The organism is Pelagimonas varians, from assembly GCF_003208435.1.
Lineage (GTDB): Bacteria > Pseudomonadota > Alphaproteobacteria > Rhodobacterales > Rhodobacteraceae > Pelagimonas > Pelagimonas varians.
In genome coordinates this window covers 228,321-283,268 of record NZ_QKMF01000005.1, presented here as the reverse complement: position 1 = coordinate 283,268, position 54,948 = coordinate 228,321, and the positions used below count along the sequence as shown (strand labels likewise).

Below are 54,948 nucleotides of genomic sequence, written 5' to 3'. Positions count from 1 at the left end.
CCACAGCGTCCGCTGACAAAATTCCAATTCCGCGAGCCTCGATCAAACCGTGAATTGACTTTGGGGCGGACATAACAACAGTGCCATTGCGCGTTTCTAAAACTGTTCGGTCATCAGCGACCAGCTGCGCACCCAAAGCCATCAGCTGCAACGACAAGCCGGATTTACCGCGCCCGGAGTCGCCCTTGATCAACACACCTTGCCCTTGAAAAACCACCGCATTGGCGTGGAGGATTAACGGCTGAGTTGACATGGCTTAGATCGGCAAGCCAACAACAAAACGTGCGCCCAATGGCTCAGAGGTAACATCTGCCTCGGTTGGACGGATGTTTTCGGCCCAGATCACACCGCCATGCGCTTCAATGATCTGTTTCGAAATCGCAAGTCCGAGTCCGGAATTATTGCCAAAATCAGACTGTGGCCGGGATGTGTAAAAGCGTTTGAAGATTTTGGACAGTGCTTCGTCCGGAATACCGGGGCCGGTGTCTTCGACCACGACAAGAACACGATTGTCCCGCCGGCGCGCCCAAACCCGAATGGCATCGCCATCTTCACAAAAACTAATAGCGTTGGTGATCAAATTGACAAAAACCTGCGCAAGTCGCGGTTCGAGACCATGAATACTGATGTCGCGCGGAGGCAGATCAGTGATGAACTCGATTCCCTTTTTGCCAGCATCTTGACCTAGGAACTCAGTGATATTTCCCAGCATTTCAAGAAGGTTGAATTCTTGCTCTTCTTCTTTGACCAGTTCGGAATCCAAACGCGAAGCGTTGGAAATGTCGCTCACCAACCGGTCAAGGCGGCGTACATCATGCTCAATCACATCCAGCAGCTTTTGCCGGTGTTCTTCCTTTTTGACCATCCGAAGCGAGCCAACCGCAGAGCGCAGGCTCGCGAGCGGGTTCTTGATCTCATGCGCAACATCAGCTGCAAATTGTTCATTGCTGTCTATCCGGTCATAAAGCGCGCTAACCATGCCGCGAAGTGCGCCGGACAGGCGCCCAATTTCGTCGGGCCGTGCGGTCAAATCCGGAATTCGAATACGGCCCGGAGCCACGTTGCGGCGATGCCGGTCCCGACCAATTTCCGCAGCATCCGCCAAGTCCGAAATCGGATTGGCAATCGTGGATGCCAACACAAGGCTCAGCCCGATGGAAACCAAGGTCGCGATGACGAACATCTGTAAAACCCGTTCCCGTTCCGCACTAACCGCAGCATCGATTTCCCGTGCAGTTGAGACCAAAGCGATTGACCCAACAATCAAGTCACTTTGACGAATGGGCGACAGCGCATAAAAAAGCGTAGCCCCGCCCGGCGCATTGCCTGCAACCACGCGGGTTTGTGCGACATCTCCGGCCTCAATCATGCGGCGCAGCTTGTCCTCCAGCACCAGTTCCGGCTCTGCGGCGAAATAGGTGAACATCCCGGCAACATTGCGCCAGATTGTCCCAAGGAAATCCGTGATTAGTGTAGGTTTTTCGTCCTCGCCCGCAGGCTCGATAGCCGGCGGCATTTGCCCCGCCGCCTCGCCCACAAGAAAGTTTCCGGCGTCAAACACCAGTAAATCCACGCCTTCACGCAGATCGATGCCTTCGACGGTACGCGCCACGTCAATACCGTCTGACGTTGCCAAACTGACAGGTGCGCCCGCAGGCAATTGCGCCTCAAAGATGTCCGCGATCAGCTCGACTTCGGACTGCAGGGCATTTGCCCGCTGAACGGCCAATGTATCACGGGACGAGTTGAGCCACAAAACACCCGCCACCAACACATTCAACGCAATCAGGTTGAATGTAATGATCTTGCGAGTCAGGGGTGAACGGTTAAGTGAAAAAACACTACGTCGTGCCCGGCTGTCACGCAGCTCTTTCTCAACTGTACTGTCTGGCGCGACCCAATCGTCGCCCAGCACCACATCAGCATCGCGGCGATTTTCTTCATCGCCGCCGCCAGAGTTCATCTGATCGGCCAAAGCCATCACTTACTCTTCGTTGTACCGGTAACCGATGCCATACAGCGTTTCGATCGCCGAAAAATCATTGTCAGCTGTTCGCATCTTTTTACGCAAACGTTTGATGTGACTGTCAATTGTACGGTCATCAACATAGACTTGGTCATCATAGGCCACGTCCATCAGTTGATCGCGCGATTTTACAAAACCGGGGCGCTGCGCCAAGGCTTGCAGAAGTAAAAATTCTGTCACGGTCAGCGATACATCGTTGTCTTTCCAAGACACGGCGTGGCGCAGAGGGTCCATTGTCAACGACCCGCGAGTCATCAGCTTGGTTTCTTCGGTGTCGCCAACAATGTCACTTGCGACCGCTTCTTGGCGGCGCAGCAAAGCACGGATGCGTTCCACCAAAAGGCGCTGCGAAAAAGGCTTTTTGACATAGTCGTCGGCCCCCATACGCAGACCCAGAACTTCGTCGATTTCATCGTCTTTTGATGTCAGAAAAATCACTGGCATCTTGGAGGTCTGGCGCACGCGCTGTAACAGATCCATACCGTCCATACGGGGCATCTTGATGTCAAAGACGGCCATATCTGGCATCTTTTTGGTAAACGCATCAAGCGCGGCTTGACCGTCATGATATGTCTCTACTTCGAAACCCTCAGCCTCAAGAGTCATAGAAACGGACGTCAGGATATTCCTGTCATCGTCCACAAGGGCGATTTTTGACATGGGGCATTCCTTATACTGCTCTGGTTGCCTGTTTTTTGCACGACTATGGGCCATTTGCGACTTTCCAACAATCCCCATCCGCGAATCAGGCAGTGCCACCGCCACATTTCGAACGAAATTTTATAAGGAATGACTAAAAAGCCTCACCTTTGTTTCCAATGTGGGCGCAAACATCGCACATCCGGCTGGCAACCTTTCGCCATGGTATCGCTAAACATCAAAATGGTTGCGCTAACTGCGTGTTTGCGTCCTGTTCACGCCGGAAAACGACGTGTTAAAGGAAGTTCCACAGGCGGCACCCTAGCCGCATGAATCTTACCAAGACAGCGCTGCGACAGGAGCATGCTATGACATTCGGACGGGTAAACCCGCAATTCCGGCTAGAAGATCAAGGGATCGAAGGCCTGGGCAATGTCTATTACAACCTCATGGAGCCCGCCTTGATAGAAGCGGCCCTGAAACGGGGTGAAGGTAGCTTGGGAAAGGGCGGATCCTTCCTTGTGACCACCGGTAAATTCACTGGCCGGTCCCCAAAGGACAAATTCATCGTCAAAACAGACAGCGTTGCTGACAGCATCTGGTGGGAAAACAACTCCCCTATGACGCCCGAAGGCTTTGATGCGCTGCATGCAGATATGCTCGAGCATATGAAGGACAAAGATTACTACGTTCAAGATCTGGTAGGCGGGGCGGACCCGACCAATGCCATCGATGTACGTGTTGTCTCGGAACTGGCATGGCACAGCTTGTTCATCCGCCACATGCTGCGCCGCCCCGATCGCGAAGATCTGGACAGCTTTGTTGCCGACTGGACAATCATCAACTGCCCGACGTTCCAAGCGGATCCCGCGAAACACGGTTGCCGCACCGACACCGTGATCGCGATGAACTTTGACAAAAAGACCATCTTGATCGCCAACACCGAATATGCGGGCGAGAATAAGAAGTCTGTGTTCACGCTGCTGAACTACCTTCTGCCCGGCAAAGACATCATGGCAATGCATTGCTCTGCCAACCACGCTGTCGGCAACCCTGTTGATACGGCCATCTTCTTTGGCCTGTCCGGCACAGGTAAGACCACCTTGTCAGCCGACCCTGAGCGCGTGCTGATCGGTGACGACGAACATGGCTGGTCGGATCGTGGCACCTTCAACTTCGAAGGCGGCTGCTACGCCAAAACCATCAACCTGTCGCCCGAAGCAGAACCTGAAATCTACGCCACCACCGAAATGTTCGGCACGGTGATCGAGAACATGGTCTACGACGAAGAGACCCGTGATCTTGATTTCAAAGACGACAGCCTGACAGCCAACATGCGTTGCGCCTACCCGCTGCACTACATCGACAATGCGTCGAAGACCGCGCTCGGCGGCCACCCCAAGAACATCATCATGTTGACATGTGATGCCTTTGGCGTCCTGCCTCCTATCGCACGACTGACACCTGCGCAGGCGATGTATCACTTCTTGTCCGGCTTCACGTCGAAGGTTGCGGGCACAGAACGCGGTGTGACCGAGCCAGAGCCAACATTCTCGACATGCTTTGGTGCGCCCTTCATGCCGCGCCGTCCAGAAGCCTATGGCAATCTGCTGCGCGACAAGATCGCCAAGCATGGTGCAACCTGCTGGTTGGTCAACACCGGTTGGACCGGTGGCGCTTATGGTGAAGGTTCCCGTATGCCGATTCGCGCAACACGCGCCTTGCTGCACGCAGCACTGAACGGGTCGCTGAACAATGCCGAATACCGCAAAGATCCGAACTTCGGCTTCGAAGTTCCGGTCAGTGTTGAAGGCGTTGCCGAGCTGCTGCTCGACCCGCGCAAGACTTGGGACGACAAAGCGGCCTATGACGCGCAAGCCGAAAAGCTGGTGCAAATGTTCGCCGACAACTTTGAACAGTACGTGCCCTTCATTGACGAAGACGTAAAAGCTGTGGCTATTGGCTAACGCCCTACATCTTGATGCATGTTCTTATCGGCCCTCACTGTGCAATCAGTGGGGGCCGATTTCATTTATCGGGGTCGGAGCCAAAATGGGCGTGCCCAAACCAAGGACAAACCTATCAATCCGCGGGCTGCAATCGGCCGCGTGACGCACTATATATGCGGCAATCCGGCTACAAAGGTCCCGCCATGCTTCGAACCGCCCTCGCCTTCCTCATTCTTGCGACCACACCGGTTTTCGCGCAGGAGCGCTCTCCTATTGCGTCTCAGCAATACGGGGTGATTTGTGCGCTTGAACTGCAAGGTCAGCAAACCGCGACCACAACGGAATCCGGGGTGATTAACCTGATCGACCAAGCCCGCAATCTCGATGTCACCACACATCAAGTACCCGCCGAATTGGGGCTAAGCTTTGGCATTCGGGCTTTGGTGGCCGATGGTGCCTCGTTAGAAGGGGCGCGAATGTCCGTGACCCACCCGCCTATGGGGCCACGCAAAATCACCCATCAAAGTTGGTCCGTCCCCCTGCATAGCGGCGCACCCGCACTCAATATGTTCACCTTTGAATCCCCCCATGAATTGGTTCAAGGCACTTGGGTTTTTCAATTGATATTCGCGGATAAAGTACTGACGGAGAAGGTGTTTCAGGTTCTGCCCGCCGGCAGCGTTCCTGTGGTTCAAAAGACCTGCGGCGGCGTTCAGCTCACCTCCTGACTCCAAACCCCCACCAGAGATTGTGGATAACTCTACATTCTGTGGAGAACCCCGAATCATCCACAACTTAATGTGTGGGTCAGGAAAATATTCCTTTACTTAGCCCCCCAAGCACAGGCACCATATCTTGTATGGGCTACAGACCTTTCCGCTGAGCCTTGAGCAGTTAGCAAGCGTTGACCGACATTGATCCAAACAACGCAATAAACAAAGAGGTGACGAATGTCCCTGTCCGAGCATTACCTTGAGGATGACCTGCATCCCATCGACATCGTCGAACATCTTGCGGCGCATAACGAATGGGAATTTGAGCGGCTGGCGGATGACCAGATTTCCATGGCGGTCGAAGGTCAATGGCGCACGTATTCCATCACTTTGGCCTGGTCGGGCGGCGACGAGACGCTGCGCATGATCTGCTCCTTTGATATGGACCCGCCATCTGACAAGATTTCAGCACTTCACGAAGGTCTGAATTTGGTCAATGATCAATGCTGGGCTGGATCGTTCAGCTTTTGGGACGCGCAAAAGCTGATGGTGTACAAGTACGGACTGGTTCTGGCCGGTGGCAACATCGCTTCGCCCGAACAGATCGATACGATGATCAATGCAGCAGTGATGAGCGCCGAACGCTACTACCCCGCCTTCCAGCTGATGGTCTGGACCGACAAGACCGCCAAACAGTCCATGCAGATTGCCATCGCCGAGGCCTATGGCCGCGCTTGACCATACGTAGATCAAGCCAGACTTAGATCAAGAACGAAGAATCTACCGGGCACCATTGCGGTGCCCTTTTTCTTTGCGTAGCTGTTGGGGACTTTATTTAGGGGAACGTCATGCAAGACAGTGAAATCGCCCGACGCGGGCTGGTTCTTTTGGGATGTGGCAAGATGGGGTCGGCCATGCTCGAAGGGTGGTTGGCACGTGGATTGCCTTCCTCCTCTGTTTGGGTCACAGATCCCTTCCCCTCCGATTGGCTTAAGGCGCAGGGTGTGAACCTGAACGCAGGTTTGCCCGACAGCCCCGCGATTGTGTTGATCGCTGTAAAACCCCAAATGATGCAAGATGCGCTTCCATCGCTTCAGGCTTTGGGCAATGGGGACACCGTGTTTTTATCGGTGGCAGCAGGCGTGACAATCGCCAGCTACGAAACCATCTTGGGGGCGCAAACACCGATCATTCGGGCCATGCCCAACACACCCGCAGCTATCAGCCAAGGGATCACCGCCATTGCTGGAAATGCACTGGCGACCCTCACCCAAATGGATATGGCCGATGACTTGCTGTCCGCCGTTGGTGATGTCGTCCGGCTGGACAACGAAGCCCAGATCGACGCAGTTACCGGCGTCAGCGGGTCTGGGCCAGCCTATGTATTTCACCTGATCGAATGCATGGCCGCCGCCGGCGAAGCCCAAGGTCTGCCTGCGGATATGGCCATGAAACTGGCGCAGGCCACCGTTGCCGGTGCCGGAGCATTGGCTTTGCACAGCGACGAAGGGGCAGCACAACTCCGCCGCAACGTGACATCGCCCAATGGAACCACCCAAGCAGGGCTTGAGGTGTTGATGGATGAAAACAAAGGCCTGCCACCATTGGTCAAGGCCACAGTTGCTGCCGCAGCGGATCGATCAAGGGAGCTGGCCAATGGGTGAAATCAGTTTTGACGATTTTCTGAATGTGGACATCCGCGTGGGCACCGTTACCCGGGCCGAACCCTTTCCCGAAGCCCGCAAGCCTGCGATCAAGCTTTGGATCGATTTCGGAGGCGAGCTGGGCGTTAAGAAAAGCTCGGCCCAGATCACCGTTCATTATACACCCGAAGGTCTGATTGGGCGGCAGGTCATGGCCGTGGTTAATTTCCCGCCACGCCAAATCGGCCCGATGCGATCCGAAGTACTGGTCCTTGGGTTTTCCGACGCGGATGGTGCCATTGTGCTCGCACGGCCGGATCAGCCGGTTCCTGCCGGTTCCCGGATGCACTGAAAGGGCTGACCTTGCGCCAACCTTGACCTTCTGCAGCGCAATGCAGATTGTGATGTCAGAGGGAGATTTTCGATGTTTCAGCCTGCGATTACCGGACATGGCGTTTTCACCCCGTCCGAAAACATCAGTAATGAAGAATTGGTGGTTGCCTTCAATGCCTACGCGGATCGCTGGAATGCGGCAAACGCAGCCGAAATTGAATCGGGTGCCCTTGAAGCCATCGGGCCCTCAAGCTCGGATTTCATATTCTCGGCCTCTGGCATCGAACAGCGCTACGTGATGAACAAATCAGGCGTGCTTGATCCAGATCGCATGTACCCTGCCCTGCCCGGACGCCCCGACGAAGAACCCGGTATCATGGCGGAAATGGCGGTTGATGCCTGCCAAAAAGCCCTGACAATGGCTGGTCTTGAAGGTGCCGATATAGATCTGGTGATCTGCGCCGCCTCGAACCACGAACGCGCTTATCCCGCCGTGGCGATCGAAATTCAGGACCTGCTAGGCGCAGGCGGTTTTGCCTTTGACATGAACGTCGCATGCTCTTCGGCGACTTTTGGCATACAAGCCGCTGCAGACATGGTGCGCTCTGGTTCGATACGCCGCGCTTTGGTGGTGAATCCCGAAATTTGTTCGGGCCATTTGGAATGGCGCGACCGTGATTGCCATTTCATCTTTGGTGACGTTGCGACCGCGGTAGTGATCCAGCGAGCCGAAGAAGCCGTTGGGCCACATTTCGTCATCAGGTCCACCCGCTGTGCCACCAAGTTTTCCAACAACATCCGCAATAATAGCGGTTTTTTACGTCGGGCGCATGACCAGATGGAAGACCGCCGCGATATGCAGTTCATGCAAAACGGTCGTAAAGTTTTCAAAGAAGTGCTGCCAATGGTTTCAGCGCATATCAGCGCGCACTTGAACGACTTGGACTGGGAGGCAAACAGCCTGCACCGTCTTTGGTTGCATCAGGCCAACAAAACCATGAATGATTTTATTGGCAAGAAGGTGTTGGGCCGCGTTCCAGAAGACGGAGAACAGCCCAACATTCTTCAGGACTACGCCAACACATCCTCTGCGGGATCAATCATCGCATTTTCCCAACATTCCGTGGATATGAAACCCGGAGATCGGGGTGTGATCTGCTCCTTCGGGGCAGGCTATTCCGTCGGTTCAGTGCTTGTCGAACGCGCTTGAGGCGGGGCCGAATTTTCGACGAAAATTCGATCAGCGCAGGTGTTACATCTTGCGCTTGATCAAATGGACAACGCATCCAATCAGCAAGCCCCAAACGGCCCCGCCCAGCCCTAGAATGCTTACTCCTGAGGATGTAGCAACAAAAGTGAGAGCCGCGGCCTCGCGTGTGTCTTCGTCTTTCAACGCAGCTGATGCCGATCCCGCGAAGACATTGAACAAGGCGACCCCCGCCAGACAGGCCATCGCCATCGGTGGGGCCAAACCCGCGATATGTGTGACCACCGCGGCCATGACGCCAAACACGCAATAAAACACCCCGCCCCAAACCGCCGCCATATATCGCTGTGCGGGGTCTGGATGGGCATGTTCATCGCAACACATCGCCGCCGTGATCGCCGCAACGCAGGTCGCAACCGCTCCGAACGGTGCACTCAATATGCTGAACAGGCCAACAGTCGCAAACATTTTCCCTGTCGGCGGTTGATAGTTGTTCGCTTTGAGCACCGACACACCGGGAATATTTTGCGTGGCCATCGTTACGATGAAAAGCGGCAATCCCAAGCCCAAAACCGCTGAGACTGAAAACACCGGAACCACAAGCACCGGATGCGTCAGCACATGGTCCGGTGCAGCCAGCCCGCCGCCATTGTGGACGACCACCAAAACCAGCGTTGCCAACACTGCCGCAGGAACCGCGAACAAGCGTGAAAACCGCCCCACGACGTACCAAGTCAACATGATTGGTAAGGCCACCTGTGGCGCTTCACCCAAGGCCCGAAATGGTACAAAACAAATCGACAACAAAACCCCGGCCAGCATCGCCATTGTGATCGCGGCAGGGATTGATGCCGCCAGTCGCGCCAAGGGCTTCCAAAAGCCCGCGATGACGCACAAGACACCAGCGACAACAAAGGCTCCAACCGCCCCTGCAAATCCCGCACTATCCGGGGCCGATACAGCCAGAAACGCCACACCAGGGGTGGACCATGCCACGCTTGCGGGCACTTTTAGCCAAAGGCTAAGGACGATCCCAGCCAACCCCATAGACACCGCTCCGGCCATCAATGCCGAAGACGCTTGCTCCGGGGTCGCCTGCATGGCCAATACACCTTGCAAAAAGATCGGGAAGGAACTGAAAAAACCGACGACGGCAACAACAAGACCGGTCCAAAATGTTTGCGCATTCAAAGGCATGTTGTTGAGGCCAATTGTTGGCGCGTCTTAATCGCCAACCGCGTCGCGCCAATGACGGCGACACAGGCTAACATAGGTCTCGTTGCCACCAATTTGCACCTGCTCACCATCTACCAACACCCGCCCGTTTTCATCTTGCCGAATGACCATAGTGGCCTTGCGTCCGCAATGGCAAATGGTCCGCACTTCGCGCATTTCATCCGCCAATGCCAAAAGCGCGGCCGATCCCGGAAACAGTTCGCCGCGAAAATCCACACGCAATCCGTAGGCCATTATCGGCACGTTGAGATCATCAACAACACGGGCCAACTGCCAGACTTGATCACGTGTTAAAAACTGCGCTTCGTCGATGAAAATACAGGCGACTGCCCCCTTGCCGAGACGCATTTCGATTTTTGAAAACAGATCGGCAGTGCTTTCAAACAAATCCGCCTCACGTGACAAGCCAATACGTGACCCAATCTGGCCGATACCAGCGCGATTGTCGAAAGAGGCCGTCAACAGATAGGTCTGCATGCCACGTTCATTGTAGTTGTGCGCAGCTTGCAACAACAAAGTCGATTTGCCGGCGTTCATGGTTGAGTATTGAAAGTGCAATTTGGCCATGATCCGAGCATGTGCCGCAACTGGCCTAAATGGGCAAGTATGTTGTCATGCGAACCTATCAGCTTGGGTCAGAATCCTGAGGGATATCCCCGGGGGTCGCGGGATTCTGACGCCAAGCCAACAAGTTTTAACGAGAAGGGGCGGATTACCAAAGCACCCCCAGAAGACCATTCACAGCCTTCCCTTCTCAACACCAAGTCCGGTCTGGGAACCGGAAACTCGTATCCCCCACAACATGTGGGCGTGTTTTATACATGACATTTCCAACTGATAGCGATAATGGGAATGGAGTTAAGAAGTTCCCCGGAAAATGACACCGGGCACGAGGGTAAGACATGGCACCTGTCGGACGGTATCTGAAAAAGCACATTGAAGCCCTAGTCAAAGACGTGGGCATCGAAGCGGCCTGCGAATTGACAGGAAAATCCAAGGCGACCCTTGGGCGCTATTATTCGGATTATCCCGAACATGGCGACCGGTTCATGCCTGTTGATGCCGTTGCGGCATTGGAAGAAGCGGCCTCTTATCCGCATGTCACCGCGGCTTTGGCAGAACTCAAGGGGATTACCCTTCATTTCGATGATTCGCGCCGGAATTCAAAATCCGAAAGTGGCGGCGTTAACTCCGATGTAATCGTTCTTTCGCAGCGCTTTGGCATGTTGATGGCGGAATACCACCAATCCATTGAGGACGGTATCATCACCGCAAACGAAGCCAAACGCCTGTTGAAAGAAACCTTGCAGATCCAAAAGGTGCTTATCGATATGAAAATGCACCTCGAAGACGAACAAAGCTAAACTTTCAGCCTTACCAAGTCGGGGCCAATTGCACCTCGACCGATGCCATAAGCGCTGCTTTTTGGGCCTCGTTGCTTTGCGCCAAACAGGCAGCGGCAACATCGCGTAGGCGATTGGGCCGGTCATTTTTTGTTGCCTTGGCTGCATCTTCTATCCGGTCGACCCGCCGCATCGAGTTTCGAAACGACTCAAACGCAGCACGGGTCTTGACCTCAGCCAACGTCTTTGGCGTTTGAAAACTGCGATAGATCCGCCAATGGCTTGGATTGTTGATCTCGATCCCGAAAGACATCAACCGCAACATCAGGTCTGTTTGTTTGTTCAGCGCGCTGGGGTCTCGTAACAAGGAAATTCCAACCGCTTTGACGACGTTTGACGTCGAGTTGAACAAGTACGGGGTCATTTTGTGCAGCTTGAGTCCCTCAACTTCTTCAAAAGTTGCCTTTGAATATGCCCCCAACCGGTGTCCGCCTGCCAGAAGGTCCAAATTCATCGCAACATTCAACAGGGAAAATACCAGATGTGTCCGGTCTTTGCGCAGACCAAAAGAATATGGCATGTCGCGGGCCACAGCCAACGCATCTTCAAGACGCATCGACCATTTTTCCGCCTCGTCAGTCTGGACTAGCTCACACACCTTATGCGATCCGGCGATCAAGGCGTAAATCTTGTCAATGCTTTGTAAACCAGCGTCCTGAGACAACTGCTCAAGCAAAAGAGTCTGCTCAGTCAGATCAACTGGGCGCTGGCCCTTTTTATAAATAAGTTTTTGGACTGCAGTGTTTCGCTGGCGTTTTGGCATTTCATCCAAGGCACGAAAAACAGCCTCCGCTGACATATTTGAATACAAAGCAACCTCTTACTTGGTGGTCAGTTTACCCCAAAGATCATATTCGCCCGCTTCGTCGACCAAAACTGACACGATTTGTCCGGGCTTTAGATGGGCGGCATCTTCGTCAATGAATAGATTGCCGTCAATTTCCGGAGCATCCGCCTTTGTCCGGCAGGTTGCAATACCGTCTTCATCTACGTCGTCAACGATCACATCCATGACCTGACCAACCTTGGCCTCTAGTTTGGCCTCGGAAATCGCCTGTGCCTTTTCCATGAAGCGGTCCCAGCGATCTTGCTTGATCTCTTCTGGGACATGATCCGGCAAATCATTAGACCGGGCACCAGCCACGTTCTCATATTGAAAACAACCGACACGATCCAATTGGGCTTCGTCCATCCAATCCAGAAGCGTCTGAAATTCGTCTTCGGTTTCGCCGGGATAGCCAACAATAAAAGTTGACCGCAGTGTAATATCCGGGCAAATCCCGCGCCATTCCGCGATCCGGTCCAGCGTGCGTTCCGCCGCTGCAGGTCGCGCCATACGTTTCAGGGTATCAGGGTGTGCGTGTTGAAACGGTACATCCAGATAGGGCAAAATCAATCCTTCGGCCATCAAGGGAATCAACTCGCGGACATGGGGGTAGGGATAGATGTAGTGCAGACGCACCCATGCCCCGAGGCTCCCCAAATCCCGCGCCAAAGCCGTAATGTGTTTTTCGGCTCCGCGCTCACCGTCTTTCCAATCGACACCATAGGCGCTGGTATCTTGGGAAATCACCAACAATTCTTGAACACCCGCTTCGACCAGTTTCTCAGCCTCACGCAGCACAGCTTTGTGTGGCCGCGAAACGAGTTTGCCGCGCATGTCGGGGATGATGCAGAATTTGCACTTGTGATTGCAGCCCTCGGAAATTTTGAGATAGCTGAAATGGCGTGGAGTCAGGCTGATCCCACGTGCGGGCAGCAAATCGATAAACGGATCTGGGCTGGGCGGCACGACATCGTGCACGGCGTCCAACACCTGTTCGTATTGATGCGGGCCGGTGACAGCCATGACTTTGGGATGCACACCGGTGATGTATTCGGGGTCCGCGCCCAGACAACCGGTCACGATCACCTTGCCGTTTTCTGCCAATGCCTCGCCAATTGCCTCAAGGCTTTCGGCCTTGGCACTGTCGAGAAACCCGCAGGTGTTCACAATCACCGCATCCGCGCCGCTATAGTCGGGCGAGATGCCATAGCCTTCGGCCCGCAGCCGCGTCAGGATGCGTTCGCTGTCTACCAATGCCTTGGGGCAGCCAAGAGACACCATGCCGATAGACGGCTGGCCTTCGCGGCGCGTATCACCAAGTTGCGCACGCGGCGCGAGATCGGGGCGGAGATTGGGCGGATTCTGAACCATGCGCGCCTATAGCCCAGCGCAGCCCCTGTGGAAAGGGCTCAGATGGGCTGCGCCCCGCCAAGGCAAAGCTCCGCCACAAAAAGAAAAGCCCCACCGGAATGGCAGGGCTTCTTCAAGATTCTATCTAACCGGTGCTACCGGCGACGATCACGCCGCGCGCTCATCGGTTGAAAGGCAACGCCGACATGGGCTTCGCAATAGGGTTTACCCTGCTGAACAGGAAGGCCGCAGAACCAGAAATCATCGGTTGCAGGGTCACCAACCGGCCATTTGCATGTCCGCTCGGTCAGTTCCATCAAGGTCAGCTTTTTGGCTTTTTTCTCGATCTCGGATACACGAGCCAAAGCCTCGGGTGAGATTTCATTGGCCGAAGGCTGCGGAGGCAGCGGTTGGCCAGCCGGAATGATCTGCTTGCGCGCAGGCAAAACCGCGGGCGTCGAGGCAACCGGCTTTGGCTCGGGGGCCGGTTTCGGCTTGGGTGCGGCTTCTGCGGCAGGTGCCGCTGCGGGTTTAGGAGGAGCGGCCTTGGGCTTTGGCTCCGCCTTCGCTTTTGGCTTGGCATCAGCTCCGGCAGTCGCACCTGCACGGTTGGACAACCCCAAACGGTGCACTTTGCCGATCACGGCATTGCGCGTCACGCCGCCCAATTCTTTGGCGATCTGGCTTGCGGATTGCCCCTCACCCCACATCTTTTTGAGCAGCTCGACGCGTTCATCGGTCCAGGACATGGCATTTTCCCACTGAAAAAGCGGCCCCACGGGACCGCCTGTCGTTTATTGAGTTGAGCCCTATTCTAATCATTGCAAAGCAAGTTACAAGTCAGCGGGCGAAACAAGGAACTTCTAATGCCACAGACCAAGCAAATTACCCCGAATTTTGGACACGGAGATCGCCGTTTTGGCGCGGTCAATTGGCTGGGACTGCAAACTTTGGCCAAGCGAGAGATCCTGCGCTTTGCCAATGTCTGGACGCAAACCTTGTTGGCCCCACTGGTGACCGCAGGGCTGTTTATGCTGATCTTTACCATCGCCATCGGGTCCAAACGTGGTGATGTGATGGGCGTATCTTTTTCGACTTTTATCGCCCCGGGCATATTGATGATGACGGTCATTCAGAACGCGTTCGCCAATACTTCTAGTTCGCTTGTGATCTCAAAGGTGCAAGGAAATATCGTTGATACATTGATGCCGCCGCTGTCGGCCTTTGAATTGGTGCTTGGCTATTTGGCCGGCGGCGTTGCGCGCGGTCTGGTTGTCGCCATGGCAATCGGTCTGGGGCTTTGGGCGGTTTTGGGCATCGTACCTGCGCACCCGTTTGTGGCCTTGGCCTTTGTGATCTTGGGCGCGACTTTCATGTCGGCCGTCGGCATATTGGCGGGTATCATTGCCAACAAATTTGATCAGATGGCGGCGATCACCAACTTTATCGTCACACCTTTGGCTTTTCTGTCCGGCACCTTCTACTCGGTCGAAGCATTACCCCCTGTCTTGTACCAAATCACCCATCTGAATCCGGTATTCTACCTGATTGACGGCGCGCGTTGGGGAATCATCGGTGTGTCGGACAGCAATCCGATGTTCGGCTTTGGCTTTGCATTGGTCTCAACACTTGCCATCTGTACTTTGGCTTGGGCATGGTTTCATCGCGGCTACCGGCTCAAGGCATAAAGCGGGTGGCTGAGGCCATGCGCAACCAATCCCTGAACGCCACAAGCGCCGGATACTCTCCGGCGTTTTCCGGCCAAACCAGATAGTAGGCCCCGATGCTGACCGGCTTTGCGCCCGGTAGCGCCAATAGCGATCCGTTCCCGATTTCTTGAGCAACCAAATAGTCGGGCATCAAGGCCAGACCCAACCCTGCCTGCGCCGCCCGCAACATGGTACCGAATTGATCGACCACCATCGCAGGCCGCCCCGGCTCTGGCAGGCCCTGTGCAGCAAACCAGTCTGCCCAAGCCTGCGGACGGGTTTCAAGCTGCAACCGTGGCAACGTGGCCGCATCACCCGTTTGCAACAAATCGGGGGCCGCCACGGCCAACATCTGCTCGTCCCACAACTTCATCGTTCCGACGCGCGGCCAATCCCCCTGTCCGTGTTGTATCGCGGCATGGGCGGTTTCCTCCGAAAAATCGACAGGTACAAACCGCGTTGACATGTTCAAAGTGATGCCCGGGTGTGCGCGCAAAAACGCCGGCAGTCGCGGGGCCAGCCAATGAGTGCCAATGCTAGGCAGACTGGCAAGGTTCAATACGCCGCCATCTGGATTGGTTTGCAGCGCAATCGTCGCATTTTGGATTTGCGCCAAAGCCATGCGTATTTCACGGGCATAGGTTTCCCCCTGCGCAGTCACATGCAGCCGCTTGCGATCCCTCTCAAACAGCAAGCCGCCGACTTGCGATTCCAGCTTTTGTATCTGACGGCTGACCGCGCTTTGCGTCAGGTCCAGTTCGCGGGCGGCATCAGTGACAGATCCGTGCCGCGCCACCGCTTCAAAGGCAGTGAGACAGGACAATGGAGGCGTAAATCGCCGTGAAGCTGACATATCATTCCCTTTCGGAATGATTTCATGCCGGAAATTCGCTTTGCGGGCAAGGTTCTTGCGATTATGTCATAATCAAACCTCATTTCAAAAGGCTATGCCCCATGTCATCGCACCTGTCGCCCCAATCCCAGCCCGGCCTGTCCAGTTTTTCATGGGAAGATCCGTTTTTGCTGGAAAGCCAGCTTGAGGAAGACGAGCGGATGATCCGCGACAGCGCCCGCGCCTATGCACAGGACAAGCTGATGCCGCGGGTCACCGACGCCTTTGCCAATGAACAGACCGACCCCGACATTTTCCGCGAAATGGGCGAAATGGGCCTGCTTGGCACCACAATCCCCGAAGAATACGGCGGGCTTGGCGGCGGCTATGTGACCTACGGCTTGGTCGCGCGCGAAGTTGAACGCGTTGACAGCGGCTATCGGTCGATGATGTCGGTGCAATCATCCTTGGTGATGTATCCGATCTACGCCTATGGCACCGCCGAGCAGCGTCAGAAATACCTGCCCAAACTGGCCAGTGGCGCATTCATAGGTTGCTTTGGTCTAACCGAACCCGATGCGGGTTCAGACCCCGGCAGCATGAAAACCACTGCCAAAAAGGTGGATGGCGGCTATGTGCTCAACGGGTCCAAAATGTGGATTTCCAACGCGCCCATCGCCGATGTCTTTGTTGTTTGGGCGAAATCGGACGCACATGACGGCAAGATCAAAGGCTTTGCTCTGGATAAGGGCACCAAGGGGCTCAGCGCACCAAAGATCGAGGGCAAACAATCCCTGCGCGCCTCGATCACCGGCGAAATCGTCATGGACAACGTCGAGGTTGGCGAAGACGCGCTCTTGCCCAACGTCTCGGGGCTCAAGGGGCCCTTCGGCTGTTTGAACCGTGCTCGCTATGGAATTAGCTGGGGCGCTATGGGCGCGGCCGAGGCGTGCTGGCATGCCGCCCTCCAGTACGGGTTGGATCGCAAACAGTTCGGCAAACCATTGGCGCAGACACAATTGTTCCAACTGAAGCTTGCGAACATGCAAACAGAAATTACGCTTGGGCTACAGGCGTCTTTGCGCGTTGGGCGCTTGATGGACGAAGCCAAGGCGGCCCCTGAAATGATTTCGATGATCAAACGCAACAATTGCGGCAAAGCTTTGGACATCGCGCGCCACGCCCGCGACATGCATGGTGGCAATGGAATCAGTCAGGACTTCCACGTCATTCGTCACATGGTGAACCTCGAGACTGTGAACACCTACGAAGGCACGCATGATGTTCACGCGCTGATCCTTGGGCGGGCGCAAACTGGCCTACAGGCGTTCTTCTAAACTTAGACCATGTAGCAAAACGCCCGCGCCTTCCCCAAGGCGCGGGCGTTTTTGTATTCGCGGGTGTCTGCGCCAGCCCTGCAATCGTGCATCAAATGCGTGCTTAAGAAATAGGCTCGGGCCCGGAAACGCCAAAGGGCTCAGTCAATTAAGACCAAGCCCTTGGGGTGTAAGTGGTGAGCCGTGCAGGATTCGAACCTGCGGCCAACTGATTAAAAGTCAGTTGCTCTACCAACTGAGCTAACGGCCCACACTGTGTGGCGCTTCTAGAAATTAGGGGGGGTAGGGTCAACCCCGAAAACAATCCTTTTTGAAGGTTTTTTGATTTTCTTTGAAACAGCCGCTGCGGCGCAGCTTTCTTTTGCCACGTGATCCGCCTATATGCGCGGGTATGATACAGCCAAATCCCCATACCAGCTTGCCTTTCATGAAGATGCACGGCCTCGGAAACGACTTTGTCGTGATCGACTCGCGCAAACGCACGCATGAGTTGTCGCCAAAGCTAGTGACCGCGATTGGGGATCGCCATTGCGGCGTGGGATTCGACCAGCTGGCCGAAATCTCTTTGCGAGACGGCAATCCGCATCTGACTTTTTACAATTCCGACGGATCGACCTCGGCGGCCTGCGGAAACGCCACACGTTGCATTGCCCGCTATTTGATGGATGAAACCAAAGAAGTCGATCTGACCCTGACAACGGATCGCGGTACCCTGCGGGCCGTCGATGCGGGCAATGGCTTGGTGTCGGTCAACATGGGCCATCCACAACTGAGTTGGGATGAGATCCCGCTGGCAAGCGCAATAGACACGCTTGAGCTGCCCATTGACGGTGCGCCCACAGCCACTGGCATGGGCAACCCGCATTGTACGTTTTTCGTCCCCGACGCAGATGCCGTTGATCTGGCCGCACGCGGTTCTGAAATCGAACATCACCCGCTGTATCCCGAACGCACCAATGTGCAATTCGCCAGCCTTGAGGGCGACAACCACCTGAAAATGCGGGTCTGGGAACGCGGTGTCGGGGTTACCTTGGCCTCTGGCTCCTCATCTTGTGCAACTGCGGTTGCAGCGGCGCGGCGTGGCCTGACGGGGCGCTCTGTCCGTGTTGACCTGATGGGCGGCACCTTGCACATCGATTGGCGCGACGATGGCGTTTGGATGACAGGCGGCACCGCATACGTGTTTGACGGTGCCTTCACCGCCCGCTGGCTGGAGGCAAATTCATGACGTCCGACTATTCAGGTCCCAAATTCACCACATTAGGCTGCCGCCTCAACGCCTATGAAACCGAAGCCATGAAGGATTTGGCGCAGCAAGCTGGTGTCAGCAATGCCGTCGTGGTCAACACCTGTGCCGTGACCCAAGAAGCTGTGCGCAAGGCCCGTCAGGAAATCCGGCGGCTGCGCCGTGAAAATCCGGATGCGACAGTGATCGTCACCGGCTGCGCCGCACAAATTGATCCAGACAGCTTTGCCGCTATGGAAGAAGTCGACACCGTCATCGGCAACACCGAAAAAATGTCGCCGGAAACATGGGCTGGTCTAGGCCCGAATTTCATCGGCGAGACCGAAAAGGTTCAGGTCAACGACATCATGTCGGTTACAGAAACCGCCGGACACCTGATTGACGGGTTTGGCAGCCGAAGCCGCGCCTATGTGCAGGTTCAAAACGGCTGCGATCACCGCTGTACGTTTTGTATCATTCCCTACGGACGCGGCAATTCGCGATCTGTTCCTGCCGGTGTTGTCGTCGATCAAATCAAACGATTGGTGCAGCAAGGCTATAACGAGGTGGTCCTTACCGGCGTTGATTTGACGTCTTGGGGGGCCGACCTTCCCGGAGAGCCACGCTTGGGCGATCTGGTTATGCGTATATTGCGTCTGACCGATGTGCCTCGTCTTCGCATCAGTTCGATCGATTCGATTGAGGCGGACGACAATCTCATGCAGGCGATCGCCACTGAACCGCGCCTGATGCCGCATTTACACCTGAGCCTTCAGCACGGTGATGATCTAATCCTGAAACGGATGAAACGGCGGCACTTGCGCGATGACGCCATTGAGTTTTGCCAAGAAGCGCGGAAATTGCGGCCTGAAATGACTTTTGGGGCGGATATTATTGCGGGATTCCCGACTGAGACCGAAGCGCATTTCGAAAATTCGCTCAAACTGGTCGAAGAATGCGATCTGACTTGGCTGCATGTCTTTCCTTATTCGTCGCGGCCCGGCACCCCTGCCGCGAAAATCCCGAATAAGGTCAACGGTTCAGTGATTAAACAACGCGCCGCTAGTTTGCGTTCGGCCGGTGATGCCCAAGTGATCAAACATCTGGCAGCCCAAGTGGGGCAAACCCATAGTGTCTTGATGGAATCGCCGGACATGGGCAGGACCGAGCAATTCACCGAAGTCCGCTTTGACAACCCGCAGCCTGTTGGCCAAATCATAACAGCTGTCATTGGCGGAGTTTCCGGTACGCAATTGACCGCACAAGGCCCGCGCTAAAGCCTCACCAATCGCTATGGAAACATGCGCCAACCCCAAGCTGAAAGCCCTAACCATGCACCCCAACCCGAGTTTTCGCAAAACCGAAGCTGCGCTTAGTCTCGATTTTGCACGCAAACGGGCGTTTGGCGCGCTGACCCTTTCTGCCGATCCGGTCCCGTTGATTGCGCATATTCCGTTTTTGCTGTCCCAAGACGGGTCCGAAGCCCTGCTGCACCTCGTGCGATCAAACCCGATTGTACGCGAAGCGGAGGACCGACCGGCACGGCTGATCGTGACGGGCCCTGACGGCTATGTGTCGCCGGACTGGTACGGGATCGATGACCAGGTTCCGACATGGAACTACGTGTCGGTGCATCTGACCGGCACGCTTCAACGCCTTCCTCAAGACGCGCTGATCCCGCTGCTCGCGGCCCAATCAGCCGCCTACGAGGCCCGATTGCCCAAAACCCCTTGGACGATGGACAAAACCAGCGATGATGTTCAAGCTCGTTTTTTGCGTATGATTGTGCCGTTCCGCTTGAAGATCGACACCCTCGACAGCACTTGGAAGTTGAACCAAAATAAAGACGACGCACCACGCAGGGCAGCAGCGGCGGCAATCGAAAGCGGGTTTGGCTCTGAATTATTGGAGCTGGCGCAGCTTATGACTTCCCCACCCAAAACCGATTGACCATTTGCCGCAGGGCAATTGCACTGACCTGCGGAATGGTTCAATACGTGCGCATGACACATCAGACCCGCGCCCTTGCTGTTCACCTGTTCACTGCCACCGGTGCCGTTTTTGCCATGCTGTCGATGCTTGCGGCTGCGCAGGAAAAATGGTCGCTCATGTTCTTGTGGTTGGTCGTGGCCTTCGCCGTTGATGGCATCGATGGGCCGTTGGCGCGCAAATACAATGTTAAAACCTATGCGCCCCGCTTTGACGGAGTGCTGCTAGATCTGATCATTGACTACCTGACCTATGTCTTCATTCCTGCCTTCGCTTTGTTCCAATCGGGTTTACTGCCAGGCTGGACAGGTTGGTTCGCAATCATCGTGATCACTTTTGCCTCGGCGATGTATTTTGCCGACAGCCGGATGAAAACTTCGGACAATTCATTTCATGGATTCCCGGGTTGTTGGAACATGCTGGTGATTGTGCTCTTCGCCTTGAGGCCTGATTTCTGGATTATTATCGCACTGGTCACGGTACTGGCCGTAGCTATGTTTTTGCCGCTCAAATTTATCCACCCCGTGCGCACGGAACGTTGGCGCACTGTGTCGCTTCCGATGGCTTTGGCTTGGACATTTTTTGCGGGCTGGGCCGCTTGGGTCGATTTTCATCCCCAAAGCTGGGCCCATTGGGGGCTGAATATCACGTCCATTTACCTGCTCTTTGCAGGAATCGCACAGCAACTCATTCCTGAGAAAAAGTAAGCCCAGCGCCCAAACCGGCCTGCCTAAACGAGAGACACCGCCATGACTGCCAACAAACGCATCGCCCTGTCCAGCGATCACGCCGCAATTGCACTGCGCCAAACCATTGCCGAACATATCAAGGCGCAAGGCTGGGAGCCCGTCGATATCGGCCCCACCAGCCCGGAAAGCACCCACTACCCCAAACACGGCCAAGCCGCAGCAGAGCTGGTGGCATCGGGTGATTGCGATTTGGGCATTATCCTATGCGGCACGGGTCAAGGCATCATGATGGCCGCTAACAAGGTCAAAGGCATCCGCTGTGGCGTCTGCTCTGACACGTTTTCAGCCAGTATGATCCGCGCCCACAACAACGCCAACATGCTGTCCATCGGGGCACGCGTTGTCGGCGAAGGCCTCGCGCTCGATATTGTTGACGCCTATCTGGGCACCGAATTCGAAGGCGGCCGCCATGCAACGCGGGTGGATATGATCGGAGAATAAGACTTCACTCCAAAACATAGCCACGAAATGGCAAGTCAAAGAGGTGCCTCCTTTTACGGTGGGCACCTCTATTGCTTTCGGCTCTCATAGGCGGGCGCATGTCCGCCTATGAAACACAAGCAAGTCGCAAGCAAGTCGCAAGCAAATGCCCCTCACCTATTCTAAACGCCACGGGACCACGGCCCTGATAAAACAAGCAATATATCCTGTCAGGAAGATTCCAAAGCTCAAGAAAAACACGGTACGGTGCGCGTGCCAAAACCAATAGATTTCTGGCTCAACGGCTTTCCACCTATAGCCGCCACCGTATCCTGTGAATTTTAAAAGATAGACGCCGTCCGAAACCTGTGCCCCGACAACTTTTCCGCCTGCAACATTTCCAAACAACAACTGTGAAAAGAAACCGAGCACCAAAACAGCGATACTGAATTTGACTACACGTAGTCCGAACGATTTTTCGCCTGATCCGGATATAGCCGGTACAAACCGGTTCTTCAAATTGTGATCAAGTTGATTCAGGAATCTAATCAAACGCCCGTTCCCAACAGTTACATCCAAAACAAGTCGTGCCCTGCGGGATGGCGGGTGGGGTGATGTCCGCAGGACGAACGTCACCCTCCATCCTTATTTGGACGCAGCTTCCAGCGCATCCAAACGCGCCTTCAGCGCTTCATTCTCTTCGCGTGCCTTTTGCGCCATGGCGCGCACGGCATCGAACTCTTCGCGGGTCACAAAATCGCGATCAGCCAACCAACGGTCCATCATCGAACTCATCGCGTTTTCGGCTTCGGTTTTTGCCCCCTGAGCAACGCCCATAGCGTTGGTCATCAACTGGCCAATATCTTCAAATACCTTATTGCGGGTTTGCATAGGTCACTCCGGTATTACATTCCCTCTCTATATGGTGCGCATTCGGGCAAGTCACAAGGTTGACTTCCCCCCAAAACCAGAGGCAACAGGACGCATGATAGCTGCAATTCCTTTCCCCTCCCTCTCGCCCGAGCTGTTCTCGATCGACATCTTCGGCTTTCATTTAGCCCTGCGCTGGTACGCTTTGGCCTATATCGCAGGCATCTTGCTCGGCTGGCGATTCACGATCATGACCGTCCGGCGCCCCGCCCTTTGGCAGGGCAATCAACCGCCGATGACACCGCAGCAAATCGAAGACCTGCTGACCTGGATTATCTTAGGCATCATATTGGGTGGGCGTTTGGGCTATGTGCTGTTCTATCAACCGGGCTATTATCTGGCCAATCCCGGCGAAATTCCGATTGTCTGGCAGGGCGGAATGTCCTTTCACGGAGGTTTTCTCGGGACTGTGATTGGTGCGTGGATTTTCTGCGCCCGCCATAACATCCCCAAACTTCCGACTGCCGACATGCTGGCCTTGGCGGCCCCTGCTGGGTTGCTATTTGGACGCCTTGCGAACTTTATCAATGCCGAATTGTGGGGCCGCGCCACGGATGTCCCGTGGGGGGTTATTTTCCCCGGAGTTCGCGCTCAAGATTGCGGCCAGCCCTTGGGTGATATCTGCGCGCGTCACCCGTCACAGCTCTACGAAGCTGGGCTGGAAGGGCTTGTCCTTGGTCTGGTCATTTTGGCACTCGTGCTGCGCGGCGCGCTCAAAAAACCTGGCCTGATCGCCGGAACTTTCTTCGCTGGCTATGGCGCGGCCCGCTTTTTCGTTGAATTCTTCCGCCAACCGGACGCGCAATTTCAATCGCTTGGAAACCCCCTTGGACTGGCACTCCATATCAACGGCTACGGGCTGACCATGGGCCAATTGCTGACGCTGCCGATGATCGCCGTCGGCCTTTGGTTCATTGCCCGCGCTAACCGGAGCACTGCATGACCGCGCTAAAGGATATCCTAGCCCGCCAGATTTCAGCAACCGGCCCGATCACCCTAGCCGAATATATGACGCAATGCCTTTTGCACCCTGCCCACGGCTATTACACCACCCGTGATCCGCTGGGGGCAGATGGGGATTTCACCACCGCGCCGGAAATCTCGCAAATGTTTGGCGAATTGATCGGTCTGTGTTTGGCCCAAAGCTGGTTGGATCAAGGGGCCGCCAGTAGGTTTACCTTAGCGGAAATTGGCCCCGGACGCGGCACCTTGATGGCCGATATATTGCGCGCCACCCGCTCTGTTCCCGGATTTCATGACGCAGCTGATCTACATCTGGTCGAAGCCTCGCCTACATTGCAGGCCAGTCAAGCCCAACGCCTCAGCGCTTTCACACCAAAATGGCACGACACAATCGCGGCTTTGCCCGACGCCCCCTTGTTTCTTGTCGCCAACGAGTTTTTCGACGCCCTGCCCGTACGGCAGTTCACCCGCGACGCAAAAGGCTGGCGTGAAACCATGGTCGCTTGGCAGGGCGATTCGCTTGTCGCTGGTTTGTCTGATCCCGCTCCGATCGAAGCGCTAGACCATCGGCTGGATGACACTACCGAAGGAGAAGCCGTAGAGCTCTGCGCGCCCGCTGCCCCCATCACCGCCGAAATTGCAGACCGTATTGCCGCGCACGGCGGCGCGGCACTGTTTTTTGACTATGGCGGCTGGCACAGCCGTGGCGATACATTTCAGGCGCTTGAGGCACACACACCTGTGGATCCTTTCGCCAATCCCGGACAAGCTGATCTTACCGCGCATGTGGATTTTGAGGCCATAGCCAAGGCCGCAACTGCGACCAGTCACAGTCAACTCATTGCACAAGGCGTTTTTTTAGAGCGGCTTGGCATTACCGCCCGCGCTCAGTCTCTCGCCAATGCATTAAGCGGGCCGGCACTGGAATCGCATATTGCTGCACATCGCAGGTTGACGCACCCCGAAGAAATGGGTTCGTTGTTCAAGACACTTGCGCTCTTTCCCAAGGGCGCACCTCCGCCTCCAGGGTATGATCTATGACATTGGAAATTATCACAGCAGATGTTTTGACCCCGTTTCATCATGGGTTCTTTACGCGCCGCGGTGGCGCATCATCTGGTGTATTTTCCGGCTTGAATTGCGGGTCAGGATCATCCGACCAATCCGAAATTGTTGCGATTAACAGATCTCGTGTCGCCAAAGCAATGGGCGTTGCGATCACCGAACTGGCTTCGGTCTATCAGGTGCATTCAGCCGATGTCGTGACCGTTTCGGACGCTCCGATGCCGGACACGCCACCCAAGGCTGATGCTTTGGTCACAGCCACACCCGGAGTTGCCCTCTCGATCTTGACGGCAGATTGCCAGCCAGTGTTGTTTGCCGATCCCCATGCTCAAGTAATTGGTGCGGCACATGCCGGATGGAAGGGCGCGCAAGGCGGCGTGCTTGAGGCCACAATCGACGCTATGATTGCGCTGGGTGCCAAACGCGAAAACATCACAGCGGTCATCGGCCCATCGATCAGCCAAAGCGCTTATGAGGTCGGTCCAGAATTTCTGGACAGCTTTCTTGCAGAAGATCCCGACAATGCCCGATTCTTTGCAGGCGGACAGGGTGAGAAGGCCCAATTTGACCTGCCGTCTTACGGCCTTCACAAGCTTCGCAGTGCCGGGGTTTCTGCTGAATGGACACGCCACTGCACCTATTCGGATTCAGACAGGTTCTACTCCTATCGCCGCACGACACATGCCGGCGAAGCGGACTACGGTCGATTGATTTCCTGCATCCGAATCTGAGGTCCGCAAAAGCGGAAACAATACAGCTATGGGCGCAGTATTATCCCATCAAGGCCACAAGCCCGCCCCATTTTCCGGTCAGATTTAAACTTGGATACAGGCGCAAACGCCATCTGAGCAGACACGGAGAAGCCCCCATGACACCCTCGCCGAAAATAAATTCGCGGTTCATCAAATCGATTGTCACAACCGCCAAGGAAACCCAGACCGAGATGCCTTGGGAACGTGGAGCCACACGTTTGGCGATGATTGCCCGTCGCCGTGTGGCGCTAAAGTCCAGCCTACGGTCTGCCTGATTCTGTTAAAACTGTGCTCAATTCGGTGCAACTGTACCGAATTGTGGCGATCTTGTTGATGAATTCATGACAATCCATTTGATTCACGCCGGATTATGCGCCGCACCGGACTTCAAAGCAGCCCAATCTTGACCATCCCCTTTGATTGCGGCCTATTCGTGATCAACGAAACGCAAAAGCAATCGTCCATTTGTCGTTGTTGGTGGGGGCCAGCACGAATGTGACCGACCTGAGTATAGGGTGATCACATGTCCAGTCTCCGTCACGGCACCTCCAGAATGCAATCTGCTCTCTCCGCGCCCGTTTCAGCCGATCGGCTGGATACCGGTGACATGCATCCGGATTCGCAACCTCAGCGCCCAAGCTCTCTCATGCGCAAATATGAGGCGGCGGCCCTTCTGCCCGACCTGACTGTTTCGTTTCGTCAACATGTGGCCCCTGCAACCCCTTTGTTCGAGGAATGCGCCAGCGCATTTGCCCGCGGTACGCTGATCCAAACTGTTCGCGGACCCGTCGCTATCGAAGACTTGCTACCCGGCGATTACATCGAAACCGCCAATGGGGCAGAGCCGGTGACATGGATTGGATCCACAACTTATGTGCCGGGTCGAGGTGATGAATCGACATCACTCACACGCTTGACCCGGATCACCAGCGACGCCTTTGGCTTTGGAAAGCCAAGTTTTGATCTTTTGGTAGGTCCAGCTGCACGCATGGTGGTACGGCATGACAAACTGCGCAGTTTGCTAGGGCAAGACACTGTTTTGGCACCGATCCAAGACTACACTGACGGCGATCGTTTCTTGGAAATCACGCCTGCTGGTACCGTTCAAATGTACCATTTGATGGTGCAGCATCACACCACCATCAAGATAAGCGGTGTTGAGTTGGAAACCTATCACCCCGGTAAATCCATCGGTCAGGATTTAGGCCAGAACATGCGTGCGTTGTTCTTATCGATGTTCCCGAACATCACTGATCTGAATGACTTTGGGCAGGTCTCCATGACCCGCTCTACACGCAAAGTGATCGAACAACTTTTGGACAGCTGAGAAATTGCGCGGCGCCCAGCCGGAATTCCGGGCGTCGCAACTATCCATCTCAAAAGCCGAATGGTTTTTGTAGGTAAATCTGGTCGCGTTCTTAAGCCTTGCGACTCAGCCGCTCCTCAAGCACTTCAAACGGCACGCCCGGTTCATCCTTTGCTCCGCGAATGACCAACGAGGTTTTGACGCTTGCCACATTGGGGGCAGTCAACAAGTTACCTGTCAGAAAGCTTTGAAAAGTTGACAGGTCCGGCGCGACACATTTCAAGATAAAATCCACTTCGCCGTTGAGCATATGACACTCACGCACCAAGGGCCATTCTCTGCATCGCTCTTCAAAGGCGCGCAAATCCGATTCCGCCTGACTTTGCAGACCAACCATCGCAAAAACCTGAACCTCGAAACCCAGTTCGCGCGAATCCACCTCTGCGTGGTATCCGCGGATGAAGCCTTGTTCTTCGAGCGTGCGTACCCTGCGCAAACACGGCGGGGCAGAAATACCAACCCGGCGGGCCAGTTCGACGTTTGTCATTCGACCATCTGCCTGAAGCTCAGCCAGAATCATGCGGTCAATTGGATCAAGCCGGTGCGTTGGCATAATATTCCCCTCAATTCGCGATTGTTATAGCAGTGAACTAGGGCCACGCAATATTATTTCGCACATGCGCAAGAAAGTTCCACAATCCGAAACGCATACCAAAGAAGCGTTGATGAACCACGCTCGCACAGATTTCAAGTTAGCGCTCACAACTCGCGCTGCGATTCAAAGCGTCAACAAGCATTGCGTCACAGGGCTGTGACATGCGTCCCCCCTTTAATCTCATCCATCTGCCCGCTATATCGCCAACAACGCATAAAGGAGCCACCCCATGTCAGAAACCCGTCACACCCGCGTATTGATCATTGGCTCTGGACCGGCTGGTTATACCGCTGCGGTCTACGCCGCACGCGCCATGTTGGAACCTATTTTGGTGCAAGGTTTGGAACCCGGCGGCCAGCTGACCACAACAACCGAAGTCGAAAACTACCCCGGCTTCACCGAAATTCAGGGCCCTGAACTGATGGTCAACATGGAGGCCCACGCCCGTGCCATGGGAACCGAGATCATTGGGGACATCATTTCTTCCGTAGATTTCGGTAAGCGCCCCTTCGTGTGCCAATCGGACAGCGGCACTGTCTACACCGCAGACGCGATCATTCTGGCCACCGGCGCACGCGCTAAATGGCTTGGTCTCGAAAGCGAAGAGGCGTTCAAAGGTTTTGGCGTTTCGGCCTGCGCCACATGTGATGGCTTTTTCTATCGCGGCAAAGAAATCGTAGTTATTGGCGGCGGCAACACCGCTGTCGAAGAAGCGCTGTTCCTGACCAATTTCGCCTCCAAAGTCACCTTGATTCACCGACGCGACGAATTGCGTTCGGAAAAAATCTTGCAAGACCGCCTTTTCAAGAACCCGAAGATCGAACCCCTTTGGTTCCACCAGCTCGAAGAAGTTGTTGGCACTGATATGCCCAAAGGCGTGACCGGAGTTAAGGTCAAGAATGTCAAAACCGGCGAAATCAGCGAAGTCCCCTGCGAAGGTGTCTTTGTCGCCATCGGTCACGCCCCGTCCAACGAACTAGTGAAAGACGTGCTTGAAACCCACATGGGCGGCTACGTTGTCACCAAACCTGACAGCACCGAAACCTCTATTCCCGGTGTGTTTGCTGCAGGCGATTTGACAGACCACAAATACCGTCAGGCTGTGACGTCGGCTGGTATGGGCTGCATGGCGGCGCTGGAAGCAGAACGCTTCCTGGCCGAGCAGGAGTGAACAGCGTGTCACATGACTTCAAAGCCCAAAAGGCTGAAACCACGGCAACTTATGCAGAAATGCAGGCTGAACACGGTTTGCCCGATGTCGCCGATGTCGATTATTTCTTTGTCGCGTCTGGCGAAGACGCGGATTGGCGCGCGCTCGCGGATGTGCTGACTCGGTCCGACTATATCTGCGAATTTGTCGAAGATGACGGTGACCAACCCTATCTGGTAGCATCCCTCACCGATCAAGCCATTTCAGCTGACGGAATTTGGGTTGGCGAAGAAGTGGCAACGCGTGCCGCCTTAAACCACGGCTTTGCCCCCGATGGCTGGGGCATGCAGGGCTAAACGACCCGATCGCCACCGATGCGCCGCAACTGCGAGTGCGGCGCATCGGCATAAGTTAACCATTCTCCCAAAATTATAATTTTTTATCTTTGCTGCAGCTGCAAAATGTGCGATGCGTTCACGCGTGAACACACTTTGAGTCTCGGATGCCTGCTGTAATCGGAAAACCAACCACCCCAGAGGAAGAAGACCTCCTCTTTCGGATGCTGCGTCAGTTGGACGTGGCATCGGATGCGTCGCAGCGTGCGACTGCGTCTGCATTGGGGGTGTCCTTGGGCAGGTTAAACGCGCAATTGCGTGCGGCCACCGAGATGGGTCTCGTCAAGATCACTGAACGTGGCGGCCCAGACAAACGGCAACGGTTTGCCTACGCTATTACCTCGCGTGGGGCTGCTGAACTCATCCGTCTCAGAGACACATTTTTGACCCGCAAATTTGCCGAGTATGATGCTCTGCATGCGGAGCTTACCGGCACGACAAGCGGCTTTGACCCATTTAAACACAGGACCAAACTCATGCAAAACAACCTTGCTCCTATTCCCGAGCTTTACGTCTCCTATGAGAGCGCCCAGAAACTCAAGGTTGAGGCCGGCGAGCTGACCTCTCACGATTTGTCTCCACGTCAGATCTGCGATTTGGAACTGCTGATGAATGGCGGCTTTAACCCGCTTAAAGGCTTTATGTCCGAAGCAGACTACAATGGCGTCGTCAACGACATGCGCCTGACCAGTGGGGCCCTATGGCCAATGCCAATCACTTTGGACGTCTCCGAAGACTATGCAGGCACGGTTGAAGTTGGTCAGGACATCGCCCTGCGCGACCAAGAAGGCGTTATCCTTGCGACCATGACCGTCACAGACAAGTGGGAGCCAAACAAAGCCGTCGAAGCCGAAAAAGTTTTCGGTGCAGACGATGATGCGCACCCTGCTGTGAACTACCTGCATAACCAAGCTGGCAAAATCTATCTGGGTGGCCCGGTAACCGGCATCCAACAGCCAGTGCATTATGATTTCCGCGCCCGCCGCGACACACCTAACGAATTGCGCGCATTCTTCCGCAAAATGGGTTGGCGCAAAGTGGTTGCGTTCCAGACACGTAACCCGTTGCACCGCGCGCATCAGGAACTGACCTTCCGCGCCGCCAAAGAAGCGCAGGCCAACCTGCTGATCCACCCGATTGTTGGCATGACCAAGCCGGGCGACGTCGATCATTTCACACGCGTCCGCTGCTACGAAGCTGTTCTGGACAAGTACCCACAGTCGACAACATCCATGTCGCTGTTGAACCTTGCCATGCGTATGGCAGGCCCACGCGAAGCCGTTTGGCACGGTTTGATCCGCGCAAACCACGGCTGCACGCACTTCATCGTTGGCCGCGACCATGCTGGCCCCGGCAAAAACTCGGCCGGCGAAGATTTTTACGGCCCATACGACGCACAGGACTTGTACCGCGCCAACCAGTCGGAAATCGGCTGTGAAATGGTTGATTTCAAACACATGGTTTGGGTTCAGGAACGCGCCCAGTACGAGGCCATCGACGAGATCGAAGACAAAGAAAACATCACTATCCTGAACATCTCGGGCACCGAATTGCGTCGCCGTTTGGCCGAAGGTCTTGAGATCCCTGAGTGGTTCTCGTTCCCTGAGGTTGTTAAAGAGCTGCGCAAAACCAAGCCACCACGGTCGAAGCAAGGCTTCACAGTCTTCTTCACTGGTTTCTCTGGTTCGGGCAAATCCACCATTGCGAATGCTTTGATGGTTAAACTGATGGAAATGGGTGGCCGCCCTGTGACTTTGCTGGATGGTGACATTGTTCGTAAGAACCTTTCGTCTGAGCTCGGCTTCTCGAAAGAGCACCGCGACCTGAACATCCGCCGCATCGGCTATGTGGCCTCCGAGATCACCAAAAACGGCGGCATCGCCATTTGTGCGCCTATTGCGCCTTATGCCACCACCCGCCGCGCTGTTCGTGAAGACGTCGAGGCCTTTGGTGCCTTCATCGAAATTCACGTAGCGACAACAATCGAAGAGTGTGAAAAGCGCGATCGCAAAGGCCTGTACAAACTGGCCCGCGAAGGCAAAATCAAAGAATTCACGGGCATTTCCGACCCCTACGATGTGCCTGCGAACCCAGAGCTGAGCGTTGAAACCGAAAACGTTGAAGTCGACAACTGCGCGCATCAGGTCATCCTGAAGCTGGAAAGCATGGGTCTGATCGCGGCTCAATAAATACCAGTAAAGTTAGCACTGAAAATGGCCAAGAGTTTCTCTTGGCCATTTTTGTATTCCTTTGTGAATAGCTTAGAGGCCCACAAAGGACCAATGCCTCACAATGCGTGTTCAATGATGGTGTGGACCTCTTCGCCTTAAACCGACATGATCATATGCCAATTACTGTCGGGTTATCTCTTGAGCTCGAAAATATGATCGACATTGGTACGAAACAGCGGACTTTCATGCTAGGCGGGAGGTCGCGACAAAAGCTGTTTCGCTTACAAAAGACAAAGCTAGGGCGCTGGTCTTACTCCTATTCCTACAAAGGGGTGTGAGGCGATTTTGCTACAAAGTCCACGCCAGCCTATTAATGTCGACAGCCTTATGCGCTTGGTAAAGCGTACGAAGTCTCACAAAGCTGTAACGGTCGACACACATACCGACTCGCAAAAACAATCAACAGATTTCGCGATGCCGTTTGGCACTCCTATCCACGCCGCACGCGGCGGGCGCGTGGTTTTTCTAAAAGCGTCGTCGAATAAGGGCGGCAACTCTAGGTACCTTGTCGATCAAGCCAACTATATTGCCATTCAACACGATGATCGCACTTTAGGGCTCTAGAATCACCTCAAACACCCCGGTGTTGCGGTAACTTTGGGCCAATACGTGGCTAAAGGCGGGCTGATTGGCTATTCTGGAAATACAGGTCAAACCGCTGGCCCACACCTGCATTCTACTGTGGCCACAGCTGGGAAAGACGCCCGCGCAAAAACACTCCGTGTTACCTTCCGAACCGACAGCGGACGCCAAATTTGCCCACGCAAAGGCCAAAAATTGCGGGCAATCGATGTCAATTAGCCTCGTCTTTGACTATCCCCGAAGCAAACCCAGCCAATCCAAGACTGGGTCGCATGCGGGTGAACGAAGCAAATACACAATACCAGTTTTTTAGCAGACTTTTCTCATGTGCGCCTGAAATTCCGTTAACGGAATTTGCAAAACGCGTACACGCGTTTTTGTTGCGATCAACCGCCCGGCCGCATCCGGCTAAGAAGGTTATCTTTCAAAACAAACTGGTGGAATACCGCAGCAACTGCATGCAGAACCACTGTGATCATCGTGATCTTCACCAAAATCTCATGCACATCCCCCGCGGCCTTTATTCCGCCTCCCCAAGCCGCCATGCCGGAAAGCGGGATCAGGACAAGTAAAGCATAGAGCGCCAGATGCGCCCAATGGGCTGCCTTATCCATCAACGGTTTGCCATTTTCAGGTAAATCTGGGGCACCAAGGCGCACACGCGCAACGATGCGGATCAGGGTCAAAACCAATACAGCCACACCAACCGGCGGGTGCAACAATGGCACCAGGCCTTCGGGTATTCCGCCTTCCAGCTTTAGTCGCAGCGCTTTGCCCATGCCCTCGGACACGACAAAGTTGAAGGCAAACAGAAGGAAGATCACCCAATGCAGGGCAATTTGCACACGGTGGTAATGCGTTGGGGATGGGTGGCTCATGGCAGTCTCCGTATCGAAAAGGAGGTCCATACCGCCCCCTCCTCATTTAATACGCAGCTGAAACGATTTTCCGTCACATTCAAAGGTGACTATGTGTCTCACCGCAATCCAGCGGTGAGACAAAAATTCAGTGCACAGTCACCGGCGCAAAGTCATTTTGACGGGCCAGTGCAAAAGCCAGCGTCCGGTCTTTGACCAAGGCCAGACGTTCGCCTTCGGAATTATGGACTGCATATAGAATGGCTCGGCGACCAACTTGGGCGCGCACATCATCGGGCAGATCCTTGCCTTTTACAGCACGCACATACACCACATTGTCCCGGCTCAATTTATCGAATTCATATTTCTCGAACATAGGCCTCACCCTTTCCTGATTTGGATCGTCTGCACCACCGTTTCGGGGACGCTCATGGTTAGATCCACATGGAGCAGGCCATTTTCCATGATGGCCTCTCCGACTTCGACGCCATCAGCCAACACAAAACTGCGTTGGAACTGGCGCGATGCGATACCGCGATGCAAGAAAACACGTTCCCCGCCATCGTCGTTTTGGCGCCCACGAACCACCAACTGGCGGTCTTCGACGGTGATCGACAGATCGCCTTGCGCGAATCCGGCCACAGCCAAGGTAATCCGATAGGCATAATCTGCGGTTTGTTCGATATTGAAAGGCGGATAGCCTTCGCTTGATTTAGCTGTCCGCTCTAGCAGACGTTCAAGTTGCTCGAAGCCGAGCATATGGGGATATGACCCCAAAGTCAGTTTGGTCATCGACACGTCCTTTTGCAAAGCGACCGTCACGCGCCGGGCCCCATTCGGCGACCCAACGATTTTAATATGGGAAGCAAGATGCGACAGCGCAAGGGCTTTGCGCAACCGGAAAAGAATTGCTATCCTAGAACTCGTTAGTATTTCAGAGGGTTCTGCCATGAACGCACCGACCGATATCTCGATGAAGAACGAGGACGTGCTGCGGGTTGAGCTTGAAGTCTTCAAGCAAGAGCACCGCGATATGGATGACGCAATTCGCGCCCTTCAAGACACAGGGACCTTTAACCAGATCACCTTGCAGCGTTTGAAAAAGAAGAAGCTGCGGCTGAAAGACCAGATCGCCCGCCTGGAAGACCGCCTTTTGCCCGATATCATCGCCTGAATGCGACTGGTTGATGCAAACTCAAATGGTGGAAACAACTTGCAGCGCGGCTCGATCGTGTTGCGCCAGCCGCGTGCCGGTGACGCCGAAGCGCGGTTCAATCTGGGCCAAGATCCGACAATCATCCGGATGTTTGGCAAGGATCCAACCGCTTTGCCGCCCTGGACCCGCGAATCCGCGTCAGCTTGGGTAGCCGAAATCCAGCACCACCCTAGTGCGTGGATCATTGAATACGAAGGTGCGCTTGCCGGATCTATTCGCCTGAACAACGTCAACTTGCTAGATAAAAAAGCACGGCTTGGCATTGGCTTGGCCCACCACGAACAGTTAGGGCAAGGCATCGGGCGCGGTGCTATTTCCTTGCTGCTGGACCATGCGTTTGGGCCCATGGGTTTGCATAGGGTCCATTTACGCGTGATCGAATACAACACGCGCGCGATCCGCTGTTACGAGGCCTGCGGATTTCGCCGCGAAGGCATTGAACGCGAATCTGCCCGTGTTGGAACCGAGTGGCATGATGACATCTTGATGGCCAAATTGGCACAGGACCACCGTTAAGCCGGCCACCGCTGCAATCGCCGCATTGTTCTTTGAATGCCGTTGAATATAGTGCGCGCTTCTTCGCAACAGGAGACAATCATGAGCGCAGTCAAAGTCGGAATTATCATGGGCAGCCAATCGGACTGGCCAACCATGAAAGAAGCAGCCGATGTTCTGGATGAATTGGGCGTGCCCTATGAGGTCAAGATCGTCTCGGCCCACCGCACACCAGACCGCCTGTGGGACTACGGCAAAACGGCCGTTTCACGCGGCTTGCAGGTAATCATCGCTGGCGCAGGCGGCGCGGCGCATTTACCTGGCATGATGGCCTCAAAAACCCGCGTTCCTGTTGTTGGCATTCCAGTGCAAACCCGGGCGCTGAACGGTGTCGATAGCCTCTATTCCATTTTGCAAATGCCGCGCGGATTTCCAGTTGCGACCATGGCAATTGGGGCCGCTGGGGCTAAAAATGGCGGGCTGATGGCTGCTGGTATTCTGGCGTTGCAAGATTCGGAACTGGCGGAACGCCTCGATACATGGCGCAGCGATCTGTCTGCATCGATCGCCGACGAACCGGACCGCGACCTCGTTTAATCCTCACTGGTGGCAAAAAGCATCTTTAAGCAGGGCAAATCCTACATATTGCCCCGCTTTGCCCGCTGCGCCCCCCTTGCGAAACGCGCGAATTCAACGCATCAAACGCAGAATGCTACAGGAGGCCCGCCATGACATCCCCCCTCGTCCCCGGATCGACAATCGGTATCCTCGGAGGCGGCCAATTGGGCCGCATGTTGTCAGTCGCGGCCAGCCGATTGGGTTTCAAATCCCATATTTTTGAACCCAGCGCCAATCCCCCCGCGGCGGATGTTGCGCATCGTGTCACCACTGCCTCCTATGAGGACCAAGACGCGCTAAAGGCCTTTGCCGAAACCGTCGATGTGATCACCTATGAATTCGAAAACATCCCGACCTCAGCCTTGGACCTGCTCGAAACCCTGCGCCCTATTCGTCCGGGCCGCGAGGCTTTGCGCATCAGTCAGGATCGTTTGATTGAAAAGGCCTTTTTGGCTGACTTGGGATTGGCAATCGCGCCTTATGCGGATGTCACAGATTCCACCAGTATGACTGCAGCGGTCGAGGCGATTGGCGCTCCGTCGATCTTGAAGACCCGCCGGTTTGGCTATGATGGCAAAGGGCAGGCACGACTAAAATCCGCCGAAGACGCTGCTGAAGCACTGGCGGAAATGAACGGTGCACCAGCGGTCCTCGAAGGGTTTGTAAATTTCACTTGCGAGATTTCAGTGATCGCAGCGCGCAGCGCAGATGGTCAAGTTTCGGCCTTTGATCCGGGTCAAAACGTGCACCGTGATGGGATCCTTCATACGACAACCGTCCCCGCCAAAGTGCCCGCCAAACTGCAAATGGACGCGGTCTTGATGGCTGCCAAGATCTTGAACGCACTGGACTATGTGGGCGTGATGGGGGTTGAGTTCTTTGTGACACCCCAAGGATTGATCATCAACGAGATTGCACCGCGCGTACACAACTCCGGACATTGGACACAAAACGGCTGCGTCAGTTGTCAGTTCGAACAACATATTCGCGCGGTTGCCGGTTGGCCTTTGGGCGACGGTCAACGCCATTCGGATGTGGTCATGGAAAACCTCATCGGGAATGACATGGACCGTATGCCGGAATTGATGGCAGACCCGACATGTGCGCTGCACCTATATGGCAAGGCGGACGTAAAGCCGGGCCGCAAAATGGCCCATGTGAACCGGATCACCAAGGGCTAACCCAGAGCCCTAGATAAACCTTTCCGCGACCGCTCCGGTCATCCAAGCCACTTGTCCCTGCGCAATCGTAGCGACGATCCGCCGGGTTTCGGGCTCCATGACCACCAGATCCGCCCGTTTTCCGGCCTGCAATTGCCCGCGATCTTGCAGGCCCAACACCCGGGCCGGACCGTCAGACACCAAGCGCCACGCAGCTGCATCATCCAGCAACCCCAGCTCAACGCAGCGCCAAGCCGCCCGCGCCGGCGATGGGTAGTGGTAATCGGATGCCAAAGCATCACACAGACCTGCCGCAATCAGTTCTAGCGCCGAAGCATTGCCTGTATGACTTGCCCCGCGCACAACGTTCGGCGCGCCAAGCACAATGAAATCACCAGCATCGCGGGCCGCTTGCGCCGCTTCCAAAGTCTCGGGAAATTCTGACACCAGCGCCCCACGCGCCCGCCAAACAGATCGATCCTGGGCGGTGTGATCGTCATGGCTGCCCATCGTGACACCTTTGGCAGCAAGGCGCTTGGTCAGATCATCCATCACCGCCCCGACTTCATCCCCGCGGGCATGAAGATCAAGCAACAGTTTGAAATAGTCTTCAGGGCTGCGGCGACTTTTCAGCGCCTGCCCCGTCATACGCGGCGGCTTGCGCCCCTGTGCCAGACGGTCATGCGGCAAGTGATCGTTGAACACAACATAGCCAACGCCATGCGCGTCAATCGCCGCCTCTGCCGCCTCTAGCTCATCCAGAAAATGGGTTTCGAGCCGCAGTTGCAGGCGCATATCTATGGGCACACCATCTTTCATGATGCGAACAGATTCCAGAACTTCCCGCGCGAAATCCGGACCTCGCAATCCTCCCTCCCAGCTCCAGAATTGGGCCAGAATCGCAGTCGTTATGCCATTGGCTGCAAGCTCCGCCGAAACGGCCACCATTCCTGCGTCCCGCTCACGCAATGCGCCCCGACGCGGGGCCATATGGCGCTCGAACCCGTCACCATGCGCATCAACGATACCCGGAAGCACGTCATATCCGCTCAGATCAATTAACCGCCCAGATGTTTCATCAACAACACGGCCGCCCGAGATCCCCAAAAACCCATCATCCCAACCTGTCGGGCGCAAAACACGCGCGCCGGTCAGAGTGACCTCAATGCTCATCCTCGTCCTCCGAACACCAACCTAACAGGCACGACAACATATCTACGGTTACCAAGTCGGTCCAATCCAGATCAGGATCAAACCGTCCCTCGCGCAAAAACAAATCGACCTGCGCCATTGTCATCGGATCTTGCATGATAAACGTATGGGAAACCGGCAATTCCAGATGCGCGGCCATGCCCGCAACCTTTGTCGATTCAACCGTCACTTTGCCGTCATTGTCGCCCGGAAGAAACGCCGAATAGGCCGGATTGAGCGATGTTGTGCCCGCAATAACACCCAGTTCGAAATCGACAGGTGGCAAGCTTTTGACAAAACTGTCGCTACCGGTGCCAAGTTGAAGTCCGGCGGGGCCATTGATCCATTCAAACAGCTGCCATTCGCTCAGTTCATCCACCAGTTCACTGCCTTGATTTGGCGGAGCCAGCATAACCACACGGCCCAAATTTTCTGGTGTATGATCCTTGAGCCAGAACCGGAGCAAAATGCCCCCCATGGAATGGGTTACAAAATGAACGGTTTGATCGCCGCATTGCTCAACCGCCACCGGGACGGCTTCGACCAGCTCTTGCACTGGCGCTTCGGTGGACGGGTAGTCGACAATGACAACGTCATAGCCTTCGCCCTCCATCAACCGGCCCAAAATGACAAAGGAATTTCCCGAGCGGGCCAATCCGTGTAGCATGACAATACACTCCGCCTGAACAGGCGGGGCAATCAGCAGAAGCAGTGCAATCAAATATTTCATCTGATCAGAAATACGCAGCCTGCCCGCCATAGGAAAGAGCGAAAGGAGACCTCTTTGCCAAATCGCCCTATCCGGTTGGCCGTACGCGGCATTATCCTACAGCAAGACCGGCTGCTGTTGGTCAATGCATGGCCACCATCCAAAGACGGCACCCAGTCTGAACTATGGTGTGCACCGGGCGGCGGGGTTGAAAAGGGCCATTCATTGCCTGACAATCTGGCGCGGGAATTGATGGAAGAATGCGGTCTATTCGTCGACATCGGCGCGCCCTGTTTGGTCAACGAATTTCACAATCCGGACAGCGGCTTTCATCAGGTAGAAGTCTTCTTTCGGTGCAAAATGACCAATGAACAACCCAGCGAATGGCACGATCCCGAACGCATTGTAAACCGGCGCCAATGGTTCACCCGTGCCGAGGTTCAAGATCTGCATATAAAACCTGACAGCCTGCGCAGTCTGCCATGGCAAGACGGGATGACTTATGACGCTTTGGAGCGTTTGACCAAATAAACCGGGCCAAGGATCGACAGGGCTACGCCGCCCAGTACAATGATTGTCGATATCATCGCCTTGGTGGTCAGGTCTTCGCCCAACAGGGTTACACCCGCCGCCATAGCGATTGGGGGCACTGTCAACTGGGCAACCGCTCCGATAGATGCCCCAAGCCGCGGCAGGATCGCATACCAAAGCGCATACCCTAGACCAGAAGTTACTGCTCCGCTAATCACGGCCAAACCGGCCCCGCGCGGGGTCACAATAATCTGCGGTTCGCTGACCATGGCCCACATCAACAACGGAAACACCAAAGCCGCACCTACAAAGTTAACAGCGGTGTCCGCCAATGCATTTGTGCTGCCCTTGCCTGCCAGCGAATAGACGCCCCAACCGATCCCGGCCAAAACCATCATGACAATGTTGATCTGGCTTTGGGCAATCGCCTGCCACGGCCAGACCAGATAGACCAAGCCCGCCATAGCAATCGCCGCCCCAACCACACGTAGCGCCGGAAGGGCTTCGCGCATCATTGCCGCCCCGATAAACATCGTAACCTGCACCGTGCCAAACAAAAGCAAAGCGCCCAGTCCGGCGTCCATCCCAACATAGGCCGCCGTAAATCCGGCGATATACAGCAGCAGGCCAAAGATGCTGATCACCCGTTGCGCAGAAAACAGCTGCGCCCGTTTGCCGAACCACAGGCAAAGCGCAACTAAAATCGCGGCCCCAGCCCCAAGGCGCAACGCGCCAAAGCTGATGACATCAATGCTCCCGTCGACAAGCGCTACACGCGTCAGAATGGAATTTGCGGCAAAGGCCACCATCGTCAAAGCGGACAGCAAGAACAAACGCATCAGGGGCGCACCGGAAACCGGTTGCCGTTTTCGTCGATCAGGATCATGCGTTCCCCATTCATCACATAGATATCGCAGCGCGTCGCTTCGTTGAGAAACGTGACGCAAACCGCCCCACTCTCCGTGACATCCCAATATCCATAGGCTGTCCCACCGCCTCCAGCGTATGTGTAGCTATAGCGACCGTCGTCATAGTATTGGGATTGGCCATCGTCATAGAACTCGAAAATTTTACCCGCCAAGACTTTGGTCAACGAAAAGCGATCAAAGACTTCATCGTCATCCTTGGTTGAAAAGCTTTGGGCTAAGGTCGGTCCGGCCATTAAGCAGGCCACCGAAACTATGAAAGGCAGGTTCAAACGCATCCAGACTCTCTATCACCATCTCAAAGAACTGACAGCAAGTCGCCCGTCACATTCACGCGACCAGCTTCTCGGCCTTTTTCAGGTCAACGGACACCAATTGGCTAACCCCCTGCTCTTGCATGGTAACCCCATACAAGCGGTCCATTCGGGCCATGGTCACAGCATGGTGCGTAATAATCAAAAACCGAGTATTGGTGCGGCGGCACATTTCATCAAGCATGTCGCACATACGGGTTACATTGGCGTCATCCAAAGGTGCGTCGACTTCGTCAAGCACACAAATCGGTGCCGGATTCGCCAAAAACACCCCGAATATCAGCGCGAGCGCCGTCAGTGTTTGCTCTCCGCCGGACAACAAGCTGAGCGTCGACAGCTTTTTGCCCGGGGGTTGGCACATAATCTCAAGGCCAGCTTCCAATGGGTCGTCGCTTTCGACCATCACCAGATTTGCCTCACCGCCGCCGAACAGATGCGTAAACAGCATGGAAAAGTTGGCATTGACCTGCTCAAAAGCTGTCAAAAGACGTTCGCGCCCCTCGCGGTTCAGGCTGGCAATGCCGCTACGCAGCGTTTTAATCGCCTCTTCGAGGTCTGATTTCTCCTGAACCAGCTCATCGTGTTCGGTCTGCACTTCGCGGGCATCTTCCTCTGCGCGCAAATTGACAGCACCCAACGCGTCACGCTGGCGCTTTAGCCGGCTAACGTCATGTTCGATCTGCTCTGAAATCGGCATTTCGTCAGGGGTCTTGTTCAGCTGTTCCAGCAGTGTTTCCGGTGTGCATTCCAGTTCTTCGGAAATACGCTCGGCGGCGGCGGCCACTGTCTCTTGGGCAGCCTCAGCGCGGGCTTCGGCGCGGGCGCGGGTTTCGCGGGTTTCACCAGCAAGGCGTTCTGCGTCGCGTTCTTCAGTGATTGCACTGCGAAGCGCCGTTTCCGCGCCGGTCAGCGCATCGGTGGCCTCCGCCTTACGGGCCTCTGCTTCCTCGATCCCGCTAGACAGCTCATCGCGTTTATCAGCGAGTTCCTCGGGAACTGTGATCGCCTCTTCCAGCTCTTCGATGCTGGCCTCTTTGCGATCTGCCAGATCGGATGCATGCTTTTCTGCGGTTTCGAGACGGTGCCGCCAGCCGGACAGTTCCTTGGTCACCTGCTGGCTGCGACCCTTGCGGGCTTCGCCCTCTCGGCGCAATTCTTCATGGGCAGACCGTTTGGCCATCATGGTAATACGGGCAGCCTCGACGGTCATTTTGATGTCTTCCACGAGGCCGCGGGCCTCATCCAGATCGTCAAGCTCAAACAAAACTTCTTCAGCTTCTTCTAGCTGTTCGCGGGCTGTGTTGATTTCTTCTTCGTAGCGGCGAACGGACAGGCCAGCGCTTTCCAATTTGCTTTGCGCCATGTCGCGCTCCGCTTCCGCACGGTTTTGCGCGCGAGTCGCTTGGGTCAATTGATGGTCAGCTTGGCGGCGCGCCTCGCGGGCAGATTTATCAGCGGCGGTCAGGTCCGCCAACCGCGCGGTCAACGTCTCATGGGCGGCGCGGGTACCATCAAGCCGCGCCGTTGCCTCGGCCATTTCCTGTTTCAAACCCTCGAGCCGGTTTAACTGTTCCAACCGCAGGGCTGCTGCTGAGGGCTGATCTTCTGCCCAAGCGCGAAACCCGTCCCAACGCCACAGATCCCCCTCAAGGGTGACCAACCGCTGACCGGGCTTCAGCAAAGGCTGAAGGCGCGCGCCATCATCGGCACCAATCAGACCAATCTGTTCCATCCGGCGGGCCAGTACGTCGGGCACCGAAACATGCTGCGATAGGGCTGTAACCCCCTCCGGCAACGCTTGGGGATGCGGATAATCCGGCAAAACGGACCAGCCCGTAGGCCCATCCGCGTCCACCTCTGGCGCACGCAGATCGTCAGCCAAAGCCGCCCCAAGCGCCTTCTCAAAACCCTGCTCAACTTGCAACCGGTCCATGATTTGACCACCCTCGGCGGTGTCGCGGTCCAGCAAGCGGGCCAGTGCGGTGACCTCCGCTCGCAATGCATTCATCTCGCCTTCGGATTCGGAGCGTTCGGCGCGGGCTTCAGCTTCGCGGCTTTGGGTTTCGGCGCGCACCTCTTCGGCATTGGCCAACAATTCCTCGGCCCGCTCGGTCAGAGCTTGCGCTTCTTCTTGTGCTTCTTCCGAACGTTCGGCGGCGATGCGGGATGCTTCCATCGTTTCGCGGGCTTGGGTCACAGTTTCCTGGGCGCGGGTGGCATCGCCTATCGCCCGATCCATCGATTTGCGGCTGTCAGCCACAAAGCGTTGTGCCGATTGGTGGCGTGCCGACAGTCTTGCGACGTCTTCGGTGCGCTGCGCCAAGTCAGCCTCGCGCTCATGCAAAATCGAAGACGCCTCCGACGCAGTTTCTGCTGCCTCTTCCAACCGGTCATCATGGCCATCAGCGGCCTTGGTCAGCTCCCGCGTTTCCCATTCCAATTGCTCAATCGTTTCGCCTGCATCACGGTTGAGGCCAGCTTCGCGGTCCATATCCCGATCAAGCTGTTCGATCCGGCGTTTGAGCGTATTGATGCTGTCCTGCGCCCGCTTTTCTTGATCGGTCAACGCGTCGCGCTGCACCATCAACCGCTGCAAAATCGCAGCCGCGATCGCATCCTCTTCTCGCAGAGGCGGCAATGCATCCTCCAAAGCCGCTCGCTGCGCAGAGGTAGAGCGCACGATTTTTTCGGCCTGCCCCGCATGCGAGATCATCTCCCGCAATTGGGTATCGGCGACAAGGCGGGCGTCTTCTGCTTCGCGCCAACGCCGGTAAAGAAGCATACCCTCCGCTAACCGAAGCTCCTCTCCGATCGCGCGATAGCGTGCCGCCTGACGGGCTTGGCGGGCCAGCTGCCCGAGTTGTCCCGCCAGCTGCTCTACGACGTCATCCACGCGCAACAGATTGGTTTCTGCACCCTTCAGCTTCAGTTCCGCCTCATGGCGGCGCTGATACAGGCCGCCAATTCCAGCGGCGTCCTCCAAAACCTTACGGCGGTTTTTCGGCTTGGCGTTGATCAATTCAGAAATCTGTCCCTGCCGGACCAGTGCAGGAGAATGCGCACCGGTGGAGGCATCCGCAAACAGCATTTGAACGTCGCGGGCTCGGGTGTCTTTGGAATTTGCCTTATAGGCGCTGCCAGCATCTCGGGTTATCCGCCGCACGACTTCAAGCTGATCGCTATCGTTGAATCCGGTCGGGGCCAGACGTTCCGAGTTGTCTATGGTCAGGCAAACCTCAGCATAGTTGCGGGCTGGACGCGTCGCCGCGCCGGCAAAGATCACGTCCTCCATTCCACCGCCGCGCATCGCCTTTGCACGGGTTTCGCCCATCACCCAGCGCAGCGCCTCAAGCAAGTTGGATTTGCCACATCCATTCGGCCCGACGACTCCGGTAAGCCCATCAGTTATGACCAGATCCGTCGGATCTACAAAGCTTTTGAAGCCTGTCAGTCTGAGCTTGTTGAACTGCAAATCTGTTGCCTTGATTCTTGAACTGGCATTTAGATTGGCTGGTATCACCGCTCAGTGTCAATAAAATATGGGCTTATTTGGCGATTACAGCGATGTTGTCCCCAAGATATTGGGGTTTGTCCTATATTCAAACCCGTGGCAAACACACCTATCTACAGATCATGTGACCTGCATAACTGTTCCCGCGCCCGTACAGCTCTTCGATGTCGCAGTACAAGGATTTCCGCCGGCTGGGCTTTTTCGGGGGCCGCGCCCCGTTGCAAGACATGCCAATCCGCAGCAATGCTGGGTCCCCATCTACCCATTTGGCCGCGCAACCAGTTTCCAGTTGCGCTACTATTGCGGCCTTGCGTGCCACCTCTGTGAATTTTGGCAAAAACTCTGGCGACAAGCGAATCGCCTCAACGACATCACCTTGTCGCCGAAGGGCAAATTTCGTTCCTTCGATGCTACGTTCTATCTTGCTAGAAGACTTGAACCCGGGGCCTGCGGCGTCACAGGCCCCAAGGACAAAGAGGAGGAAAAGCAACCAACTACGCATGATTTGACTGTGGAGCTTCATGGTTAACGGCGCGTTAATAGTGAGGCGCGAGTTGTAGAATATCTCTTTACATTCTACTTTTTGAATGTTTTATATATTCCATGTTGTGAATATTTATTCAGGAGGCCGTCATGGCTACCCCACAAACAAAGGCAGCGGACACATATTCTCCGCTCTACTTCTTGGCTTCACTCGGCGCAGGTGGCGTCACAGTCTCATTCTTCATGTTCTTGATGTTTTGGGTTCCCCATGCCGGACGCCCGGTTCCAATTTTCGAAGACATAATGGCGGCGTTCAATACCGGCGACCTTCCCATGCGAACCGCAATTGTCATAGCAATGGCTGGGATTGCCTATTTCGCCTTCACGAACCTAAGGCTTTTGGCTTGGAACCTGTCGGCATTCTCGGCGTTCAAGAAAACTGAAGGCTACCAAAACCTGATTACGTCCAACGCTGAATCGACAATATTAGCTATGCCATTGGCAATGGCTATGACAGTCAACGGGTTGTTCATTGTTGGATTGGTCTTCGTGCCGGGCCTATGGGGTGTGGTTGAATACCTCTTCCCGCTTGCCCTCATCGCCTTTGCCTTGATCGGCGTTCAGGCCTTCATGCTCATTGGCCGTTTTCTGGGACGTGTTTTGTCCAAAGGCGGCGTCTTTGACGTAACCGCGCACAACTCCTTCGCACAGCTGTTGCCCGCCTTTGCAGTATCGATGGTTGCTGTCGGCTTCTCGGCCCCTGCCGCGATGAGCACAAACCCTGCTACCGTTGGTGTGTCTTTGGTCCTGTCGACTTTTCTGGGTGTGATCGCGATTATCTACACGATGCTTGCCGCTGCATCGGCAATCAGTTCCATGCTGCAACATGGCACAGCCCGCGAAGCGAGCCCGACCTTGATGATCATCATTCCCATCGTGACGGTTCTTGGCATCATGTTCCTTCGGCAAAATCACGGGCTGCACACGACACTTGAAGTGCATGGTAGTGACGGCGAGACCATGATCTTCCTCACCCGTCTTCTGGCCATCCAGCTCGGCTTTTTGGGCCTGGGTGCTGTGGTTCTAAAAGCCCAAGGATATTTCGCCGACTTTGTGGTCGGGTCCAAAACTTCGCCTGGGTCCTACGCCCTAATTTGCCCTGCTGTTGCTTTGTCTGTGATGATCCACTTTTTTGTAAACAAAGGCCTCGTTGCCTCGGGCCTGATTGCAAAATTCGACGTTGCCTATTGGTCGATCTCTGGTCTCGCGATCCTCTCGCAGATTGTCGCGATCGTTTTAATCATCCGTCTTGGGCGCCAACACTTTGGACACCAAACTGCCGTAGCCATTCCTGCGGAATAATTCCCAAAAACGCAAAAGGCCGGATCATTGCGATCCGGCCTTTTCCACTTTCAGAAATTCACCTCTACTCCGGGCAATTTCAACGACTTGATCAGATCCCGAAGCTCTTGCCGCGCCGCAATATTTGAAATGTTGAGCTGTTTAACCCCAACATCTCGAAGGTCCAACAAAGTCAGGCCACGCGGAAACAACTCCCGAAAAATCACCCGTTCGTTAAAGCCCGGAGCTATACGGAACCCGATTCGCTTGGCCAATCGAGCCAAGGCACTTTCCATCTTCTTCTTGTTTACCATCTGCTGCGCACCAAGCCGGTTGCGAAGTACAATCCAATCGATTGGTGCAAGCCCCGCCTGCGCCCGCAGTTGCCGCGCCGACCAAACCATTTCGGAATAGACCGACGGGCCAATGATCTTTTCCCCGTCATTGTCGATTCTGGCCAACAGGTCAAAATCCACAAAACTATCATTTAACGGGGTTACAAGCGTGTCCGCCAATGAATGAGCAACCTGACTAAGCCGCGTGTGCGACCCGGGGCAATCGATAACAATGAAGTCGGACCGGGATTCAAGCTCGGCTACGGCTTGGCCAAGACGACGGTCATAGTCTTCATCCCCTTCTGGCGCTGACCCGACATCCGAAGGCGGCAAGTCAATGTAGATAGGCGTTGGAAGCTCAAGACCGATGCTTCCGAGGTATTTTTGCCGGTTCTCCAGATAGCGGCCCATGCTTTTTTGCCGCAAATCCAGATCCAAAGTGCCTACTCGGTGGCCCATGCGCGCCAATGCTGTCGCCACATGCATAGAGACAGTTGATTTCCCTGCCCCACCTTTTTCGTTACCAACGACGATCGTATGTGCCACGCTTTGCGCCTCTTTTAACTGCCCAGCTGATGTGCCTGCGGAAGATTGTTTTGACCGTATCCATCGACCATCGTCAAGGACTGACACAGACGCAGTTCGTCAGAATTCCGCACCGCATTTCACCGCTTTCATCTTGTCGACAAGCCCCACGAAAAAGGCCCAGCACCTTTCGGAGCCGGGCCTTTGTTCTATGTGTTAGTCCTGAACGCTTAGTGAAGTTTGGTGCCAACTTCTGCGATAGAGTCGTCGATCAATTTGCCTGCGTCTTTTGCAGTCATTTGATCAGCAACCACATCTTGCGCTGCAAGTACAGCAACGCGAGCTGCGCTATCACGAACCTCTTTGATAGCCGATGCTTCTGCAGAAGAAATCTGCGATTCAGCGGCGACCAAACGGCGGGCGATAGATGCTTTCAGGTCTTCTTTTGCCTGCTCAGCGGCCAGTTCGGCCTCTTGCTTGGCATGGGCAACAATGCGATCCGCTTGCTCTGCCACTTCGCGCGATTTGCGCTCGTAGCTGGCCAGCAACGTCTGGGCTTCTTCACGCAACGCGCGCGCTTCGTCCAATTCGTTGCGAATGCCGTCGGCACGCTTGTCCAGCAAACCGCCCAGCATGCCTGGAACCTTGAAGTACGCCAGCACACCCAGAAAAACCAGGAAGCCAAGCAGAACAACAAAATCGGTGTTCCCAAGCGAGAAGAATGGGCCAGATGCTGCAAATGCGGGGCTTGCAGTCAAACCAAGAGCAGCAGGAAGGATTAGCTTTTTCATGAACTTACCCTTTCAACCGGTTGGAGACAGCAGCGGCAATCTTGGCAGAATCTGCCTTGCCACCCAGCACAGCGACGATGGCCTCTGCTGTGTCTTTGGCAACAACTTCAACGTTTTCCAAGGCCGAGGCGCGGATATCAGCAATCGCCTTTTCCGACTCAGCAGCTTTGGCAGAGATCTCTGCGTCAGCTTTGGCTAGGGCTACGTCAAGCTCTGCCTTAATTTCGTCGCGTGTCGCTTGCGCAATGGCTTGCGATTGTACGCGTGCATCTGCCAGTGCCTGCTCATAAGCAGCTTCGGCCTCAAGGGCTTTGCGCTTAAGATCTTCGGCGGCGGCGATGTCATTGGTGATCGTCCCCTGACGTTCCGCCAGAACCGAGGCAATCCGCGGCAATGCAATGCGCGAAAGCACAAGGAAGATGACCACGAGTGTGATTACCAGCCAGAATACCTGGTTGCCGATCCAGTCGCCGCAAAGCTGCGGCATACCAAGCGCGGAGCCATGCGAGTCAACGCAAGAACTGACGGCTTCGGCAGCGTGTGTTTCAGACGCCATTTTGTCTGTCCTCCGTCGGAACGTTTTCTTTCGATCGGGCGGACCAGCTTATGCTGAACCGCCCGCGCGTAAGGATATTATGTTCCGTGGATTAGACGGCGAACATCAGAAGCAGGGAAACCAGGAATGCGAAGATGCCCAGGGCTTCCGCGAATGCGATGCCGATGAAGAGTGTTGCTGTCTGGCCGGCTGCTGCCGACGGGTTGCGCAATGCGCCGGCAAGGAAGTTGCCTGCTACGTTACCAACCCCGATTGCGGCTGCGCCGGAACCAATTGCTGCCAAGCCTGCGCCGATGTGTGCGAGTTCGCCTTCCATAATCCTATCTCCTTACGATGGGAAGTTGAGTTTGTTTGGTTTGGCGGGAGGATCCCGCCGGGCCATTAGTGTGACGGGTGCAATGCATCTTTGAGATACACGCAAGTCAAGATTGTGAACACGTAGGCCTGAATGAAGGCCACGAGGATTTCCAAGCCATACATCGCGGTGATCGCAAGGATGGACACAGGAGAGATCACAGCGATTGCGGCAAAACCCGCGAACACTTTGATAACTGCGTGACCGGCCATAACGTTACCAGCAAGACGAATGGAGTGGCTGACCGGACGCACAAAGTACGAGATCAGTTCGATGATTGCCAAAATCGGACGCAATGCCAATGGTGCGCTTGAAACCCAGAACAGACCCAAGAATTTGGAACCGTTTTTGACGAAGCCCAAGATGGTTACTGTCAAAAAGACCGCCATAGCCAGAACAACAGTCACCGCAAAGTGCGAAGTTGTTGTGAAGCTCATCGGGATCAAGCCAAGGAAGTTGGCGGAAACGATAAACATGAACAGCGTCATGATGTAGGGGAAGTACACCAGACCGTCTTTGCCAGTCACGTCTTCGATCATCTTGTAAACGAAACCGTAGGCCAGTTCTGCAATCGACTGGCTGCGTGTAGGAACAATCGCGCGGCGAGATGTGCCGACAACCATCAGACCAACAATCGCAAGAATCGCGATGAACATCCACAAAGCGGAGTTGGTAATGGTGAACATGCCAACTGCGCCGTCGCCGAACAGTGGTTCAACCATGAACTGATCCATCGGGTGGAATACGAGGCTGCTGCCTTCTGCTGCTGCCTCTGATCCGTGCGCTTCAGTCGCCATTTTTGTCCCCTTCGCCCGCCCCTGACGAGGCTTCTTGTGTCTTTTGGATCTCTTTGGCTGTGCGTAACATTACGTTTACGCCTGCAGCCAGACCCAGCATTATAAACAGCACCATAAACAAAGGCGTCGTGCCAGCCAGCACATCAAGCCCGTATCCGATGCCAAAGCCGATCCCCAGACCGGCCACTAATTCGGTCACCATCCGCCAGGCATGATTTGCCATCGAATAGTGCTCTTCCTGGTGCTTCTTGCCGCCGCCGGGCCCTTTGGCCGCTTTGATCTTGGCTTCCAGCTCTTTCAGCTTCTGCTTTTGATCAGGTTCCGTCACGCAAGTGCCCCCAATAGGAGTTCAAGGGGTTGGTATGTCGTGAGGCACCCTGAGTCAACACGCTGTTAACACCGCCTGAAGTCATGGTAACCGATTGAATACAAATCAAAAATACAACACCCCAAAACACAGTGCTATTCCGTCGCAGGGGGATTTGGCCCAAATTCGTCAAAATCGCATATTCAACCAATGTGTTGAGCATCAGACTGCACGCCACAATCGCCGCACCTTGACCGATCCGCCCGCCACGGCTACCCCACCATTATGAGCCTAGACACTGTCTTTGCCGCACTGGCCGATCCGACCCGCCGCAGCATCCTAGCGATGCTGCTTGAAGACGATATGGCAGTCACCGATGTGGCCGAGCCATTTGAAATGTCGCTGGCCGCGATTTCAAAACACCTGATGATTCTGGCCGGGGCCGGTTTGATCAGTCAGGAAAAGCGCGGCCGGGTGAAATGGTGCAAACTGGAACCCAGCGCTCTGCGCGACGCGACGGTTTGGATGCAAAGCTTTGGTCAATTCGAACCTGTGCATTTGGATGCATTCGAGCGGTTCCTAGAGGCAGAGTTAAATGATGCGCCGCCTCACCCGGACACAACCTGAGGCTCTTCGTCTTTTAGCAAAACCAAAAGTGCCAAGGCTGTCAAAGCAACGCCGGGCAAAACCAATGCAGACGGGACAGCACGGCCAAGCGCCAGCTCCCACAAGATCACCCAACTAGGCACCAAATAGGTATAAGCCATCACTTTTGCTGACGGCAGCCGCAAAGTTGCGTAGCGCAATATCAAAAACGTCAGACCGGTTGCGATCACTGAGGTGTATATAATGGTGATCCAGACAATACCCGGCAAAGACGCCCAATCTGTTTCGATCAATCCGCGCCCCGCCCAAATGCACAGAATAACCGCGCCCGCCGTCAAGACACCGGCCGTAAAAGCCAAGGCCGGCTCGCCGCGGTTCAGTTTGCGTAGCAAGGGCGAATACAACGCATGGGCAATGCAGCCCCAGAAATAAATTGCTTCGCCGCGCCCGATCTCAAAGCGCAGGGCCGCATTCAGATCCCCCTGAAAAATCACCCAAAGCGCCCCGACGCCGCCAACGGCAATCGCAATCGCCATCCGCAATGTTGTCAACTGGCTGACCAGCCAGAACCCGAACACGGCGGTGAGCGCCGGATTGAGCGTAAAGACTGCCGCCATACTGACAGGCGCAGCGGTCTTGAGCCCTTCAAACATTGTGACAAAATAGATGGCAAACAGGCCTGCAAGCACAAAATAGCGCCACGGCGCAGCCCAAGCCTTGCGGCTCATCTGTTTGTTCAAACCGGCTAGGACCAACATGAGAGACGCAGCTATTACAAAACGCACCGCGTTCAGAACTGCAGGATCGATATAGGGCGCGGACATACTCCCAAGCGAAAACGATCCCGCGACAAGAGCCGAGAAACACAACATCGCCGCATGTCCGCGCTGCGCCTCAGTCACGAAAGGCGCTCTGCCGATGTATCTTCTTTTAGGTGCTTCAAGAAGGCTTGCACCTTGGCCGTTCTGTGCAAATCAACATGAGTTACCAGCCACATTGGTGCGGCCCATTCATCTTGGGGCGGCATGACCTGAACCAAATCCGGATGGGACGCCGCCTCGCTCACCCGCAAAAAACCGATACCCGCTCCAGCAAGGATCGCATGGACCAAAGACCGCCAGTCGGTCCCCCGAAACACGACATTTTCAAATGGAATGTGTCGAAGCAGCCAGACCTGAAACGGGGCGCGGCTTTCCATACTGTCATGGCCAACAAATCGGTGATCTTTCAGCGCCTCGATTGATTTGGGCTCTCCATGCTTGGAAATGTAATCGCGGCTCGCGTAAAGAGCGATGGGCTGGCTCATAAAGGGCTGCACCACATTATCCGGCTCGGATGGAACCGAACCGGCACGCAGTGCAACATGTGCCTCGCCGTACTCCAAGCGAAATAGCCGATCGCCGGTCAAAAACCGAACTACGACATCAGGGTATTTATTCTGGAAACTGGTCAACGCCGGAACCAGCAAAGGCGCGAACGATGCAATGGAGGTGACCATAAGCTCGCCGGTCACATCGTTGCCACGCCCTTTGATTCGCCCTTCGAGCTGATGGAATTGATCGTCGGTGGTTTGCGCCACGCGAAGCAGGTCAACACCCGCTTCGGTTGCTGTGTAACCACGGGTATGCCGTTGAAACAGCTTTACGCCCAATCGGCCTTCTAGGGAATCAATATGACGAATAACCGTCGCATGATGCACCCCGAGTTCCTCTGCCGCGCCGCTTACAGTCCCCATGCGCGCCACGTGAAATGCGGTTCTGATTTCGTCCCAGTTTTGCATAACTGCCCAGTCTTTATTATTGTGTCTTAGAACAAGGAGTTTGGCCCTAATTTCGATATTGCAAGGGCCGCATCAAAATGGACAGACAAAAAAGAAACAGCGACCCCAAAAGGGTCGCTGTTTAGTATACTTAAGCCTGCCTACAGGGAAACCTGTGGCAATTGGCGATATATCAGTCAGTGCCGGAAGCAGATGCCAGAGCAGCGCCAACCAGTACAACACCGGCAACGATTGCCAGAGTGGTGCCTGCGCCCATGCCCGAGGAAGATGCCGCAACGGGTACTTCGTCATATACATCGTCAACAACAACTACTGCTGGCTCTTCATAGCCACCGGCAGATGCTGCGGTTGCAACGGCGGCCGAAACCAACACAGAAGCGATCAGCTTTTTCATTTGAAACTCCATTATAAATAGCAAGGTCTTTTTGATGGGTAGCGGATTCGGTTCAGGACTTCCAGAAAAAATAATCTCGGAGTGTAAACTTTAGCATGAACCCACCTATACCGTGCGCGTTTTGCAACGCTTAGCCATAACTAACAGGTTTATGCCTAATTGTAAAACAGTAGCAAACTTGACTCTTCCAAGCGGCTCTCGTACATCAACCCCAACTATCCGGGAGAAATGTATCTTCCGGTCCCTTGGGCTTGGCCCGGGATCGACCTCCGTCAGCGCGTTGCGCCCACGGGGGCGTTCCCGCATTGGCTGGCATTTTGCCTTTGGGGTTTTACGACATGCCTTGGGATCCTACATGGACCTTAGTCATTATAATTACACGGCACGAAGGAGGCCGCGACATGTTTGAAAATCTGTCCGAACGCCTGGGCGGCGTCTTTGATCGACTGACCAAGCAAGGTGCGCTGTCTGCTGACGACGTAAAAACCGCAATGCGCGAAGTGCGGGTCGCTTTGCTAGAGGCCGATGTCTCGCTACCGGTTGCCCGCCAGTTCATCAAAGCCGTCGAGAAAAAAGCGACAGGCGCGTCCGTGACCAAATCGGTCACACCCGGTCAGCAGGTTGTCAAAATCGTCCATGACGAATTGATCGCCGTACTGGCAGGTGAGGGTGAGCCCGGTTCGCTCAAAATCGACAATGCCCCCGCACCGATCTTAATGGTTGGCCTACAGGGGTCTGGTAAGACCACGACCACTGCCAAACTGGCCAAGCGCCTGACAGAAAGAGACGGCAAAAAAGTTCTGATGGCCTCGTTGGATGTCAATCGTCCGGCGGCGATGGAACAGTTAGAGATCTTGGGCAAGCAGATTGGGGTAACCACGCTACCCATCGTCAAAGGCGAAGATCCGGTTGCCATCGCCAAGCGTGCAAAAACGCAGGCGTCTTTGGGTGGCTATGACGTCTATATGCTCGATACTGCTGGCCGTTTGTCCATCGATGAAGAATTGATGGCGCAGGTTGAAGCTGTTCGCGATGTCGCCAATCCGCGTGAAACGCTGCTGGTCGTCGACGGCCTGACGGGCCAGGATGCCGTGCACACCGCGGAAAACTTTGATGACCGTATCGGTATTTCCGGCGTTGTACTGACCCGGATGGATGGCGACGGTCGTGGCGGTGCAGCCCTGTCCATGCGCGCCGTTACCGGCAAGCCGATCAAGTTCGTCGGCCTTGGCGAAAAAATGGAAGCGCTTGAAACCTTTGAGCCAGAGCGCGTTGCCGGCCGTATTCTCGGCATGGGCGATATCGTGGCTTTGGTCGAAAAGGCCCAAAGCACGCTTGAGGCCGAGCAAGCCGAACGAATGATGAAGCGGTTTTCAAAGGGTCAGTTCAATATGAACGACCTCAAGATGCAGCTTGAGCAGATGATCAAGATGGGCGGCATGGAGGGCATGATGCAAATGATGCCCGGTATGGGCAAAATGGCCAAGCAGGTTGGCGATGCCGGTATGGACGACAAAGTGCTGAAACAGCAAATCGCGCTGATTCAATCCATGACCAAACGCGAACGTGCCAACCCACAGCTTTTGCAGGCCAGCCGCAAGAAACGCATCGCAGCCGGTGCTGGTATGCAGGTGTCGGACCTGAACAAGCTGCTGAAAATGCAGCGGCAAATGTCTGATATGATGAAGAAAATGGGCAAGATGGGCAAAGGTGGCATGCTGAAGCAAGCCATGAAGGGGATGATGGGCAAGGGCGGCGCTGCCGCTGGAATGGACCCGTCCCAGATGGACCCTGCTGCAATGGAAGCGGCTGCCAAACAGCTGGGTTCACGCATGCCCGGCGGCCTTCCCGGTATGGGCGGCATGGGCTTGCCCGGCGGCTTGTCTGGTTTGGGAAAAAAGAAGTAACCCATGCCCGCGCCCATCCTTGAAACCCCGCGCCTTCGGTTGCGCCCACATGTCATGAGCGACATGGATGCCTTCGCGGCCTTCTTTGAAGGTAGCCGCGCGAAGCATGTGAATTCACCACAGAACAAAACGCACTTGTGGTATGGGTTTTCGTCGGAAATCGGCAGTTGGGACTTGGTCGGCTTTGGTGGCTGGGCGGTTGAAACCAAAGACGGTCAGTTGATCGGCCAAGTTGCCATCACTCAGCCACCACATTTTCCGGAGCGGGAAATTGGCTGGATCCTTTTTGACGGATACGAAGGCAAAGGCTACGCGCTAGAAGCGGCCACAGCAGCGCTGCATTGGGCTTGGGAACAAGGTATGGAGACCTTGGTTTCCTATATTGAAAATACCAATGAACGTTCGATTTCTTTGGCAAACCGCCTTGGGGCGACGCTCGATACAAGCGCCGAAAACTATGACGCCGAGGATTTGGTTTACCGCCATCGTCCCGATGCCGATGGCACACCGGAGGCATACGCGTAATGCCTTTTCAGCTCACCCAAGCCCCCCGTCTTGAAACAGACCGCCTAATCCTGCGCGGCCCTGAACGCGATGACGCGGAACATGTCATTGCCTTCCTTCTTGACCAAGAGCGCGCAGAAGGATTTGGCGCGTCGCCCAACCGAGGCGATGCTTGGCGCTGGTTTTCGCTGAATGTTGGACACTGGCATTGGCACGGCTACGGCTATTTCACCATCGTTGACAAGGCGACGGGCAAACCGGCTGGCATCTGTGGCATCTGGAACCCCGAAGGCTGGCCTGAACCCGAAATCGGGTGGGTGGTTTTTGAAGGCTTTGAAGGCAAGGGCATCGCCCATGAAGCAGCTTTGCGCGTGCGCCGCTACGCCTATGACGATCTCGGTTTTACCACCCTGACCTCGAACATCGTGCCTGACAACGCGCGGTCCAAAACGCTGGCGGCACGATTGGGGGCTACTTACGAACGCACCTATGAAAACGTCAGCATGGGTTTAGATGAGCTGTGGCGCCATCCGGGACCAGAGGCTTTGTCATGAACGACACAGCTTTGATAACCCCTTGCGAACAGCATCGCCCCGGTCCGGCCGCCCGTCAGGCTGCCCGTCTTGGCGGCAAAATTCCGTCCCTGGACACCCGCCGCCTACAATTACGCGCACCGCGCATCTATGACTTCAAGGCCTATGCCAAGATCATGGAATCGGACCGCTCCATTCCTATGGGCGGCCCCTTTACCCGATCCGAAGCATGGTCCAATTTTTCTGGCTACACAGCCCTTTGGATGCTTCACGGCCACGGTCTTTGGACCGTTGATGCCCAGACCACACCCTCAGCAGGGTTTGTTCTACTCGGCTACGACTATGACGATCCCGAAGTCGGTCTTGGCGTGTTTTTGACCGACAGCGCAGAAGGCCAGGGGTTTGCCGAGGAAGCGATGATCGCCGCCCGCGCCTATGCCTTTGACGCACTGAAATGGGGCACAGTCGCCTCTTTTGTTGACGTAGATAACATTCGTTGTATCCGCTTGCTGGAAAAACTGGGCGCGGCACGGGACTCCGAAACAGAAAATACCGCAAGCGACGACGGCCACACGTTGGTCTTTCGTCACT

The 54,948-nt window shown here is 55.2% G+C and carries 63 protein-coding genes and 1 tRNA gene (2 of these 64 running past the window's edge); 34 read left to right on the top strand and 30 right to left on the bottom strand.

Features of this window, described 5'->3' with window-relative positions; genetic code table 11:
* The 3 genes in view from C8N36_RS09215 to C8N36_RS09205 are tightly spaced (at most 3 nt apart) and all read right to left on the bottom strand, a layout consistent with a single transcriptional unit that may run on beyond the window.
* Positions 1-253, bottom strand: partial view of an HPr kinase/phosphorylase gene (locus C8N36_RS09215; protein WP_097804405.1) — the 5' portion only. It extends 173 nt beyond the left edge of the window; only the first 253 of its 426 coding nucleotides appear in the window; it begins with the start codon at positions 251-253; its stop codon lies beyond the left edge, outside the window.
* A gap of 3 nt (positions 254-256) precedes the next feature.
* Entirely contained in the window at positions 257-1,981 is a 1,725-nt protein-coding gene (locus C8N36_RS09210) for a sensor histidine kinase (RefSeq protein WP_097804404.1), read from the bottom strand.
* Positions 1,982-1,984: 3 nt separating this feature from the next.
* Entirely contained in the window at positions 1,985-2,686 is a 702-nt protein-coding gene (locus C8N36_RS09205; RefSeq protein ID WP_097804469.1) for a response regulator transcription factor, read from the bottom strand.
* 347 nt (positions 2,687-3,033) lie between these two features.
* Between C8N36_RS09205 and C8N36_RS09200 the strand changes: the two genes are divergently transcribed.
* From C8N36_RS09200 to C8N36_RS09175, 6 genes are all read left to right on the top strand, one after another.
* Entirely contained in the window at positions 3,034-4,632 is a 1,599-nt protein-coding gene (locus tag C8N36_RS09200; RefSeq protein WP_097804403.1) for a phosphoenolpyruvate carboxykinase, read from the top strand.
* 185 nt (positions 4,633-4,817) lie between these two features.
* On the top strand, positions 4,818-5,342 hold the full coding sequence (locus C8N36_RS09195) for a DUF3859 domain-containing protein (protein WP_170125846.1): 525 nt from the start codon (positions 4,818-4,820) through the stop codon (positions 5,340-5,342).
* Positions 5,343-5,564: 222 nt separating this feature from the next.
* A complete protein-coding gene (locus C8N36_RS09190; protein ID WP_097804401.1) occupies positions 5,565-6,065 on the top strand; it encodes a type III secretion system chaperone family protein in 501 nt (166 codons plus the stop codon).
* Positions 6,066-6,175: 110 nt separating this feature from the next.
* Positions 6,176-6,991: a pyrroline-5-carboxylate reductase gene (proC, locus tag C8N36_RS09185; protein WP_097804400.1), complete on the top strand. Its 816-nt coding sequence runs from the start codon at positions 6,176-6,178 to the stop codon at positions 6,989-6,991.
* Complete coding sequence (locus tag C8N36_RS09180; protein WP_097804399.1) at positions 6,984-7,322, top strand: tRNA-binding protein; 339 nt, start codon at positions 6,984-6,986, stop codon at positions 7,320-7,322. The genes proC and C8N36_RS09180 overlap by 8 nt, the downstream gene beginning before the upstream one ends.
* Before the next feature lie 72 nt (positions 7,323-7,394).
* The gene (locus C8N36_RS09175) at positions 7,395-8,513 is read left to right on the top strand and encodes a beta-ketoacyl-ACP synthase III (protein WP_097804398.1); all 1,119 of its coding nucleotides are present in this window, start codon (positions 7,395-7,397) and stop codon (positions 8,511-8,513) included.
* A 42-nt stretch (positions 8,514-8,555) separates the two neighbouring features.
* Here the strand turns inward: C8N36_RS09175 and C8N36_RS09170 are convergent, their stop codons facing one another.
* Both C8N36_RS09170 and C8N36_RS09165 read right to left on the bottom strand, forming a co-directional pair.
* On the bottom strand, positions 8,556-9,707 hold the full coding sequence (locus tag C8N36_RS09170; protein ID WP_097804397.1) for a benzoate/H(+) symporter BenE family transporter: 1,152 nt from the start codon (positions 9,705-9,707) through the stop codon (positions 8,556-8,558).
* Positions 9,708-9,734: 27 nt separating this feature from the next.
* Positions 9,735-10,313 (bottom strand): thymidine kinase, encoded by a 579-nt coding sequence (locus tag C8N36_RS09165; RefSeq protein ID WP_097804396.1) that lies wholly within the window; start codon positions 10,311-10,313, stop codon positions 9,735-9,737.
* A gap of 335 nt (positions 10,314-10,648) precedes the next feature.
* Between C8N36_RS09165 and C8N36_RS09160 the strand changes: the two genes are divergently transcribed.
* Positions 10,649-11,110: a hypothetical protein gene (locus C8N36_RS09160; RefSeq protein WP_097804395.1), complete on the top strand. Its 462-nt coding sequence runs from the start codon at positions 10,649-10,651 to the stop codon at positions 11,108-11,110.
* Between the two features lie 10 nt (positions 11,111-11,120).
* On the opposite strand, the gene C8N36_RS09155 is transcribed toward C8N36_RS09160, so the two are convergent.
* From C8N36_RS09155 to C8N36_RS09145, 3 genes are all read right to left on the bottom strand, one after another.
* Positions 11,121-11,960, bottom strand: coding sequence for a hypothetical protein (locus C8N36_RS09155; protein WP_170125845.1), 840 nt, complete (start codon positions 11,958-11,960; stop codon positions 11,121-11,123).
* 9 nt (positions 11,961-11,969) lie between these two features.
* A complete protein-coding gene (rimO, locus tag C8N36_RS09150; protein ID WP_097804393.1) occupies positions 11,970-13,346 on the bottom strand; it encodes a 30S ribosomal protein S12 methylthiotransferase RimO in 1,377 nt (458 codons plus the stop codon).
* Positions 13,347-13,480: 134 nt separating this feature from the next.
* Positions 13,481-14,074 (bottom strand): GcrA family cell cycle regulator, encoded by a 594-nt coding sequence (locus tag C8N36_RS09145; protein WP_097804392.1) that lies wholly within the window; start codon positions 14,072-14,074, stop codon positions 13,481-13,483.
* Positions 14,075-14,191: 117 nt separating this feature from the next.
* On the opposite strand from C8N36_RS09145, the gene C8N36_RS09140 reads away from it, so the two are divergent.
* Positions 14,192-15,013: an ABC transporter permease gene (locus C8N36_RS09140; RefSeq protein WP_097804391.1), complete on the top strand. Its 822-nt coding sequence runs from the start codon at positions 14,192-14,194 to the stop codon at positions 15,011-15,013.
* Here C8N36_RS09140 and C8N36_RS09135 read toward each other — a convergent pair.
* Positions 15,003-15,887, bottom strand: a complete 885-nt coding sequence (locus C8N36_RS09135; RefSeq protein ID WP_097804390.1) for a LysR family transcriptional regulator — start codon at positions 15,885-15,887, stop codon at positions 15,003-15,005. The genes C8N36_RS09140 and C8N36_RS09135 overlap by 11 nt on opposite strands.
* 101 nt (positions 15,888-15,988) lie before the next feature.
* On the opposite strand from C8N36_RS09135, the gene C8N36_RS09130 reads away from it, so the two are divergent.
* Positions 15,989-17,203, top strand: coding sequence for an acyl-CoA dehydrogenase (locus tag C8N36_RS09130; protein ID WP_097804389.1), 1,215 nt, complete (start codon positions 15,989-15,991; stop codon positions 17,201-17,203).
* 174 nt (positions 17,204-17,377) lie between these two features.
* On the opposite strand, the gene C8N36_RS09125 is transcribed toward C8N36_RS09130, so the two are convergent.
* Positions 17,378-17,453 (bottom strand) — tRNA-Lys (locus C8N36_RS09125).
* A 177-nt stretch (positions 17,454-17,630) separates the two neighbouring features.
* Between C8N36_RS09125 and dapF the strand changes: the two genes are divergently transcribed.
* The 5 genes from dapF to rpiB are packed head-to-tail and all read left to right on the top strand — an operon-like array spanning position 17,631 to position 21,607.
* Positions 17,631-18,431 (top strand): diaminopimelate epimerase, encoded by an 801-nt coding sequence (dapF, locus tag C8N36_RS09120; RefSeq protein ID WP_306456911.1) that lies wholly within the window; start codon positions 17,631-17,633, stop codon positions 18,429-18,431.
* Positions 18,428-19,705 carry a tRNA (N(6)-L-threonylcarbamoyladenosine(37)-C(2))-methylthiotransferase MtaB gene (gene mtaB, locus C8N36_RS09115; RefSeq protein WP_097804387.1) on the top strand — a complete coding sequence of 426 codons (1,278 nt, stop codon included), beginning with the start codon at positions 18,428-18,430 and terminating at the stop codon, positions 19,703-19,705. Before dapF ends, mtaB begins: the two co-directional genes overlap by 4 nt.
* A gap of 55 nt (positions 19,706-19,760) precedes the next feature.
* On the top strand, positions 19,761-20,378 hold the full coding sequence (locus tag C8N36_RS09110; RefSeq protein WP_097804468.1) for an FMN-binding negative transcriptional regulator: 618 nt from the start codon (positions 19,761-19,763) through the stop codon (positions 20,376-20,378).
* A 53-nt stretch (positions 20,379-20,431) separates the two neighbouring features.
* Complete coding sequence (locus C8N36_RS09105; RefSeq protein ID WP_097804467.1) at positions 20,432-21,124, top strand: CDP-alcohol phosphatidyltransferase family protein; 693 nt, start codon at positions 20,432-20,434, stop codon at positions 21,122-21,124.
* A gap of 42 nt (positions 21,125-21,166) precedes the next feature.
* Positions 21,167-21,607, top strand: a complete 441-nt coding sequence (gene rpiB, locus C8N36_RS09100; protein WP_097804386.1) for a ribose 5-phosphate isomerase B — start codon at positions 21,167-21,169, stop codon at positions 21,605-21,607.
* Positions 21,608-21,763: 156 nt separating this feature from the next.
* Here rpiB and C8N36_RS09095 read toward each other — a convergent pair whose 3' ends face one another.
* Together C8N36_RS09095 and C8N36_RS09090 are read right to left on the bottom strand one after the other, a co-directional pair.
* Positions 21,764-22,165, bottom strand: a complete 402-nt coding sequence (locus C8N36_RS09095) for a hypothetical protein (RefSeq protein ID WP_097804385.1) — start codon at positions 22,163-22,165, stop codon at positions 21,764-21,766.
* Positions 22,166-22,231: 66 nt separating this feature from the next.
* Positions 22,232-22,477, bottom strand: a complete 246-nt coding sequence (locus tag C8N36_RS09090) for an accessory factor UbiK family protein (RefSeq protein WP_097804384.1) — start codon at positions 22,475-22,477, stop codon at positions 22,232-22,234.
* A gap of 94 nt (positions 22,478-22,571) precedes the next feature.
* On the opposite strand from C8N36_RS09090, the gene lgt reads away from it, so the two are divergent.
* From lgt to C8N36_RS09070, 5 genes are all read left to right on the top strand, one after another.
* Entirely contained in the window at positions 22,572-23,459 is an 888-nt protein-coding gene (lgt, locus tag C8N36_RS09085) for a prolipoprotein diacylglyceryl transferase (protein WP_110767867.1), read from the top strand.
* Complete coding sequence (locus tag C8N36_RS09080; RefSeq protein WP_097804383.1) at positions 23,456-24,520, top strand: class I SAM-dependent methyltransferase; 1,065 nt, start codon at positions 23,456-23,458, stop codon at positions 24,518-24,520. The genes lgt and C8N36_RS09080 overlap by 4 nt, the downstream gene beginning before the upstream one ends.
* The gene (pgeF, locus tag C8N36_RS09075) at positions 24,517-25,275 is read left to right on the top strand and encodes a peptidoglycan editing factor PgeF (RefSeq protein WP_097804382.1); all 759 of its coding nucleotides are present in this window, start codon (positions 24,517-24,519) and stop codon (positions 25,273-25,275) included. The genes C8N36_RS09080 and pgeF overlap by 4 nt, the downstream gene beginning before the upstream one ends.
* A gap of 137 nt (positions 25,276-25,412) precedes the next feature.
* A complete protein-coding gene (locus C8N36_RS24135; protein WP_170125844.1) occupies positions 25,413-25,571 on the top strand; it encodes a hypothetical protein in 159 nt (52 codons plus the stop codon).
* Between the two features lie 248 nt (positions 25,572-25,819).
* Entirely contained in the window at positions 25,820-26,623 is an 804-nt protein-coding gene (locus C8N36_RS09070; protein WP_245910773.1) for a Hint domain-containing protein, read from the top strand.
* A gap of 91 nt (positions 26,624-26,714) precedes the next feature.
* Here the strand turns inward: C8N36_RS09070 and C8N36_RS09065 are convergent, their stop codons facing one another.
* Positions 26,715-27,215 (bottom strand): Lrp/AsnC family transcriptional regulator, encoded by a 501-nt coding sequence (locus C8N36_RS09065; protein ID WP_097804379.1) that lies wholly within the window; start codon positions 27,213-27,215, stop codon positions 26,715-26,717.
* 271 nt (positions 27,216-27,486) lie between these two features.
* Here C8N36_RS09065 and trxB point away from each other — a divergent pair, with 271 nt between their 5' ends.
* The 4 genes from trxB to C8N36_RS24855 all read left to right on the top strand — a co-directional run bounded on the left by trxB (position 27,487) and on the right by C8N36_RS24855 (position 31,834).
* Positions 27,487-28,428, top strand: coding sequence for a thioredoxin-disulfide reductase (trxB, locus tag C8N36_RS09060; protein WP_097804378.1), 942 nt, complete (start codon positions 27,487-27,489; stop codon positions 28,426-28,428).
* A gap of 5 nt (positions 28,429-28,433) precedes the next feature.
* The gene (locus C8N36_RS09055) at positions 28,434-28,763 is read left to right on the top strand and encodes a ribonuclease E inhibitor RraB (protein ID WP_097804465.1); all 330 of its coding nucleotides are present in this window, start codon (positions 28,434-28,436) and stop codon (positions 28,761-28,763) included.
* Positions 28,764-28,909: 146 nt separating this feature from the next.
* Positions 28,910-30,991 (top strand): bifunctional sulfate adenylyltransferase/adenylylsulfate kinase, encoded by a 2,082-nt coding sequence (locus C8N36_RS09050; RefSeq protein ID WP_097804377.1) that lies wholly within the window; start codon positions 28,910-28,912, stop codon positions 30,989-30,991.
* Positions 30,992-31,630: 639 nt separating this feature from the next.
* Positions 31,631-31,834 (top strand): M23 family metallopeptidase, encoded by a 204-nt coding sequence (locus C8N36_RS24855; RefSeq protein WP_097804376.1) that lies wholly within the window; start codon positions 31,631-31,633, stop codon positions 31,832-31,834.
* Positions 31,835-32,001: 167 nt separating this feature from the next.
* On the opposite strand, the gene C8N36_RS09035 is transcribed toward C8N36_RS24855, so the two are convergent.
* The 3 genes from C8N36_RS09035 to C8N36_RS09025 all read right to left on the bottom strand — a co-directional run bounded on the left by C8N36_RS09035 (position 32,002) and on the right by C8N36_RS09025 (position 33,264).
* Entirely contained in the window at positions 32,002-32,493 is a 492-nt protein-coding gene (locus C8N36_RS09035) for a cytochrome b (protein ID WP_170125842.1), read from the bottom strand.
* A 127-nt stretch (positions 32,494-32,620) separates the two neighbouring features.
* Entirely contained in the window at positions 32,621-32,848 is a 228-nt protein-coding gene (locus C8N36_RS09030) for a DUF1150 family protein (RefSeq protein ID WP_097804374.1), read from the bottom strand.
* A 5-nt stretch (positions 32,849-32,853) separates the two neighbouring features.
* The gene (locus tag C8N36_RS09025) at positions 32,854-33,264 is read right to left on the bottom strand and encodes an Hsp20 family protein (RefSeq protein WP_097804464.1); all 411 of its coding nucleotides are present in this window, start codon (positions 33,262-33,264) and stop codon (positions 32,854-32,856) included.
* 157 nt (positions 33,265-33,421) lie between these two features.
* Here C8N36_RS09025 and C8N36_RS09020 point away from each other — a divergent pair, with 157 nt between their 5' ends.
* The 4 genes from C8N36_RS09020 (at position 33,422) to C8N36_RS09005 (ending at position 35,982) form a co-directional block, all read left to right on the top strand.
* Positions 33,422-33,646 carry a YdcH family protein gene (locus tag C8N36_RS09020; protein ID WP_097804373.1) on the top strand — a complete coding sequence of 75 codons (225 nt, stop codon included), beginning with the start codon at positions 33,422-33,424 and terminating at the stop codon, positions 33,644-33,646.
* Positions 33,647-34,204, top strand: coding sequence for a GNAT family N-acetyltransferase (locus C8N36_RS09015; protein WP_097804372.1), 558 nt, complete (start codon positions 33,647-33,649; stop codon positions 34,202-34,204). It begins immediately after the preceding gene.
* 81 nt (positions 34,205-34,285) lie between these two features.
* The gene (purE, locus tag C8N36_RS09010; RefSeq protein ID WP_097804463.1) at positions 34,286-34,780 is read left to right on the top strand and encodes a 5-(carboxyamino)imidazole ribonucleotide mutase; all 495 of its coding nucleotides are present in this window, start codon (positions 34,286-34,288) and stop codon (positions 34,778-34,780) included.
* A 131-nt stretch (positions 34,781-34,911) separates the two neighbouring features.
* Positions 34,912-35,982: a 5-(carboxyamino)imidazole ribonucleotide synthase gene (locus C8N36_RS09005; RefSeq protein WP_097804371.1), complete on the top strand. Its 1,071-nt coding sequence runs from the start codon at positions 34,912-34,914 to the stop codon at positions 35,980-35,982.
* Between the two features lie 9 nt (positions 35,983-35,991).
* Here the strand turns inward: C8N36_RS09005 and C8N36_RS09000 are convergent, their stop codons facing one another.
* Together C8N36_RS09000 and C8N36_RS08995 are read right to left on the bottom strand one after the other, a co-directional pair.
* A complete protein-coding gene (locus tag C8N36_RS09000; RefSeq protein WP_097804370.1) occupies positions 35,992-37,134 on the bottom strand; it encodes an alpha-D-ribose 1-methylphosphonate 5-triphosphate diphosphatase in 1,143 nt (380 codons plus the stop codon).
* Positions 37,124-37,819, bottom strand: coding sequence for an esterase/lipase family protein (locus C8N36_RS08995; RefSeq protein ID WP_245910772.1), 696 nt, complete (start codon positions 37,817-37,819; stop codon positions 37,124-37,126). Before C8N36_RS08995 ends, C8N36_RS09000 begins: the two co-directional genes overlap by 11 nt.
* A gap of 117 nt (positions 37,820-37,936) precedes the next feature.
* Between C8N36_RS08995 and C8N36_RS08990 the strand changes: the two genes are divergently transcribed.
* Positions 37,937-38,392, top strand: a complete 456-nt coding sequence (locus C8N36_RS08990) for an NUDIX domain-containing protein (protein WP_097804369.1) — start codon at positions 37,937-37,939, stop codon at positions 38,390-38,392.
* Here C8N36_RS08990 and C8N36_RS08985 read toward each other — a convergent pair.
* The 3 genes from C8N36_RS08985 to smc all read right to left on the bottom strand — a co-directional run bounded on the left by C8N36_RS08985 (position 38,362) and on the right by smc (position 43,104).
* Positions 38,362-39,231: a DMT family transporter gene (locus tag C8N36_RS08985; protein WP_097804368.1), complete on the bottom strand. Its 870-nt coding sequence runs from the start codon at positions 39,229-39,231 to the stop codon at positions 38,362-38,364. The two genes, C8N36_RS08990 and C8N36_RS08985, sit on opposite strands and share 31 nt — an antisense overlap.
* A complete protein-coding gene (locus C8N36_RS08980; RefSeq protein ID WP_097804367.1) occupies positions 39,231-39,554 on the bottom strand; it encodes a hypothetical protein in 324 nt (107 codons plus the stop codon). Before C8N36_RS08980 ends, C8N36_RS08985 begins: the two co-directional genes overlap by 1 nt.
* A gap of 94 nt (positions 39,555-39,648) precedes the next feature.
* Positions 39,649-43,104: a chromosome segregation protein SMC gene (gene smc / locus C8N36_RS08975; RefSeq protein WP_097804461.1), complete on the bottom strand. Its 3,456-nt coding sequence runs from the start codon at positions 43,102-43,104 to the stop codon at positions 39,649-39,651.
* 672 nt (positions 43,105-43,776) lie between these two features.
* On the opposite strand from smc, the gene C8N36_RS08965 reads away from it, so the two are divergent.
* The gene (locus C8N36_RS08965) at positions 43,777-44,988 is read left to right on the top strand and encodes a TsoY family (seleno)protein (RefSeq protein ID WP_097804365.1); all 1,212 of its coding nucleotides are present in this window, start codon (positions 43,777-43,779) and stop codon (positions 44,986-44,988) included.
* A gap of 50 nt (positions 44,989-45,038) precedes the next feature.
* Here the strand turns inward: C8N36_RS08965 and C8N36_RS08960 are convergent, their stop codons facing one another.
* From C8N36_RS08960 to C8N36_RS08935, 6 genes are all read right to left on the bottom strand, one after another.
* Complete coding sequence (locus tag C8N36_RS08960) at positions 45,039-45,848, bottom strand: division plane positioning ATPase MipZ (RefSeq protein ID WP_097804460.1); 810 nt, start codon at positions 45,846-45,848, stop codon at positions 45,039-45,041.
* 209 nt (positions 45,849-46,057) lie between these two features.
* Complete coding sequence (locus C8N36_RS08955; protein ID WP_097804364.1) at positions 46,058-46,618, bottom strand: F0F1 ATP synthase subunit B; 561 nt, start codon at positions 46,616-46,618, stop codon at positions 46,058-46,060.
* A 4-nt stretch (positions 46,619-46,622) separates the two neighbouring features.
* Positions 46,623-47,174 (bottom strand): F0F1 ATP synthase subunit B', encoded by a 552-nt coding sequence (locus tag C8N36_RS08950; protein WP_097804363.1) that lies wholly within the window; start codon positions 47,172-47,174, stop codon positions 46,623-46,625.
* 91 nt (positions 47,175-47,265) lie between these two features.
* A complete protein-coding gene (locus C8N36_RS08945) occupies positions 47,266-47,490 on the bottom strand; it encodes a F0F1 ATP synthase subunit C (protein WP_097804362.1) in 225 nt (74 codons plus the stop codon).
* Positions 47,491-47,555: 65 nt separating this feature from the next.
* The gene (locus C8N36_RS08940) at positions 47,556-48,326 is read right to left on the bottom strand and encodes a F0F1 ATP synthase subunit A (RefSeq protein WP_097804361.1); all 771 of its coding nucleotides are present in this window, start codon (positions 48,324-48,326) and stop codon (positions 47,556-47,558) included.
* Positions 48,316-48,654, bottom strand: coding sequence for an AtpZ/AtpI family protein (locus C8N36_RS08935; protein ID WP_097804360.1), 339 nt, complete (start codon positions 48,652-48,654; stop codon positions 48,316-48,318). Before C8N36_RS08935 ends, C8N36_RS08940 begins: the two co-directional genes overlap by 11 nt.
* Positions 48,655-48,918: 264 nt before the next feature.
* On the opposite strand from C8N36_RS08935, the gene C8N36_RS08925 reads away from it, so the two are divergent.
* The gene (locus C8N36_RS08925; RefSeq protein ID WP_097804358.1) at positions 48,919-49,260 is read left to right on the top strand and encodes an ArsR/SmtB family transcription factor; all 342 of its coding nucleotides are present in this window, start codon (positions 48,919-48,921) and stop codon (positions 49,258-49,260) included.
* On the opposite strand, the gene C8N36_RS08920 is transcribed toward C8N36_RS08925, so the two are convergent.
* From C8N36_RS08920 to C8N36_RS08910, 3 genes are all read right to left on the bottom strand, one after another.
* A complete protein-coding gene (locus tag C8N36_RS08920) occupies positions 49,242-50,111 on the bottom strand; it encodes a DMT family transporter (RefSeq protein WP_097804459.1) in 870 nt (289 codons plus the stop codon). The genes C8N36_RS08925 and C8N36_RS08920 overlap by 19 nt on opposite strands.
* Positions 50,112-50,137: 26 nt before the next feature.
* Positions 50,138-51,019, bottom strand: a complete 882-nt coding sequence (locus tag C8N36_RS08915; protein ID WP_097804357.1) for a LysR family transcriptional regulator — start codon at positions 51,017-51,019, stop codon at positions 50,138-50,140.
* Positions 51,020-51,191: 172 nt separating this feature from the next.
* A complete protein-coding gene (locus tag C8N36_RS08910) occupies positions 51,192-51,413 on the bottom strand; it encodes a hypothetical protein (RefSeq protein WP_141468023.1) in 222 nt (73 codons plus the stop codon).
* A 401-nt stretch (positions 51,414-51,814) separates the two neighbouring features.
* On the opposite strand from C8N36_RS08910, the gene ffh reads away from it, so the two are divergent.
* The 4 genes in view from ffh to C8N36_RS08890 are tightly spaced (at most 3 nt apart) and all read left to right on the top strand, a layout consistent with a single transcriptional unit that may run on beyond the window.
* A complete protein-coding gene (gene ffh / locus C8N36_RS08905; protein ID WP_097804355.1) occupies positions 51,815-53,320 on the top strand; it encodes a signal recognition particle protein in 1,506 nt (501 codons plus the stop codon).
* A gap of 3 nt (positions 53,321-53,323) precedes the next feature.
* Positions 53,324-53,845 carry a GNAT family N-acetyltransferase gene (locus tag C8N36_RS08900; RefSeq protein WP_097804354.1) on the top strand — a complete coding sequence of 174 codons (522 nt, stop codon included), beginning with the start codon at positions 53,324-53,326 and terminating at the stop codon, positions 53,843-53,845.
* Positions 53,845-54,378: a GNAT family N-acetyltransferase gene (locus tag C8N36_RS08895; protein WP_097804353.1), complete on the top strand. Its 534-nt coding sequence runs from the start codon at positions 53,845-53,847 to the stop codon at positions 54,376-54,378. The genes C8N36_RS08900 and C8N36_RS08895 overlap by 1 nt, the downstream gene beginning before the upstream one ends.
* A protein-coding gene (locus tag C8N36_RS08890; RefSeq protein ID WP_245910771.1) for a GNAT family N-acetyltransferase crosses the window boundary here: on the top strand, positions 54,375-54,948 show its 5' portion. The gene runs 20 nt beyond the window's last position; only the first 574 of its 594 coding nucleotides appear in the window; it begins with the start codon at positions 54,375-54,377; its stop codon lies off the right edge, out of view. Before C8N36_RS08895 ends, C8N36_RS08890 begins: the two co-directional genes overlap by 4 nt.

Coding starts and splice junctions, on each gene's coding strand:
- C8N36_RS09210 (WP_097804404.1), bottom strand. CDS start 1,981: ATGGCTTTGGCCGATCAGATGAACTCTGGCGGCGGCGATGAAGAAAAT.
- C8N36_RS09205 (WP_097804469.1), bottom strand. CDS start 2,686: ATGTCAAAAATCGCCCTTGTGGACGATGACAGGAATATCCTGACGTCC.
- C8N36_RS09200 (WP_097804403.1), top strand. CDS start 3,034: ATGACATTCGGACGGGTAAACCCGCAATTCCGGCTAGAAGATCAAGGG.
- C8N36_RS09195 (WP_170125846.1), top strand. CDS start 4,818: ATGCTTCGAACCGCCCTCGCCTTCCTCATTCTTGCGACCACACCGGTT.
- C8N36_RS09190 (WP_097804401.1), top strand. CDS start 5,565: ATGTCCCTGTCCGAGCATTACCTTGAGGATGACCTGCATCCCATCGAC.
- proC (WP_097804400.1), top strand. CDS start 6,176: ATGCAAGACAGTGAAATCGCCCGACGCGGGCTGGTTCTTTTGGGATGT.
- C8N36_RS09180 (WP_097804399.1), top strand. CDS start 6,984: ATGGGTGAAATCAGTTTTGACGATTTTCTGAATGTGGACATCCGCGTG.
- C8N36_RS09175 (WP_097804398.1), top strand. CDS start 7,395: ATGTTTCAGCCTGCGATTACCGGACATGGCGTTTTCACCCCGTCCGAA.
- C8N36_RS09170 (WP_097804397.1), bottom strand. CDS start 9,707: ATGCCTTTGAATGCGCAAACATTTTGGACCGGTCTTGTTGTTGCCGTC.
- C8N36_RS09165 (WP_097804396.1), bottom strand. CDS start 10,313: ATGGCCAAATTGCACTTTCAATACTCAACCATGAACGCCGGCAAATCG.
- C8N36_RS09160 (WP_097804395.1), top strand. CDS start 10,649: ATGGCACCTGTCGGACGGTATCTGAAAAAGCACATTGAAGCCCTAGTC.
- rimO (WP_097804393.1), bottom strand. CDS start 13,346: ATGGTTCAGAATCCGCCCAATCTCCGCCCCGATCTCGCGCCGCGTGCG.
- C8N36_RS09145 (WP_097804392.1), bottom strand. CDS start 14,074: ATGTCCTGGACCGATGAACGCGTCGAGCTGCTCAAAAAGATGTGGGGT.
- C8N36_RS09140 (WP_097804391.1), top strand. CDS start 14,192: ATGCCACAGACCAAGCAAATTACCCCGAATTTTGGACACGGAGATCGC.
- C8N36_RS09135 (WP_097804390.1), bottom strand. CDS start 15,887: ATGTCAGCTTCACGGCGATTTACGCCTCCATTGTCCTGTCTCACTGCC.
- C8N36_RS09130 (WP_097804389.1), top strand. CDS start 15,989: ATGTCATCGCACCTGTCGCCCCAATCCCAGCCCGGCCTGTCCAGTTTT.
- dapF (WP_306456911.1), top strand. CDS start 17,631: ATGAAGATGCACGGCCTCGGAAACGACTTTGTCGTGATCGACTCGCGC.
- mtaB (WP_097804387.1), top strand. CDS start 18,428: ATGACGTCCGACTATTCAGGTCCCAAATTCACCACATTAGGCTGCCGC.
- C8N36_RS09110 (WP_097804468.1), top strand. CDS start 19,761: ATGCACCCCAACCCGAGTTTTCGCAAAACCGAAGCTGCGCTTAGTCTC.
- C8N36_RS09105 (WP_097804467.1), top strand. CDS start 20,432: ATGACACATCAGACCCGCGCCCTTGCTGTTCACCTGTTCACTGCCACC.
- rpiB (WP_097804386.1), top strand. CDS start 21,167: ATGACTGCCAACAAACGCATCGCCCTGTCCAGCGATCACGCCGCAATT.
- C8N36_RS09090 (WP_097804384.1), bottom strand. CDS start 22,477: ATGCAAACCCGCAATAAGGTATTTGAAGATATTGGCCAGTTGATGACC.
- lgt (WP_110767867.1), top strand. CDS start 22,572: ATGATAGCTGCAATTCCTTTCCCCTCCCTCTCGCCCGAGCTGTTCTCG.
- C8N36_RS09080 (WP_097804383.1), top strand. CDS start 23,456: ATGACCGCGCTAAAGGATATCCTAGCCCGCCAGATTTCAGCAACCGGC.
- pgeF (WP_097804382.1), top strand. CDS start 24,517: ATGACATTGGAAATTATCACAGCAGATGTTTTGACCCCGTTTCATCAT.
- C8N36_RS24135 (WP_170125844.1), top strand. CDS start 25,413: ATGACACCCTCGCCGAAAATAAATTCGCGGTTCATCAAATCGATTGTC.
- C8N36_RS09070 (WP_245910773.1), top strand. CDS start 25,820: ATGTCCAGTCTCCGTCACGGCACCTCCAGAATGCAATCTGCTCTCTCC.
- C8N36_RS09065 (WP_097804379.1), bottom strand. CDS start 27,215: ATGCCAACGCACCGGCTTGATCCAATTGACCGCATGATTCTGGCTGAG.
- trxB (WP_097804378.1), top strand. CDS start 27,487: ATGTCAGAAACCCGTCACACCCGCGTATTGATCATTGGCTCTGGACCG.
- C8N36_RS09050 (WP_097804377.1), top strand. CDS start 28,910: ATGCCTGCTGTAATCGGAAAACCAACCACCCCAGAGGAAGAAGACCTC.
- C8N36_RS09035 (WP_170125842.1), bottom strand. CDS start 32,493: ATGAGCCACCCATCCCCAACGCATTACCACCGTGTGCAAATTGCCCTG.
- C8N36_RS09030 (WP_097804374.1), bottom strand. CDS start 32,848: ATGTTCGAGAAATATGAATTCGATAAATTGAGCCGGGACAATGTGGTG.
- C8N36_RS09025 (WP_097804464.1), bottom strand. CDS start 33,264: ATGACCAAACTGACTTTGGGGTCATATCCCCATATGCTCGGCTTCGAG.
- C8N36_RS09020 (WP_097804373.1), top strand. CDS start 33,422: ATGAACGCACCGACCGATATCTCGATGAAGAACGAGGACGTGCTGCGG.
- C8N36_RS09015 (WP_097804372.1), top strand. CDS start 33,647: ATGCGACTGGTTGATGCAAACTCAAATGGTGGAAACAACTTGCAGCGC.
- purE (WP_097804463.1), top strand. CDS start 34,286: ATGAGCGCAGTCAAAGTCGGAATTATCATGGGCAGCCAATCGGACTGG.
- C8N36_RS09005 (WP_097804371.1), top strand. CDS start 34,912: ATGACATCCCCCCTCGTCCCCGGATCGACAATCGGTATCCTCGGAGGC.
- C8N36_RS09000 (WP_097804370.1), bottom strand. CDS start 37,134: ATGAGCATTGAGGTCACTCTGACCGGCGCGCGTGTTTTGCGCCCGACA.
- C8N36_RS08995 (WP_245910772.1), bottom strand. CDS start 37,819: ATGCTACACGGATTGGCCCGCTCGGGAAATTCCTTTGTCATTTTGGGC.
- C8N36_RS08985 (WP_097804368.1), bottom strand. CDS start 39,231: ATGCGTTTGTTCTTGCTGTCCGCTTTGACGATGGTGGCCTTTGCCGCA.
- C8N36_RS08980 (WP_097804367.1), bottom strand. CDS start 39,554: ATGGCCGGACCGACCTTAGCCCAAAGCTTTTCAACCAAGGATGACGAT.
- C8N36_RS08965 (WP_097804365.1), top strand. CDS start 43,777: ATGGCTACCCCACAAACAAAGGCAGCGGACACATATTCTCCGCTCTAC.
- C8N36_RS08955 (WP_097804364.1), bottom strand. CDS start 46,618: ATGAAAAAGCTAATCCTTCCTGCTGCTCTTGGTTTGACTGCAAGCCCC.
- C8N36_RS08950 (WP_097804363.1), bottom strand. CDS start 47,174: ATGGCGTCTGAAACACACGCTGCCGAAGCCGTCAGTTCTTGCGTTGAC.
- C8N36_RS08945 (WP_097804362.1), bottom strand. CDS start 47,490: ATGGAAGGCGAACTCGCACACATCGGCGCAGGCTTGGCAGCAATTGGT.
- C8N36_RS08940 (WP_097804361.1), bottom strand. CDS start 48,326: ATGGCGACTGAAGCGCACGGATCAGAGGCAGCAGCAGAAGGCAGCAGC.
- C8N36_RS08925 (WP_097804358.1), top strand. CDS start 48,919: ATGAGCCTAGACACTGTCTTTGCCGCACTGGCCGATCCGACCCGCCGC.
- C8N36_RS08920 (WP_097804459.1), bottom strand. CDS start 50,111: ATGTTGTGTTTCTCGGCTCTTGTCGCGGGATCGTTTTCGCTTGGGAGT.
- C8N36_RS08915 (WP_097804357.1), bottom strand. CDS start 51,019: ATGCAAAACTGGGACGAAATCAGAACCGCATTTCACGTGGCGCGCATG.
- C8N36_RS08910 (WP_141468023.1), bottom strand. CDS start 51,413: ATGAAAAAGCTGATCGCTTCTGTGTTGGTTTCGGCCGCCGTTGCAACC.
- ffh (WP_097804355.1), top strand. CDS start 51,815: ATGTTTGAAAATCTGTCCGAACGCCTGGGCGGCGTCTTTGATCGACTG.
- C8N36_RS08900 (WP_097804354.1), top strand. CDS start 53,324: ATGCCCGCGCCCATCCTTGAAACCCCGCGCCTTCGGTTGCGCCCACAT.
- C8N36_RS08895 (WP_097804353.1), top strand. CDS start 53,845: ATGCCTTTTCAGCTCACCCAAGCCCCCCGTCTTGAAACAGACCGCCTA.